The organism is Craterilacuibacter sp. RT1T (genome assembly GCF_023502145.1).
GTDB lineage: Bacteria > Pseudomonadota > Gammaproteobacteria > Burkholderiales > Chromobacteriaceae > Craterilacuibacter.
Window position 1 is genome coordinate 1 of sequence record NZ_JAMFLI010000013.1, and the last position, 57,671, is coordinate 57,671.

Annotated in this window: 50 protein-coding genes (1 of these 50 running past the window's edge); 36 read left to right on the forward strand and 14 right to left on the reverse strand. The window is 56.1% G+C overall.

What is annotated here, in order from left to right; genetic code table 11:
* The first annotated feature begins 38 nt into the window (after positions 1–38).
* On the forward strand, positions 39–965 hold the full coding sequence (locus tag M3P88_RS14390; RefSeq protein WP_249616691.1) for an aldo/keto reductase: 927 nt from the start codon (positions 39–41) through the stop codon (positions 963–965).
* Between the two features lies 1 nt (position 966).
* Here the strand turns inward: M3P88_RS14390 and ntrC are convergent, their stop codons facing one another.
* The 4 genes from ntrC to glnA all read right to left on the reverse strand — a co-directional run bounded on the left by ntrC (position 967) and on the right by glnA (position 5,543).
* Positions 967–2,394, reverse strand: a complete 1,428-nt coding sequence (ntrC, locus tag M3P88_RS14395) for a nitrogen regulation protein NR(I) (RefSeq protein ID WP_502798962.1) — start codon at positions 2,392–2,394, stop codon at positions 967–969.
* Between the two features lie 16 nt (positions 2,395–2,410).
* Positions 2,411–3,481, reverse strand: coding sequence for a nitrogen regulation protein NR(II) (glnL, locus tag M3P88_RS14400; RefSeq protein WP_249616693.1), 1,071 nt, complete (start codon positions 3,479–3,481; stop codon positions 2,411–2,413).
* Between the two features lie 69 nt (positions 3,482–3,550).
* Entirely contained in the window at positions 3,551–4,060 is a 510-nt protein-coding gene (locus M3P88_RS14405; RefSeq protein WP_249616694.1) for a DUF4124 domain-containing protein, read from the reverse strand.
* 64 nt (positions 4,061–4,124) lie between these two features.
* Complete coding sequence (glnA, locus tag M3P88_RS14410) at positions 4,125–5,543, reverse strand: type I glutamate--ammonia ligase (RefSeq protein WP_249616695.1); 1,419 nt, start codon at positions 5,541–5,543, stop codon at positions 4,125–4,127.
* Positions 5,544–5,806: 263 nt separating this feature from the next.
* Between glnA and M3P88_RS14415 the strand changes: the two genes are divergently transcribed.
* From M3P88_RS14415 to prmC, 5 genes are all read left to right on the forward strand, one after another.
* Entirely contained in the window at positions 5,807–6,259 is a 453-nt protein-coding gene (locus tag M3P88_RS14415) for a rhodanese-like domain-containing protein (RefSeq protein ID WP_249616696.1), read from the forward strand.
* Positions 6,260–6,353: 94 nt separating this feature from the next.
* On the forward strand, positions 6,354–7,175 hold the full coding sequence (gene aroE, locus M3P88_RS14420) for a shikimate dehydrogenase (RefSeq protein ID WP_249616697.1): 822 nt from the start codon (positions 6,354–6,356) through the stop codon (positions 7,173–7,175).
* 74 nt (positions 7,176–7,249) lie between these two features.
* Positions 7,250–7,933 (forward strand): monofunctional biosynthetic peptidoglycan transglycosylase, encoded by a 684-nt coding sequence (gene mtgA, locus M3P88_RS14425; protein ID WP_249616698.1) that lies wholly within the window; start codon positions 7,250–7,252, stop codon positions 7,931–7,933.
* Positions 7,934–8,144: 211 nt separating this feature from the next.
* The gene (mgtE, locus tag M3P88_RS14430) at positions 8,145–9,584 is read left to right on the forward strand and encodes a magnesium transporter (RefSeq protein ID WP_249616699.1); all 1,440 of its coding nucleotides are present in this window, start codon (positions 8,145–8,147) and stop codon (positions 9,582–9,584) included.
* A 5-nt stretch (positions 9,585–9,589) separates the two neighbouring features.
* Positions 9,590–10,405 (forward strand): peptide chain release factor N(5)-glutamine methyltransferase, encoded by an 816-nt coding sequence (prmC, locus tag M3P88_RS14435; protein ID WP_249616738.1) that lies wholly within the window; start codon positions 9,590–9,592, stop codon positions 10,403–10,405.
* Positions 10,406–10,450: 45 nt separating this feature from the next.
* Here prmC and M3P88_RS14440 read toward each other — a convergent pair whose 3' ends face one another.
* Positions 10,451–10,930 (reverse strand): FKBP-type peptidyl-prolyl cis-trans isomerase, encoded by a 480-nt coding sequence (locus M3P88_RS14440; protein ID WP_249616700.1) that lies wholly within the window; start codon positions 10,928–10,930, stop codon positions 10,451–10,453.
* Between the two features lie 133 nt (positions 10,931–11,063).
* Between M3P88_RS14440 and M3P88_RS14445 the strand changes: the two genes are divergently transcribed.
* Positions 11,064–12,200, forward strand: coding sequence for a ribosomal protein uL16 3-hydroxylase (locus tag M3P88_RS14445; RefSeq protein WP_249616701.1), 1,137 nt, complete (start codon positions 11,064–11,066; stop codon positions 12,198–12,200).
* Positions 12,201–12,758: 558 nt separating this feature from the next.
* On the opposite strand, the gene bamC is transcribed toward M3P88_RS14445, so the two are convergent.
* A complete protein-coding gene (bamC, locus tag M3P88_RS14450) occupies positions 12,759–13,886 on the reverse strand; it encodes an NlpB/DapX family lipoprotein (protein ID WP_249616702.1) in 1,128 nt (375 codons plus the stop codon).
* A gap of 13 nt (positions 13,887–13,899) precedes the next feature.
* On the reverse strand, positions 13,900–14,775 hold the full coding sequence (gene dapA, locus M3P88_RS14455) for a 4-hydroxy-tetrahydrodipicolinate synthase (protein WP_249616703.1): 876 nt from the start codon (positions 14,773–14,775) through the stop codon (positions 13,900–13,902).
* Between the two features lie 167 nt (positions 14,776–14,942).
* Here dapA and M3P88_RS14460 point away from each other — a divergent pair, with 167 nt between their 5' ends.
* On the forward strand, positions 14,943–16,574 hold the full coding sequence (locus tag M3P88_RS14460) for an ABC-F family ATPase (protein ID WP_249616704.1): 1,632 nt from the start codon (positions 14,943–14,945) through the stop codon (positions 16,572–16,574).
* Positions 16,575–16,878: 304 nt separating this feature from the next.
* Positions 16,879–17,619 carry a 3-oxoacyl-ACP reductase FabG gene (gene fabG, locus M3P88_RS14465; RefSeq protein ID WP_249616705.1) on the forward strand — a complete coding sequence of 247 codons (741 nt, stop codon included), beginning with the start codon at positions 16,879–16,881 and terminating at the stop codon, positions 17,617–17,619.
* 66 nt (positions 17,620–17,685) lie between these two features.
* On the opposite strand, the gene cysB is transcribed toward fabG, so the two are convergent.
* Entirely contained in the window at positions 17,686–18,636 is a 951-nt protein-coding gene (cysB, locus tag M3P88_RS14470; protein ID WP_249616706.1) for an HTH-type transcriptional regulator CysB, read from the reverse strand.
* Positions 18,637–18,748: 112 nt separating this feature from the next.
* On the opposite strand from cysB, the gene M3P88_RS14475 reads away from it, so the two are divergent.
* The 9 genes from M3P88_RS14475 (at position 18,749) to htpG (ending at position 29,871) form a co-directional block, all read left to right on the forward strand.
* A complete protein-coding gene (locus M3P88_RS14475; RefSeq protein WP_249616707.1) occupies positions 18,749–19,456 on the forward strand; it encodes a phosphoadenylyl-sulfate reductase in 708 nt (235 codons plus the stop codon).
* A gap of 19 nt (positions 19,457–19,475) precedes the next feature.
* A complete protein-coding gene (locus M3P88_RS14480; protein ID WP_249616708.1) occupies positions 19,476–21,134 on the forward strand; it encodes a nitrite/sulfite reductase in 1,659 nt (552 codons plus the stop codon).
* Positions 21,118–21,597, forward strand: a complete 480-nt coding sequence (locus tag M3P88_RS14485; RefSeq protein ID WP_249616709.1) for a DUF934 domain-containing protein — start codon at positions 21,118–21,120, stop codon at positions 21,595–21,597. Before M3P88_RS14480 ends, M3P88_RS14485 begins: the two co-directional genes overlap by 17 nt.
* A 239-nt stretch (positions 21,598–21,836) precedes the next feature.
* A complete protein-coding gene (locus M3P88_RS14490; protein WP_249616710.1) occupies positions 21,837–22,478 on the forward strand; it encodes an OmpA family protein in 642 nt (213 codons plus the stop codon).
* Between the two features lie 164 nt (positions 22,479–22,642).
* The gene (locus M3P88_RS14495; RefSeq protein WP_249616711.1) at positions 22,643–23,578 is read left to right on the forward strand and encodes a bifunctional riboflavin kinase/FAD synthetase; all 936 of its coding nucleotides are present in this window, start codon (positions 22,643–22,645) and stop codon (positions 23,576–23,578) included.
* On the forward strand, positions 23,575–26,355 hold the full coding sequence (gene ileS / locus M3P88_RS14500) for an isoleucine--tRNA ligase (RefSeq protein ID WP_249616712.1): 2,781 nt from the start codon (positions 23,575–23,577) through the stop codon (positions 26,353–26,355). Before M3P88_RS14495 ends, ileS begins: the two co-directional genes overlap by 4 nt.
* The gene (lspA, locus tag M3P88_RS14505; protein WP_249616713.1) at positions 26,348–26,869 is read left to right on the forward strand and encodes a signal peptidase II; all 522 of its coding nucleotides are present in this window, start codon (positions 26,348–26,350) and stop codon (positions 26,867–26,869) included. The genes ileS and lspA overlap by 8 nt, the downstream gene beginning before the upstream one ends.
* Before the next feature lie 48 nt (positions 26,870–26,917).
* Entirely contained in the window at positions 26,918–27,847 is a 930-nt protein-coding gene (gene ispH, locus M3P88_RS14510; RefSeq protein ID WP_249616714.1) for a 4-hydroxy-3-methylbut-2-enyl diphosphate reductase, read from the forward strand.
* A gap of 122 nt (positions 27,848–27,969) precedes the next feature.
* A complete protein-coding gene (gene htpG, locus M3P88_RS14515; protein ID WP_249616715.1) occupies positions 27,970–29,871 on the forward strand; it encodes a molecular chaperone HtpG in 1,902 nt (633 codons plus the stop codon).
* Positions 29,872–30,068: 197 nt separating this feature from the next.
* Here the strand turns inward: htpG and aceK are convergent, their stop codons facing one another.
* Both aceK and M3P88_RS14525 read right to left on the reverse strand, forming a co-directional pair.
* Positions 30,069–31,826 carry a bifunctional isocitrate dehydrogenase kinase/phosphatase gene (gene aceK / locus M3P88_RS14520; RefSeq protein WP_249616716.1) on the reverse strand — a complete coding sequence of 586 codons (1,758 nt, stop codon included), beginning with the start codon at positions 31,824–31,826 and terminating at the stop codon, positions 30,069–30,071.
* A 41-nt stretch (positions 31,827–31,867) separates the two neighbouring features.
* Entirely contained in the window at positions 31,868–32,521 is a 654-nt protein-coding gene (locus tag M3P88_RS14525; protein WP_249616717.1) for a pseudouridine synthase, read from the reverse strand.
* 234 nt (positions 32,522–32,755) lie between these two features.
* On the opposite strand from M3P88_RS14525, the gene icd reads away from it, so the two are divergent.
* A complete protein-coding gene (gene icd, locus M3P88_RS14530) occupies positions 32,756–34,003 on the forward strand; it encodes an NADP-dependent isocitrate dehydrogenase (RefSeq protein ID WP_249616718.1) in 1,248 nt (415 codons plus the stop codon).
* A gap of 154 nt (positions 34,004–34,157) precedes the next feature.
* Here the strand turns inward: icd and M3P88_RS14535 are convergent, their stop codons facing one another.
* Positions 34,158–34,361: a cold-shock protein gene (locus tag M3P88_RS14535; RefSeq protein WP_124736364.1), complete on the reverse strand. Its 204-nt coding sequence runs from the start codon at positions 34,359–34,361 to the stop codon at positions 34,158–34,160.
* Between the two features lie 225 nt (positions 34,362–34,586).
* Here M3P88_RS14535 and clpS point away from each other — a divergent pair, with 225 nt between their 5' ends.
* Together clpS and clpA are read left to right on the forward strand one after the other, a co-directional pair.
* Positions 34,587–34,895, forward strand: a complete 309-nt coding sequence (clpS, locus tag M3P88_RS14540; RefSeq protein WP_249616719.1) for an ATP-dependent Clp protease adapter ClpS — start codon at positions 34,587–34,589, stop codon at positions 34,893–34,895.
* Complete coding sequence (gene clpA / locus M3P88_RS14545; RefSeq protein ID WP_249616720.1) at positions 34,895–37,171, forward strand: ATP-dependent Clp protease ATP-binding subunit ClpA; 2,277 nt, start codon at positions 34,895–34,897, stop codon at positions 37,169–37,171. Before clpS ends, clpA begins: the two co-directional genes overlap by 1 nt.
* 133 nt (positions 37,172–37,304) lie before the next feature.
* Here the strand turns inward: clpA and aceA are convergent, their stop codons facing one another.
* Positions 37,305–38,603 (reverse strand): isocitrate lyase, encoded by a 1,299-nt coding sequence (gene aceA / locus M3P88_RS14550; protein WP_124736361.1) that lies wholly within the window; start codon positions 38,601–38,603, stop codon positions 37,305–37,307.
* Between the two features lie 431 nt (positions 38,604–39,034).
* On the opposite strand from aceA, the gene grpE reads away from it, so the two are divergent.
* From grpE to ampC, 7 genes are all read left to right on the forward strand, one after another.
* Positions 39,035–39,583 carry a nucleotide exchange factor GrpE gene (grpE, locus tag M3P88_RS14555; protein WP_249616721.1) on the forward strand — a complete coding sequence of 183 codons (549 nt, stop codon included), beginning with the start codon at positions 39,035–39,037 and terminating at the stop codon, positions 39,581–39,583.
* A 116-nt stretch (positions 39,584–39,699) separates the two neighbouring features.
* The gene (gene dnaK, locus M3P88_RS14560; protein WP_249616722.1) at positions 39,700–41,619 is read left to right on the forward strand and encodes a molecular chaperone DnaK; all 1,920 of its coding nucleotides are present in this window, start codon (positions 39,700–39,702) and stop codon (positions 41,617–41,619) included.
* Between the two features lie 119 nt (positions 41,620–41,738).
* Positions 41,739–42,872 carry a molecular chaperone DnaJ gene (gene dnaJ / locus M3P88_RS14565; protein ID WP_124736358.1) on the forward strand — a complete coding sequence of 378 codons (1,134 nt, stop codon included), beginning with the start codon at positions 41,739–41,741 and terminating at the stop codon, positions 42,870–42,872.
* A gap of 248 nt (positions 42,873–43,120) precedes the next feature.
* The gene (locus tag M3P88_RS14570) at positions 43,121–44,668 is read left to right on the forward strand and encodes an alanine/glycine:cation symporter family protein (protein ID WP_502798960.1); all 1,548 of its coding nucleotides are present in this window, start codon (positions 43,121–43,123) and stop codon (positions 44,666–44,668) included.
* 109 nt (positions 44,669–44,777) lie between these two features.
* Positions 44,778–45,008, forward strand: coding sequence for a hypothetical protein (locus tag M3P88_RS14575; RefSeq protein WP_249616723.1), 231 nt, complete (start codon positions 44,778–44,780; stop codon positions 45,006–45,008).
* A 4-nt stretch (positions 45,009–45,012) separates the two neighbouring features.
* Positions 45,013–46,014, forward strand: coding sequence for a porphobilinogen synthase (gene hemB, locus M3P88_RS14580; protein ID WP_249616724.1), 1,002 nt, complete (start codon positions 45,013–45,015; stop codon positions 46,012–46,014).
* Between the two features lie 182 nt (positions 46,015–46,196).
* The gene (gene ampC, locus M3P88_RS14585) at positions 46,197–47,381 is read left to right on the forward strand and encodes a CMY2/MIR/ACT/EC family class C beta-lactamase (protein WP_249616740.1); all 1,185 of its coding nucleotides are present in this window, start codon (positions 46,197–46,199) and stop codon (positions 47,379–47,381) included.
* Positions 47,382–47,603: 222 nt separating this feature from the next.
* Here the strand turns inward: ampC and M3P88_RS14590 are convergent, their stop codons facing one another.
* Together M3P88_RS14590 and M3P88_RS14595 are read right to left on the reverse strand one after the other, a co-directional pair.
* Complete coding sequence (locus M3P88_RS14590) at positions 47,604–48,140, reverse strand: hypothetical protein (protein WP_249616725.1); 537 nt, start codon at positions 48,138–48,140, stop codon at positions 47,604–47,606.
* Positions 48,141–48,218: 78 nt separating this feature from the next.
* Complete coding sequence (locus M3P88_RS14595) at positions 48,219–49,028, reverse strand: TIR domain-containing protein (RefSeq protein ID WP_249616726.1); 810 nt, start codon at positions 49,026–49,028, stop codon at positions 48,219–48,221.
* 168 nt (positions 49,029–49,196) lie between these two features.
* On the opposite strand from M3P88_RS14595, the gene M3P88_RS16100 reads away from it, so the two are divergent.
* The 8 genes from M3P88_RS16100 to gmhB all read left to right on the forward strand — a co-directional run.
* Entirely contained in the window at positions 49,197–49,463 is a 267-nt protein-coding gene (locus M3P88_RS16100; RefSeq protein ID WP_502798961.1) for a site-specific integrase, read from the forward strand.
* 362 nt (positions 49,464–49,825) lie between these two features.
* The gene (locus M3P88_RS14605; protein ID WP_249616728.1) at positions 49,826–51,025 is read left to right on the forward strand and encodes a glycine C-acetyltransferase; all 1,200 of its coding nucleotides are present in this window, start codon (positions 49,826–49,828) and stop codon (positions 51,023–51,025) included.
* A gap of 59 nt (positions 51,026–51,084) precedes the next feature.
* The gene (gene tdh / locus M3P88_RS14610) at positions 51,085–52,110 is read left to right on the forward strand and encodes an L-threonine 3-dehydrogenase (protein ID WP_249616729.1); all 1,026 of its coding nucleotides are present in this window, start codon (positions 51,085–51,087) and stop codon (positions 52,108–52,110) included.
* Between the two features lie 96 nt (positions 52,111–52,206).
* Positions 52,207–53,571: a protoporphyrinogen oxidase gene (gene hemG, locus M3P88_RS14615; RefSeq protein ID WP_249616730.1), complete on the forward strand. Its 1,365-nt coding sequence runs from the start codon at positions 52,207–52,209 to the stop codon at positions 53,569–53,571.
* 114 nt (positions 53,572–53,685) lie between these two features.
* On the forward strand, positions 53,686–54,579 hold the full coding sequence (gene glyQ / locus M3P88_RS14620; RefSeq protein ID WP_124736706.1) for a glycine--tRNA ligase subunit alpha: 894 nt from the start codon (positions 53,686–53,688) through the stop codon (positions 54,577–54,579).
* 1 nt (position 54,580) lies between these two features.
* Positions 54,581–55,006, forward strand: coding sequence for a surface-adhesin E family protein (locus M3P88_RS14625; protein WP_249616731.1), 426 nt, complete (start codon positions 54,581–54,583; stop codon positions 55,004–55,006).
* Between the two features lie 2 nt (positions 55,007–55,008).
* Positions 55,009–57,069 carry a glycine--tRNA ligase subunit beta gene (gene glyS / locus M3P88_RS14630; RefSeq protein ID WP_502798963.1) on the forward strand — a complete coding sequence of 687 codons (2,061 nt, stop codon included), beginning with the start codon at positions 55,009–55,011 and terminating at the stop codon, positions 57,067–57,069.
* Positions 57,070–57,144: 75 nt separating this feature from the next.
* A protein-coding gene (gene gmhB / locus M3P88_RS14635; RefSeq protein ID WP_124736708.1) for a D-glycero-beta-D-manno-heptose 1,7-bisphosphate 7-phosphatase crosses the window boundary here: on the forward strand, positions 57,145–57,671 show its 5' portion. It continues 10 nt past the right edge of the window; 527 of the gene's 537 nt are visible here — the first part of the coding sequence; the start codon lies at positions 57,145–57,147; its stop codon lies off the right edge, out of view.

Sequence of the window (57,671 nt, forward strand, 5' to 3'; positions counted from 1 at the left end):
GAAGAAGTATTAATAAGTTATATAAATGAGGTTTATTCATGATTTTTGGCGCGATGAGTCTAGGTGGAGAATGGGATCGTAATGCATTAACAATGGATGATATCAATAAATCATTTGTGGCCATTGAGACTGCTATTGACGCTGGTATTACTCGTTTTGATCATGCAAATATTTATAAATTTGGAAAATCTGAGGAAGTTTTTGGTTACTACTTAAGTGATCATAAAAATTTGCGTGATAGCATCGAAATCCAGTCTAAGGTTGGTATTAATATCCCATTCGATGGGGGTAATAATTTTTACGATTATAGATATGATCATGTTGTGGGAGAGGTCGATAAAATATTGCATCGCCTACAGACAGAATATTTAGATGTATTGTTATTGCATCGGCCTGATGCGTTGATTGAGAGAAAAGAGTTTAAACGTACAATTGACCATCTGTTTGATAGCGGTAAAGTGCGCGGCCTAGGTGTGTCTAATATGTCAACATCCCATATTGGCTTGCTTGAACAGTATTCTGAAAGAAAAATAGTAGCAAATCAGTTGGAGATGGGGCTACATAAGCGGGATTGGGTTGAAAGCGGCTTGTTATTTAACCATATCGATCACAAGGAACTGAGTGTTGAGCAGGGTACAGTTGAATTTTGCATGTTGAATGATATTGAGCTGCAGGCATGGAGTCCATTGGCACAAGGTATTTATTCGGGTCGAAGTCTTGAAAATGCGGATTCTGCGACGAAAAATACGGCCCGATTAGTCGAAAAGCTGGCGAAGGAAAAGCTTGTATCAAAAGAAGCCATTGTTTTGGCCTGGTTGATGCGACATCCTGCTAATATTGCACCTGTAATAGGTAGCAGCAATCCTGATAGGATTCGGCTGTGCACGCAGGCTCGCGATGTAGTGATGACTCACCGCGAGTGGTATGAATTAATGATTTGTGCAAGAGGCGTTCAATTGCCATAGCTTATTCCAAGCCTAACTCTTGAATTTTTCTTGTTAAAGTATTACGTCCCCAGCCCAGAATCTGGGCTGCTTCTACTTTGCGTCCTCCGGTACAAGCGAGCCCGGCGCGTATGCAGCTCTCTTCGAAGCGGTGGGTCAGTTCATCGATAATCCCCGTTTCTCCAGCCTTGAGTCTGCGGCTGACCTCTTCCGACAGAATGTGTGCCCAGTCGGTCGCAGCTATTGTTTCGCCTTCTTCCGCATTAGCGGAAGCGTGTTGACTCGCTTTATTCACGCAGCGCAACTCGGGAGGAAGATCGACACTATCGACCATTTGCCCCGGTGCCATGACGGTAATCCACTGGCACAGATTTTCCAGTTCCCGCACATTGCCGGGGAAAGATGCCTGAGTGATGAGTTCCATGGCGGCATTGCTCAGGCGTTTACTTTCGACGCCCAGACTGATGGCACTTTTGGCGAGGAAGTGTTGCACCAGTAAAGGGATATCTTCGTGCCGCTCACGCAATGCTGGCAGGCGCAGACGGATAACGTTGAGGCGGTGATACAGGTCTTCGCGAAATTGTCCTAGGCGGACGCGCTCTTCCAAATTTTGATGGGTAGCGGCAACGACCCGCACATTCGCTTTGATCGGAGTGTGTCCGCCAACGCGATAGAAATGACCATCCGAAAGTACCCGTAATAAACGAGTCTGTAGTTCGGTGGGCATATCGCCAATTTCATCGAGAAATAAGGTCCCACCTTCTGCCTCTTCAAACCGGCCGCGACGGGTGGCTAATGCACCGGTAAATGCGCCCTTTTCATGGCCGAATAATTCGGACTCCAGCAAATCGCGCGGAATGGCGGCGGTATTGATGGCAATGAATGGCTTGCCACTGCGTATCGAGTGGCGGTGCAGGGCTTCGGCTACACGTTCTTTACCCGTACCTGATTCTCCGGTAATCAGTACGGTTACATTGGATTGCGATAAGCGCCCGATGGCTCGAAATACATCCTGCATCGCAGGCGCTTGTCCTAGTAGGGCTGGTAACTCCTGTTGTGGCGGAATATGTGCGTCAGGTACATGATTTTCTGTCAGTGCACGCTCTATAAGCTGAACAGCCTGGTCGACGTCGAAGGGCTTGGGCAAATACTCGAATGCACCACCTTGAAACGCTGCGACGGCCGAATCCAGATCGGAGTGTGCCGTCATGATAATAACGGGCAGTTGTGGGTGTTCGGCTTTGAGCTTGCTCAAAAATTTAAGACCATCGGTTCCTGGCATGCGTACATCGCTGATGATGGCCTGCGGCACTTTGTCATATAGGGCATTCAGGGCATCATCGGCATTGGTAAAGCTGTCGAAACCGATGCCGACGCGGCCGAGTGCTTTTTCCAGTACCCAGCGAATGGCTTTGTCATCATCGATAATCCATACCGGTTTGTCCATTATGCTACCCCTCTATTTTTCATTGTTTTTCGGTGATGGCGCATTCGTTGCCAAAAGGCAGAGCGATGCTGAAGCAGGTATGCCCAGGGTAGGAGTCAAACTCTATGGCCCCTCCATGTTGCTGGATAAAGGTTTGCGCCAAGGTTAGCCCAAGCCCTGTCCCTTCCGCCCGCCCTGTGACTAGCGGGTAAAATACATGATCCTGTATTTCGTCTGGAATGCCCGGTCCGTTATCGATGATCTGCAATTTTAATGCCAGGTTATGACGTTTGCGCGCTAAAGTTACCTGGCGGTTGATACGCGTTCGGAGAATGATTTCTCCTATTCCCTTTAGGGCCTGCGCTGCATTGCGCGTAATATTTAATACCACCTGAATGAGCTGCGCTTTATCTGCAATCAGAAAGGGGAGGCTGACATCATAATCGCGCCGGATGCTCAGTCCACTACCAAATTCGGCAAGGACGATACTGCGTACTCGTTCCAGCACCTCGTGGATATTGACCTCGCTGGCCACTTGGCGTTTGTGCGGAGCCAGCATGCGATCGACTAAAGATTGCAGCCGGAGTGCTTCCTCGCGGATGACGCCGGTGTACTCCAGTAGTTCGGGCCGGTCGGCAATTTCATGCTCGAGTAGTTGCGCTGCGCCACGGATGCCGCCTAGCGGGTTTTTGATCTCATGAGCCAGATTACGGATCAGCTCACGATTGGCGCGCTGTTGCAGGAGTAGGCGCTCTTCGTTGGCGATTTTTCTTTGCTGGTCAATTGGGCGTAGTTCAACCAGCGCACGCTGGCCTTCATTATCTATTGGCGTGACGGTGAGGCCGACATGCAAGGATTGCTCATTGCGAAGCAGTAGTGGCAGATCATGCTCGATGAAACTGGCCTGACACTGAAGCGCACTTTGTACTGCATGGCGCAAGGCGCGGGAATCCTGGATCAGGTCAAACAGACTGTGACGGGTTAGCTCGCGCTGCCCGACGGCAAACAGGCTTTCACAAGCTTGGTTGGCATACACGATATCACTGTCATGCTCAATAATAAGCACGGGTGTTTCGAGTAGGTCGAGTCCGTTGAAGTTTGAGTCCGGCATGGCATGGGCCAAAGTAGAGGTAAGCTTTTTAGTTAAGCAAGAAGCTGTCCAGCTTGGCCGATCATGCACTTATTGGCTCAGACCAAGCTCGCGTTGCAGGGCTTGTACATTACGCTCTCTATCTTTCACTGATTCACGCTGCAGTGCAATGCGTTTGCTGAGCTCAGGATTGGTGCGTAAGCCAGTGCGCAAGCTTGCTTCCGAGTCCGAAAGTGTGCGCCGGGCATCATCCAGTGCTTTTTGTTCGTTTGATAACTCGCTTTGCAGTATCTGGCGGCGGCCGCCATCACGTTGGCGCTGGGTTTCAGGGGCTACAGTCGGAAACCCAGACGAATCGCTGCGCTGAGGTGTGCGCATGGCAGCTTGGCTGGTAGGAGCCGAGGGGACGTTGATGGTGAGCGCCTTGGCTCCGCGTGCCGGAATATTGCTGTAGGTGACGTGCCCGTCCTGATCTACATATTTGTAAATGGTTGCCGCGCTGCAGGGCAGGCTGGCGAGACTGGCCAGCAAGAGAGCGATAGCTGATTTCATGGCCTTACGCTGCAAAATAGAATAGATGGATGATAAGGAAAAGAACATGCCGCGTCATGCATAAATAAAAAACGGCAGCCTGAGCTGCCGTTTTTGTGATTTACACAGCCGGTTACAGGCTGTAATACATGGCGAACTCAACCGGATGAGTGGTCATGCGGGTCAGGTTGACTTCCTGCATCTTCAGTTCGATGAATGCATCAATCCATTCATTGGAGAACACGCCGCCACGGGTCAGGAACTCGCGGTCAGCATCGAGTGCTGCCAAGGCTTCATCCAGCGAAGCGCACACTGTTGGGATCAGTTTGTCTTCTTCAGGTGGCAGATCATACAAGTTCTTGTCAGCTGCATCGCCTGGGTGGATCTTGTTCTGGATGCCGTCAAGACCGGCCATCATCAGAGCCGAGAAGCACAGGTAAGGGTTGGACAGCGGATCCGGGAAGCGCGCTTCGATACGGCGGCCTTTAGGGTTGGATACATGTGGAATGCGGATCGAAGCCGAGCGGTTTTTAGCCGAGTAAGCCAGTTTAACCGGAGCTTCATAATGCGGAACCAGACGCTTGTATGAGTTGGTGCCCGGATTGGTGATCGCATTCAGTGCCTTGGCGTGCTTGATGATGCCGCCGATATAGTAGAGTGCCATATCGGACAGGCCGGCATAGCCGTCGCCTGCAAACAGGTTCTTGCCGTCTTTCCAGATCGACTGGTGAACGTGCATGCCGGAACCGTTGTCGCCAACGATAGGCTTAGGCATAAAGGTCGCGGTTTTGCCATAGCTGTGGGCGACGTTCTGGATCACATATTTCATGATCTGAGTCCAGTCAGCGCGCTGAGTCAGTGTGCTGAAGCGGGTGCCGATCTCGTTTTGGCCAGCGGTTGCGACTTCATGGTGGTGAACTTCAACAGGAACGCCTAGTTCTTCCAGCAGCAGTACCATCGCCGAACGCAGGTCTTGCGAAGAGTCAACCGGAGGAACGGGGAAGTAACCACCTTTGACGCCTGGACGGTGGCCGGTATTGCCGCCTTCAAACTCTTCTGCCGAAGCCCATGCCGCTTCTTCTGCCTTGATCTTCACGAAGCAACCGGACATATCGGTGCCCCAGGTAATGCTGTCAAAAATGAAGAATTCAGGTTCTGGGCCGAAGTAGGCAGTGTCACCGATACCGGAGGCTTTGAGGTAGGCTTCTGCGCGCTTGGCGATCGAGCGCGGGCAACGGTCATAACCTTTGCCATCGGCAGGGTCAACCACGTCGCAGCTCATGAATACGGTAGGCTCGTCGAAGAATGGATCGATTTTGGCGGTGGACGGGTCTGCCATCAGCAGCATGTCAGAAGCCTGAATACCTTTCCAGCCGGCGATAGACGAGCCGTCAAAGGCGTGGCCGCTTTCAAACCAGGACTCTGCATCCTCAGTCAGTACGTGTGCCGGAATGGTCACGTGCTGTTCCTTGCCGCGGGTGTCGGTAAAACGAAGGTCAACGAATTTTACGTCGTTCTCTTCGATCAGTTTCAAAACGTCGGCTACCGCCATGGTGATCTCCTTAAGGCAACGCGCATCGGGTGGGATGCTACAAAATTGGCGTGAAATCTAAAGCATTAAGCATGCCAGCTATGTTTAGGTGCTTTGATCATTGTGCCATAAGCAGATGGGATTGTTGATGCATATTGGACGCCTTATTTTGGTGCGCTTGATGAGGTGCATGCACCTAATTGGTGCACTTGTGGCCGCTGGTCAGATAAGTTAATGGGCGCTATGCTAGAAAACGTTTAGTAAAGCTGATTTAGGAGAATGCCATGAGTCATCGATCCGAAATTTTGCAGCGTGCCCATGATCGGGCTGCCCAATCCGATTTGCCTTATTCTGGTGCTGTTACGCCGGAGGAGGCATGGGAGCTGTTGCAGAGCCTGCCGGGTGCTCATCTGGTGGATGTGCGCAGTCATGCCGAGTTGCAGTTTGTTGGTGTCGTGCCCGGTGCTTTATCTCTTGAATGGAAAGCTTGGCCAGGTATGCAGCCTAACCCGCATTTTCTGGCGCAGGCCGAGCACCAGCTGGATAAGGAAACGGTACTGATGCTGCTATGTCGCACTGGCGCGCGCTCGGATGAGGCCGCGCGGCTGTTGGCTAGTCATGGGTTTTCCAGCGTATATAACGTCCTTGAGGGCTTCGAGGGTGATAAGGATGAGGCAGAGCACCGTGGACAACTCACTGGCTGGAAAGCGCGCGGATTGCCTTGGCAACAAGGCTGATTGTTATGCTTTATGGTTGATGTTTTGCGTGTAGCAAGGCAAAGTGTTGGCTATTGCCATTGTCTGGCCTGTCTATTTCGCGAGTTGCCCCTATATGACCGAACGCTATGCCGTAATCGGCAACCCTGTGTCTCACAGTCAGTCTCCGTTTATTCATACTGAATTTGCCAACGCCTGTGCTTGCTCCCTGCGTTACGAAAAACTCTATGCCGAGTTGGGGCAGTTTTCTGCGGTGGCAGGTGATTTCTTTTCGGCCGGAGGTCGGGGGCTGAATGTCACTTTGCCTTTTAAGGGGGATGCCTTCCGTTTGGCTGATGAAGTTTCCGAACGGGCGCGCGCGGCCGAGGCGGTGAATACGTTAAGCCTGCGTGATGGCAGGCTTTACGGCGACAATACCGATGGTGTGGGCTTGGTACGCGACATTGTCCAGAATCTGGATTTTTCCATTAGTGGGAAGCGGGTACTGGTGCTGGGGGCGGGCGGTGCCGTGCGTGGCGTTTTGGGGCCCTTGTTGGCCGAGCAGCCGGCTAGCTTGATGCTTGCCAATCGTACCTTGATTAAGGCCGAGGCCATTGCTCACCACTTTGCTCCTTGGGGGCGTGTTGTGGCGACGGGGTATGCCGAGCTGGAAGGGTTGCATTTCGATATTGTGATTAATGGCACGTCAAGCAGCTTGTCCGGAGAACTGCCACCGATACCGCATGGCCTGTTTTCACCGCGTGCCTTGGCATACGATATGGTGTATAGCAAAGGCCTGACGCCTTTCTTGCAGCGCGCGCAAGGTGAATATGCCGGAATGCTGGCTGATGGTCTGGGAATGCTGGTTGAACAAGCGGCTGAATCATTTGATATCTGGCATGGCGTCCGCCCAGAAACGCGCCGTGTGACCAATATGTTGCGCGAAGTACTGGCCTGATTCGACGCGTCTAGAGTGCCATCATGATGATGGCACTTACTCCTGCTTTTCCTTGCCTCTGGTTTTTCTGCCTCATGCGTCTTGCGCTTAAAATCTTTGCCGCCTTATTGGCGCTATTGGTGTTGTACAACGTATGGATTTTCGGACATATCGTATACTGGCGCAGCCATAACCCTTCAGTCAGCGCATTTATGAGCGCGCAACTTACCCGTTTGCAGGCAGAGAACCCCGATGCCGAACTGCATCATCGTTGGGTCGCTTACGAGCGTATTTCGCCCAACCTGAAGCGGGCAATTGTTGCATCGGAAGATGCCAAGTTTGTTGACCATGAGGGCTTTGATTGGGATGGTATCGAAGCCGCATTTGAAAAGAATCTGAAACAAGGTCGCATCGTGGCCGGGGGCTCGACGATTAGCCAGCAGCTAGCCAAGAATCTGTTTCTGTCCGGTAAGCGCACGCCATGGCGCAAGCTGGAAGAAGGCATGATTACCGTCATGCTTGAGGCCGTTATGGACAAGCGGCGCATTTTTGAAATCTATTTGAATGTAATTGAGTGGGGCGATGGCGTTTTTGGTGCCGAGGCGGCCAGTCGCCATTATTTCAATACCAGTGCCAACCGTTTGTCTGCAGCGCAGGGCGCGCGCCTGGCGGCCATGGTGCCCAATCCCCGTTATTATGATGCCCACCGCAATGCACGTGGTTTGGCGCGTAAAAGCAATATCATCCAGCGTCGCATGCGTTACGCCGATGTGCCATGATGTTCTGTTTTATTGGCGCTGGAAGCCGTTCGTGCTTTCATGCTAGAATCCTGCCTTTCCTTCGTTCCTGCCGCACAAACGGGTGCGGTATTCGTATGGACTTACCCAGTCAAATTTTAACGAACATTCAGTTTTCGACTGAAGCACTAATACCCCGCCGTTAAAAACCGCGTGCGTTTGCCGCCGCCTATTACGGCGGAAGGAGGCGCGCATGACGGTTCTCGAAAAGAAACCCACCGATCGTCTGCAAGATAGTCTTGCCCAGGTTCAGCGCCTTATCGAGCGTCACCATCTGGTCGAGGAGCTCGTTCATCGTCAGAACATGCCCAAGCATGGTCTGGTCGAAGAGCTGGTTCACAAGCAGAACGTCAATGAACTGCACCACAAGCTGGATCAGCTGCATCCGGCCGATATCGCTTACATCTTGGAATCCTTGCCGCTGGATGACCGTCTGCTGGTCTGGGATATGGTCAAGAGCGAGCGCGATGGCGAGATCCTGCTCGAAGTTTCTGATGCCGTACGCGAGACGCTGATTGAGTCCATGGATGCGCATGAGCTGGTCGCTGCCGCCGAACAGCTTGATGCTGACGAACTGGCCGATCTAGCGCCCGATTTGCCTCGCCAGGTGGTGTATGAGGTGATGGGGGGGCTGGATGACGAAGAGCGCGAGCAACTGCAGTCTGCGCTTTCGTTCGAGGAGGGGCAGGTCGGCGCATTGATGGATTTCGAGTTAGTTAAGATCCGTGCCGATGTCTCGTGCGAAGTGGTATTGCGCTATTTGCGCCGCTTTGACGAATTGCCTGAGCATACCGACAAGATTTTCGTGATCGACGACGACGACATTCTCAAGGGCGTGTTGTCGATCAGGAAATTGCTTGTTTCCGACCCGGATGCCGATGTATCCGAAGTGATGGCTACCGATGTGGTGACTTTTCATCCTACGGACGATGCGGAAGATGCCGCATTGGCGTTTGAGCGCTATGACCTGATTACAGCACCGGTGGTGGATGAAAAAGGCGTCCTGATTGGCCGTCTGACCGTGGACGAGATGGTGGACGTGATTCGCGAGGAGTCGGAAAGCGAAGTGTTGAGCTTGGCCGGTTTACGAGAAGAGGAAGACCTGTTTGCCCCGGTGATAGACTCGGTCAAGAACCGCTGGGCTTGGCTGGCGGTTAATTTGTGCACCGCTTTTGTCGCGAGCCGGGTGATCGGTGTATTCGAGGGCGCTATCCAGCATCTGGTGGCGTTGGCGGCCTTGATGCCCATCGTGGCGGGTATTGGCGGCAACTCGGGTAACCAGACCATCACGATGATCGTGCGTGCTCTGGCGATGGGGCAGATGCAGCCCAATCAGGCGTGGATGTTGTGGCGCAAGGAGTTGGGAGTGAGTGTCATCAATGGTGTGGTCTGGGGCGGGGTCATTGGGATGGTTGCATGGTGGCTGTATGACAGCTTCTCGCTGGGACTCGTCATGACCGCTGCGATGACGCTTAATCTGATTCTGGCGGCGACCATGGGGGTGCTGGTGCCGACCCTGATGCAGAAAATGGGGCGGGATCCGGCTTTGGGTTCCAGTGTGCTGATTACGGCATTTACCGACTCGGGAGGCTTCTTTATTTTCCTGGGGTTGGCTTCCGTGTTCCTGATGTGATCATGATGACGATACAAGAAGTGCTTCGCGCTTGTCCCCTTGCCCGTCTGGATGCGCGCTTGCTGCTGATGGCTGCTACCGGTTTTGATCGCATGTATTTGCTGGCGCATGATGATGAGCCGCTGACTGCCTCACAGCAGTTGTCATTCGATGCGCTGGTTGCGCGCCGTATGGCCGGGGAGCCTATCGCTTATCTGCTGGGCGAGAGAGAGTTCTACGGTCGCATGTTTACCGTGACCCCCGACGTATTGATTCCGCGCCCCGAGACGGAGCATCTGGTTGAGGCCGCATTGCTCAAAATCGGGCGTGGGCGTGCTGCAAATGTGCTGGATCTGGGGTGCGGCAGTGGAGCCATTGCTGTAACGCTGGCGCTGGAGGCGCCACAATGGCAGGTGATGGCGGTTGACTTGTCGCCAGTAGCATTGCAAGTTGCCATGCGTAATGCGGTGCAACTAGGAGCGAAAGTGGCGTTCAGCGAGGGGAGTTGGTATGCGCCCTTGCCGGAAGCGATGCGTTTTGATTTGATTGTTTCCAATCCGCCTTATATCCATCAGGACGACCATCATTTGCAAGAAGGCGATGTCCGCTTTGAGCCTAGGATGGCCTTGACCGATGGGGCCGACGGCTTGTCCTGTCTGCGTGCCATTGCCGCAGAAGCGCTTGCCCGTTTGTTGCCCGGTGGCTACCTGATGGTCGAGCATGGTTATGATCAAGGCGAGGCGTGCCGCAAGTTGTTTGCCGAGGCGGGGTTGCTGGAGGTTGAGACCTTGCCGGATCTGGCCGGGCTGGATCGGGTGACCCTAGGGTGTGCGCCACAATAACAAAAGGCAGCTTGAGCTGCCTTTTGTTTAGGTCTGAATTACGGCTTAGTGGTGGTGACCGTGTTCGCCGTGAGCATGCCCGTGGGTGACTTCGTCGGCGCTGGCTTCGCGCACGTCGGTGATCTTACCCTTGAAGCGGATAGCCATGCCGGCCAGTGGATGGTTGGCATCCACGATGGCGTTGCCGTCGGCGATGTCGGTAACGCGGAACAGCAGGACATCGCCGGTTTCCGGATCATCCGCTTCAAATACCATGCCGATTTCGATGTCGGCCGGGAATACATCCAGCGGCTCCACACGTACCAGCTCTTCTTCCGGGTCGCCAAACGCATCATCGGACGTCATCATGACGTCTACAGTGTCGCCTACGGCCTTGCCATGCAGAGCCTCTTCCACCAGCGGGAAGATGCCATCATAGCCACCGTGCAGATAGGAAATCGGCTCTTCGGACTTATCGATCATTTTGTTGTCGGCGTCGAACATTTCGTAATCAAGCGTTACGACAGAATTTTTAGCGATTTGCATGCGTGTAGTCCGTGCAGTTGGTTATGAGTAAATAGCGAGTGACTGCCACGCTCTGCATAAGTTTTAGGCGCGGGCAGGCTTGCACTTGTGCATATTGTAAACCATTGGGTCACACATTAAACGGGAAACTGCCATGGGCACGAACGAGTTGTTGGGCGGGATGTCTGCAGAGGTTTTTTTGCGCGAATACTGGCACAAAAAGCCATTGCTGATTCGCGGGGCGCTGCGGGATGTGGGGGCGCCTGTCGATTTTGACTGGCTGAGTCAGCTGGCGCAGCAAGAAGAGGTCGAGTCGCGCCTGATCGAGAGCCGTAAAGGTGGCTGGCATGTGGAAAACGGGCCGTTCCGCGCTTCGCGCTTCAAGCGTTTACCTGAGAGTGACTGGACTTTGCTGGTGCAAAGTGTCAATCACCACTTGCCGCATATCGATGAAATTCTGTGGCGCTTCAATTTTATCCCTTATGCCCGGCTGGATGATCTGATGATCAGTTATGCCCCGCCCGGCGGGACGGTGGGGCCGCATTTCGATTCCTACGACGTCTTTTTGTTGCAGGTTGGTGGGCGCAAGCGCTGGCAAATTTCGGCGCAAACCGATGACGCTTTTATCGAAGATGCGCCAATACGGGTGCTTAAAGACTTTCGGGTTGAGGAGGAATACATCCTGGAGCATGGAGATATGCTCTATCTTCCGCCGCGTTATGCGCATTATGGTGTAGCCATGGAGCCGGGTATGACTTATTCGATCGGTTTTCGGGCGCCGAGCGCGCAAGAGCTGGCCACCGAGTTTTTGGTTTATATGCAGGACAGAATCTGTGTAGAGGGGCGCTATGCCGATCCGGGCTTGCAGTGGCAGTCTGATCCGGCGCGTATTCCGCAGGCGATGGTGGACGAGATCGCGCAGACGCTGGCTCAGATCCGCTGGGATAAGGCCTTGGTTGCCGATTTTCTCGGGCACTATCTGTCCGAGCCCAAGGCGAGCGTCTTCTATGATGCGCCGGAAGACGAACTGGATGAAGAGGATTTTGCTGTATGCGTACAGCGTGACGGCGTACGCTTGAGCCGCAAGAGTCAGATTCTGTATACCGAGTCGTTGCTGTATTGCAACGGAGAAATACTGGATGTGGACGCTGAAAGTGTTGCCTGCTGGCAACGCTTTGCTAATCAGCGTTTTTTGGCCGGAGAAGATGTGCGGGACTCCATGCTGATCGCGCTTTATCAGGGCTATCTGGATGGCTACTGGTTACCTGAATCCATCGAGGTTGAAAAATAACCCAATTGGGTGCTTGTGGTCGCGGGTAACAACCGATATGATTTTGCTCCTGCCGGAAAGGGTTTGTTTGGGGGTTTGTTGCTTGGCAGCAAATTGGGTGACTGAGAATGTCAAATTTCGTTTGAGTTCCCCTTCCCAGAAATTTTTTTCGTGCTAGAATCGCTTCACAAGAATTCTGATTGAATCCCACTTTGGGATTTGGCTGAACTAAATGTCTTGTTCTTACACTCATAGTAAAGGTATACAAAAATGAAACAGTCGATCCTCGTTGCTGCCCTGCTGGCTGTAGCTCTGTCCGCTTGTGGCAAAAAAGAAGAAGCCGCTCCGGCTGAAGCTTCCGCCCCGGCTGTAGAGGCTTCGGCTCCAGCCGTTGAAGCTTCGGCTCCGGTTGATGCTTCCGCTCCAGTTGACGCTTCCGCTCCTGCTGCTGACGCTTCCGCTGCTCAGTAATCGCTTTTGCGATACTAAAAAACCCGCCGTCGGCGGGTTTTTTTGCGTCTATGCAGTTGATAAAAAATACGCCGGCTTGAGTTCTCAGGCCGGCGTATCGAGTGTTTCTTACTTCAATTGCTCGGCCAGTTTGCGTGCAATCTGGGTAGCGAGTGTTTCTGCCAGTGGCTGGCCATCCTTGCTTTGCAGCTGGATTTTTGTCTGGCTTCCATCCGCCTGAACGGTGACGCGATACTGTTCTTCTTGCTGGATCGCTTCATTCTTGTCGCGCCAGAAAGCGAGGCCGGACCAGAAGCCACCCTCTGTTTTTCCGGTTTGTGCATCGACATCCCCTTTGGCTGGGCGGACGTAGTAGATGCCTTGTGAGCGATCGCGGTCGACAATTTGCAGGCCTATGCGATCCAGCGCCAGACCAACACGACGCCATGCACGATCAAAACCGTCATTGACTAGCAGGGTGCCTGCCTGGATCTGAGTTTTTTCTACTGTGGACGGCTGGTTTTCTACCGCTTTGGCCGAGGTTTTGGCTTGGTCTTCGGTATGCCCCAGTCTCACCATAAAACGGGCAAGAAACTCGGTTTCAAGTTCTGGATCGGCCGGGCGAGGCTGCCACTTGGTTTCGCTCTTGCCTTCGTTAATATAGGTTTCGTACATGCCGCGGTGGGTGAAGTACACCTCGGTGCCATTGCTGGTACGCTCCAGGCGAATGCGGAATTTGTCGCGCTCAGGAGTCGACATGATGCCACCCAAGCCAACGGTATCCAGCATGCGGCGCACCGGATCCATGCCCAGTTTGGCGCGGTTTTCAGCCCAGTCGGTTTCCATCAGGCCAATATCCGGTTCCTCGCTCTTGATAACAAAGCCGTTGTCTTGCCAGAAGGCTTTCAGTAGCGGCCAGACTTGCTCGGGGGCTTTGTTGTCGACGACCAGCCAGCGTTGGGTGCCGCCACGTTCGATATGGGCATTGGCTGGCTTGACCAGCAAATTGCTGTCTTGCTGGATCTGTGCCGGGGTGCTGCCAGTCTTGCTGTAGTCGATCAGTGAAGCGCTACCGGTACCAGGCAACTGGTAGCGGTTCTGGATCTGGGGGGCAGTCAAGTCGGGAGGCAGTTCCAGTTTGCCTTGCTGTACCGGCGTATCGGACTTGTAGTCCAGCGGTTTTTCCAGCACGGCATTACTCGAGCAGGCACTGATCAGGCCGGTAAGCAGTAAGGGCAGACAGATATTTTTTTTCATTGGGTTTTCCGTTTTACAGTACGCAGGCTTGGCGCATGGCCGCTTCGACTGTGGGAATGGCCTCGCTGCTCATGGGTTCCAGCGGCAGGCGAATACCGGATGCGATCAGTCCCATGCGCGCTAGTGCCCACTTGGATGGAATCGGGTTGGGTTCGATAAACAAATGTTTATGCAGGCCTTGCAGGCGATCATTGATTTCACGCGCGGCGTGACAGTTGCCGGCGCGGGCGGCGACGCACAAGGCACTCATCGCATGGGGCGCAATATTGGCGGTGACGGAAATGACGCCGTGGCCGCCGCACAGCATAAAGGCCATGCCGGTCGGGTCGTCACCGGAGTACAGGGCAAAATCGGCAGGTGCGCGGCGAATCAGATCGCAGGCGCGGCCGATGTCACCGGTTGCATCTTTCAGCCCCACAATATTGGGAATCTCGGCCAGCTTGAGCGCCGTGTCATTGCTCATGTCGGCAATCGTGCGTCCAGGCACGTTGTACATGATTAGAGGAATATCAACGGCTTCTGCAATCGTGCGGTAATGCTGGTAGATGCCGCTTTGGGTTGGTTTGTTGTAGTAGGGTACAACCGAAAGGGTCATGTCTGCGCCCAGCTCTTTGGCGTGGCGTGACAATTCAACCGCTTCTGCCGTGCTATTGGCGCCAGTGCCGGCTACGACAGGAATGCGTCCTGCTGCGTGACGGATGACGGCTTGTACCACTGCAAGGTGTTCGTCTACTGTCAGGGTGGCGGATTCGCCGGTGGTGCCTACCGCGACAATACCGGCGCTGCCGTTGTCGATATGGAAGTCAACCAAATTAGATAGGGAATCGAAATCAACCTGGCCATCCTCGAACATCGGAGTGACCAGGGCTACCAGGCTGCCTGTTAGCATAGTGAGGCCTATATTTTTTGATGGCAAAGGCTTCAGATTGTAGCGGAATTCGCTACGCGGGCAAAAGGGCATATGCATAGCTGTTGCGGATGGTTTGGTGGCGGGGATTTGTGCTAGAATCCTCCGTTTTTCCGGTACTTACGGCCAATCGGCTCAAGGATGCAAGCGTGATTACCACTAGTAGCATTACCATGCAGTTCGGCGTGAAGCCGCTGTTCGAAAAAGTTTCGGTCCGTTTTGGCGAAGGCAACCGTTATGGTTTGATCGGTGCTAATGGCTCGGGCAAGTCGACGTTCATGAAAATTCTGGGCGGCGATCTGGAGCAGACTTCGGGTGAAGTCTCTATTGAGTCCGGCTTGCGTCTGGGTAAATTGCGCCAGGATCAATTTGCCTATGAAGACCAGCGCGTCATCGATGTCGTGTTGATGGGCCACACCGAGATGTGGGCCGCGATGAGCGAGCGCGATGCGATCTATGCCAATCTCGAGGCGACCGAAGAAGATTATATGCATGCGGCAGAGCTTGAAGCCAAGTTCGCCGAATACGATGGTTATACCGCCGAAGCGCGTGCAGGCGTATTGCTGTCTGGTGTGGGTATTCCACAGGATCAGCATTTCGGCCCGATGAGCGCGGTTGCGCCAGGCTGGAAGTTGCGCGTGCTGCTGGCTCAGGCTTTGTTCTCTAATCCGGACATCCTGCTGCTGGACGAACCAACCAACAACCTGGATATCAACACCATCCGTTGGTTGGAAAATGTGCTCAACGAGCGCAATGCCACCATGATCATCATTTCGCATGACCGTCACTTCCTGAATCAGGTGTGTACGCATATGGCGGATCTGGATTACAACACTATTCGTATTTATCCGGGCAACTACGACGACTATATGATCGCGTCGACCCAGGCACGCGAACGGCAGTTGTCCTCCAATGCCAAGGCCAAGGACCGGATTCAGGAGTTGCAGGAGTTTGCTGCGCGCTTCTCGGCCAACAAGTCCAAGGCTCGTCAGGCTACCAGCCGTTTGAAGCAGGTAGACAAACTCAAGTCCGAGATGGTCGAGGTCAAGCCCTCCAGTCGCCAGAGTCCGTTTATCCGCTTTGAGATGGATGACAAGTTCAAGCTGCATCGTCAGGCTGTTGAGACGCATCAGCTGTCCAAGGCTTACGACGACAAGATCTTGTTCAAGAATCTCGACCTGATTCTCGAAGCTGGCCAGCGTCTGGCGATTATCGGTCCTAACGGTGCCGGTAAAACCACGCTGATCAAATTGCTGGCAGGTGCCTTCTCGCCCGAGCTGGCCGAGGGCATTACTGCCGATTACGGTACGGTGAAGTGGGCCGAGAAGGCCCAGCTGGGCTATTTTGCCCAGGATCACGAGGCCGAGTTTGATTCCGATGCGACCCTGTCCGAGTGGATGCGCGAATGGGGGCAGGAAGGTGATGACGAGCAAGTGATTCGTGGCACCCTGGGGCGTTTGCTGTTTGGCAGCGATGATGTGACCAAAGCGGTGCGTGTGCTGTCCGGTGGCGAGAAGGGACGCATGCTGTATGGCAAGCTGATTCTGCAAAAGCCGAACGTAATGATCATGGACGAGCCGACTAACCATATGGACATGGAGTCGATCGAAGCCTTGAACATGGCGCTGGACAAGTATAAAGGCACGCTGATTTTCGTGTCGCACGACCGCCAGTTTGTCAGCTCGCTGGCAACCCAGATTCTTGAGCTCGATGGCAATGGTGGTTACGACTACTATATGGGCGATTACGAGGCTTATCTGGAAAGCAAGGGCATCGAGTAAGCGTATTTGCTGGCTTTGTGCTCAGTCACTAGCTGCGGTTAGCTGATGGCGTCATTCCGTATTTTCACACGGGGTGGCGCCACTTTTTTATGTGTATGTTGCGTTTGGTCTGTCATTTCGAGCGTTTGCTTTACCGTTTTTATGCTATGGGATATATTGCGGTGCACAAGTTACGCCTCTTAATGTCGTGTGCTGCAAGCGAGTACAAAACCAAAAAATATGACCACAGTGCAGTTATGCAAAGGTCGATGGAGGGCGTGCCAGATAGTCTGGCCATCCTGTATGCGTGTACAAAGGAAAAACCATGCGTTTGAAAGATAAAGTTGCCATTATCACCGGTGCTGCCAGCGGTATCGGCAAGGCGACGGCCGAGAAATTTGTACGTGAAGGTGCGATTGTAGCGGTTTGTGACTTGAGCATTGAAGCGGTCAGCACTGTCGTTGAAGAGCTCAAGCTCGCGGGTGGACAGGCAGTAGGTTATCGGGTCAATGTCACCGACAAGGCTGAAATTGCAGCCATGGTAGCTGACCTTAAGGCGCGCTATGGCCGTATCGATATTCTGGTTAATAACGCCGGTATCGTGATGGATGCCCAGTTGGCCAAAATGAGTGATGACCAGTTCGACAAGGTGATCGATGTCAACCTGAAGGGCGTTTACAACTGTGCCAAAGCCGTGGTTGATACCATGATCGAGCAGGGCAGTGGCGTGATCCTGAATGCTTCGTCCGTTGTTGGTGTCTATGGCAACTTTGGCCAGACCAACTATGCAGCGACCAAGTTTGGCGTGATCGGTTTTGTTAAAACCTGGGCCAAAGAACTGGGCAAAAAGGGTATTCGTGCCAATGCGGTATGTCCGGGCTTTGTAGCGACGCCGATTTTGCAGGCCATGCCGGAGAAGGTCATTCAGGCGATGGAAGACAAGGTACCGATGAAGCGCATGGCCGCTCCGGAAGAAATTGCCAATGTATATGCTTTCCTCGCATCCGATGAGGCCAGCTATATCAATGGTGCCGCGATTGAAGTGACCGGTGGTCTGACGCTTTAATTTCGCCCGTGCGTATAAATGAATGCCCCGCCGTTTACGGCGGGGCATTTTTGCATCCGAACAGGCTCAGTCGTCTGCCGGAAAGCGCGGGTCATGTGCTAATAGTGCGGCCTCTACCTGTTTGCGCTGCAGATGGGGCGCGAACAGTTCGATCAGCGTATAGGCAAAGCCACGCAGATAGGCATCTTTGCGTATGCCTATCTTGGTGGTCGAGGGAGCGAATAAATGGGCCGCATCGATGGCTACCAGTTTATTGTCGCGTTCGGGCTCGAAGGCCATGCTGGCGATAATGCCGACACCCAGACCCAGCCCGACATAAGTCTTGATGACATCGGTGTCGATGGCGGTCAGTACGACGTTCGGAGTGAGCTCGGCATTGGCAAAAGCTTTATTGATTTTTGAGCGCCCGGCAAAGGCAAAGTCATAGGTAATGATGGGGTAGGCGGCGATGTCTTGTAGCGTCAAGGGGTGTGTCAAACGGGTGAGTTCATGCCCTTGTGGCACGACAATGCTGCGGTTCCACTGGCAGCATGGCAGCATGGCCAGCTCTTTGTAGAGCTCGATACCTTCGGTCGCAATGGCGAAGTCGGCCTCGCCGGCGACAACCATTTCACAGATCTGGGTCGGACTGCCTTGTTTGATGGAGAGTCTGACCTTGGGGTGACGTCGCACAAACTCGGAAATCACCGACGGCAATGCATAACGAGCCTGGGTATGGGTAGTCGCGATGGTCAGCGAACCTTCGGACTCGCGTGAAAATTCTTCGCCTACGCGCTTGAGATTCTTGGCTTCATGCAAGATGCGCTCGGCGATACGCAGGATTTCCTTGCCTGGCTCCGATACCGCCACCACACGTTTGCCGTTGCGGATAAACACCTGTATGCCCAACTCGTCTTCCAGCAGACGGATCTGCTTGGAGATACCCGGTTGCGAGGTATGCAGCTTTTCCGCCGCCTCTGACACATTCAACCCTTGCTTGGCGACTTCAACCAGATAGCGCAGTTGTTGCAGCTTCATGCCCCGCTTCCTTTTTATAAAACCAGATGGAATTAGATATTAGCACGATATTCTTTAAAGTTTATAAGTCAATTGGGTAGCATGCTGTCAGAAGCCGCTGAGGAAAAGCCTGATGAATCTGGAAAATAAACTGTCCCATACCCGTGCCTTATTGCAGGAGATCGCTGCAAACGAGGCCTCGGTGGTACTGGCCAATAGTCTGGGCGCCGAAGATATGGTGCTGACCGACTTGATTGCTGATATGTGCTTGCCTATCGGCATTTTCAGTCTGGATACCGGGCGCCTGCCTGCCCAAACATATGATTTGATGCAGGTGATGGCAGAGCATTATCCGGCTTATCCCTTGCAGGTTTTTTTTCCTGACACCCAGGCGACCGAGACATGGGTGGCGCAGCATGGCATGAATGCCTTTTACCAAAGTGTCGAGCTGCGTAAAGCCTGCTGTGAGGTACGCAAGCTGCAGCCTTTGCGCCGGGCGCTCGCCGGGCATTCCGCATGGGTGACCGGCTTGCGGCGCGAGCAATCGGTCACCCGGTCGGATATGTCCGAACGAGAGCCGGATACGGTACATGGCTTGATGAAATACAGTCCCTTGCTTGATTGGAGCGAGGCCGATGTGTGGGCATATATCCGCCAGCATGGCGTGCCTTATAACGCGCTGCATGACCAGCACTATCCTTCCATCGGTTGTGCACCTTGTACGCGCGCCATTTCCGCTGGCGAAGATGTGCGCGCCGGGCGCTGGTGGTGGGAAAACCCAGAATCTAAAGAGTGCGGCTTGCATGGCAAGGTGAGTTTGCTTAAATCGGCCTCGGCCTGAGCCGCACCCGGAGACATATATGTATCGATATGATGAAGTGGATGCCCGCATTGTGGGCGAGCGGGTGGCGCAGTTTCGCGACCAGACCCGGCGCTTTCTGGCTGGGGAATTGTCCGAAGAAGAGTTCCGCCCTTTGCGTCTGATGAATGGCCTGTATATACAGCGCCACGCACCGATGTTGCGGGTGGCTATTCCTTACGGGCATTTCAATAGCCAGCAGATGCGCAAGCTGGCGCATATTGCCCGCACCTACGATAAAGGCTATGCCCACTTTACCACCCGGCAAAATGTCCAGTTCAATTGGCCGGCGCTGGAGAGTGTGCCGGATATTCTGGCCGAGTTGGCGGATGTTGAAATGCACGCAATCCAGACATCGGGTAACTGCGTACGCAATACCACCACCGATGCCTTTGCCGGCGTAGCCGCTGACGAGCTGCTGGATCCGCGCCCCTGGTGCGAAATCATCCGCCAGTGGAGCACCTTGCATCCCGAGTTTGCCTATCTGCCGCGTAAGTTCAAGATTGCCGTCTCCGGCGCTCTGGAGGATAGGGCCGCAACCTGGGTGCATGATATCGGGTTGCAGGTGGTCAGGAATGCCGACGGCGAAGTGGGTTTTCGCGTACTGGTGGGAGGGGGCTTGGGGCGCACCCCGGTAATCGGCGAGCAGGTGCGGGCGTTTTTGCCGGGCGAGCACCTGCTGACTTATCTGGATGCCGTACTGCGCGTCTACAACCGCTTTGGCCGGCGCGACAACAAATACAAGGCGCGCATCAAGATTCTGGTCAAGGCGATGACGGTAGAGGGGTTCGCGGCCAAGGTTGAGGATGAGTGGCAGCATTTGAAAAATGGTGCGGCGACCTTGCGCGCGCAGGATATCGCGCACTTTGCCAGCTTCTTTACTGAACCGGCTTATGAGACATTGCCTGCCCATCCTGCCGAGCTGACGGCCGCCATGGAAGCGCATCCTGCTTTTGTGCGCTGGCTTGAGCGCAATACCCGTGCCCACCGGCAACCGGGTTATCGCGCCGTGGTGTTGTCATTGAAAAAAACCGGCGTACCACCCGGTGACATTACGGCCGAGCAAATGGATGCAGTGGCCGGGATGGCCGAGCGCTTTGGTTTTGGCGAGATCCGTGCCGCCCACGAGCAGAACCTGATTCTGCCGGATGTGCGTGAGCAGGATCTGTTCGCCTTGTGGACCTTGGCGCGCGAGTGGGGTTTTGCTACGCCGAATATCGGTTTGTTGACCGATATCATTTGCTGCCCGGGCGGTGACTTCTGCGGTCTGGCCAATGCCAAGTCTATTCCGGTTGCCGAAGCGATACAGCGCCGCTTCGATGATCTGGATTATCTGCATGACCTGGGCGAGATTGATTGCAACCTGTCCGGTTGCATCAATGCCTGCGGTCATCACCATATCGGTCATATCGGTATTCTGGGGGTCGATAAAAATGGTGAGGAGTGGTACCAGATTACGCTGGGCGGTAGTCAGGGCAATCAGGCATCGCTAGGCAAGGTGATCGGTCCTTCGTTTGCCCAAGCCGATATTCCGCAGGTCTTCGAGAAGATTCTGGGGGTTTACATCACCGAGCGCCAGACGGGTGAGCGCTTTATCGAGACGGTACGGCGTATTGGCCTTGTGCCCTTTAAGGAGTCGGTCTATGCGCAACATCATTAAAAACGGGCAGGTGACGGCGGACGAGTGGCTGCTGGTGCGTGAAGACGAAGGCTTATGGCCGGCACAAGATGTGATCGTTCCGCTGGAGGCTTGGCTGTCGGCACGTTTGGCACATCCTCACCGTGCTGCGCCCTGGCTTGCGCCGGATACGGATATGGCCATATTGCTGCCCCATCTGGCGGATGCATCTTTAATTGCCATTGATTTTCCCGCGTTCACCGATGGCCGCGGCTATAGCCTGGCGCGCCTGCTGCGCGAGCGTTATGGCTATAGCGGAGAATTGCGTGCGATTGGTGATGTATTGCAAGACCAGTTATATTACCTGCACCAAAGCGGTTTTGACAGCTTTGCCATACGGGAAGACAGGGATGCGGCTCAAGCACTGGCCGCGCTGCAAGACTTCTCTGATGGTTATCAGGTTTCCTGGCGTCGCGCCGAACCTTTATTTAAGCGTATTTTTTAAACATGCATGTCAAAGCTAAAGTCATTGAGAAAATCGGTATTTACTAATTTTGTTGTTTTTATGCCATAGATGGCACGGTTTGAGGGCCTAGCGAGTTGACACTATGTAAATGTGTTTATATAGTGCTAAAGCCTTGCATATTGAATTTTGCACGCTAGAGTGATGAAGGTGTCTCACCATCCATTAAAGGCAAGCGAGGCACTTTTGATACTGGCTTTTAAAGAAAAGGGAAGTTTAAGATGATCAAACAGCTCAAAGTAAGTGCCTTGCTTGGCGCCCTGCTGGTTTCCACCAGCGCATTTGCCGCTCACCCAGGCTACCTGGATGACCAAGCAACTGACAAAGTCGTACGTAACAACTACGGCGAGTGCTGGAGAACTGCATCTTTCGACAAGGCCAAAGACGGTCTGGTTGAGTGTGGTGATCGCGAAGCCGTTAAGGCCGTTGTTGCACCGGTAATGGTTCTGGTACAGGAAAAGATTTCCCTGTCGGCTGACGTATTCTTCAACTTTGCCAAGGCTACCCTGCGTCCTGAAGCCAAAGAAGAGCTGGGCCCGCTGGTTGAAAAGCTGAAGGCCAATGGCGACAAGCTGCAATCGGTTGAGCTGGCTGGTTACACCGACTTCTACGGTTCCGACAAGTACAACCAGAAGCTGTCGCAAGAGCGTGCTGACACCGTGCGCACCTTCCTGGTTGAGAACGGCGTTGCTGCAGAGAAAGTAACGGCAGTAGGCAAGGGCAAGGCTGCTGACGGCCTGACCCAAGAGTGCAAGGCCAAGAAGCTGAAGACCCAGGCTGAAATGAAGGCTTGCGTTGCTGGCGATCGTCGCGTTGACGTGACCATCAATGCCATGAAGGAATCCATGATTGAACAGAAGTAATTCTGTTTTTATCTGATAAAAAGCCCTGCTCATGCAGGGCTTTTTTGTTTTGCCGGCAAGATGGCGCACTATCTTGCGTAAAGCCGCCATTGCTTGTGGTGCAAGGCTGGACGCTGGTAAGCGTCGACCGCTACAATCAAAGGCTTTCAGGGCAAAGGGCGGCAATGCAGGTATATTTCGGAGATCCCCGTCGCTTTGGTTTGCCCGGGTGTGCGCTGACCATAGGCAACTTCGATGGTGTCCATCAGGGGCACCAGAATATGCTCAAGCGCCTGCGTGCCGAGGCCGATCTGCGTGGACTGCCTAGTGCCGTGCTGACATTCGAGCCGCACCCCCGAGAATTTTTCAGCCGCGAGGCTCCACCGGCACGCCTCTCTACCTTGCGCGACAAGCTGGCCGAGCTGGAAGCCTCGGGCTTGGTGGATGTTGTGTTTGTCTATCGCTTCAATCATGCGTTTGCCCGCATGGGGGCGCAGGCATTTATCGATGAGGTGCTGGTCGGCGCATTGAATACCCGCTATTTGCTGATAGGGGATGATTTCCAGTTCGGTGCCAAGCGTAGTGGAGATTTTGCCCTATTGTGTGCTTGTCCGCACTTTGTGACCGAGGCCATGCCTTCGGTACTGGTCAAGGGCGAGCGCGCATCCAGTACGCGGGTGCGTGCGTGTCTGGCCGCGGGTCATCTGGATGCCGCCGAACATTTGCTGGGTCATTCTTACCAACTGTCCGGCCGGGTCATGCATGGCCGCAAACTTGGGCGCACGCTGGGTTTTCCCACCGCCAATATCCATTTGCCGCACCGCAAGCCGGCGCTGGAGGGGGTGTTTGTGGTCGAGGCCGAAACGGCCGATGGTGTATGGGGCGGCGTGGCCAGCCTGGGGCGCAACCCGACGGTCAGTCAAAGTGAAGATTACAAGCTGGAAGTGCATCTTTTCGATTTTGCTGGCGACTTGTATGGCCAGCGTATGACGGTGCGCTTCCTGAAAAAACTGCGCGATGAAGCGCGCTATGATGATTTGAATGAGCTGGTAGCCCAGATAGAGCAGGATGCTAGCAGCGCACGAAGCTATTTGAACAATTTGCAGCGAGAACAGGCATGAGCATCGATTACCGTAAGACCGTCAACCTGCTGGATACGCCATTCCCGATGCGGGGTGATTTGGCCAAACGTGAACCCGCCTGGGTCAAGCGCTGGCAAGAAGAAAAGCGCTACGACAAATTGCGCAAATTATGCGCGGGGCGGCCGAAGTTCATCCTGCATGACGGCCCACCGTACGCGAACGGCGATATTCATATCGGTCACGCCGTCAACAAGGTGCTCAAGGACATTATCGTGCGTTCGCGCACCCTGTCCGGTTTTGATGCGCCCTATGTACCGGGTTGGGATTGTCATGGCCTGCCTATCGAGCTGATGGTGGAAAAGCTGCATGGCAAGGAGATTCCTGCTGCCAAGTTCCGCGAGCTGTGCCGCGAGTACGCCAAGGAGCAGATTGCCCGCCAGAAGAAGGATTTCATCCGTCTGGGCGTCCTGGGCGACTGGGAAAACCCCTATCTGACGATGGACTTCAAGACCGAAGCCGATATCGTGCGCACCTTGGGCAAGATCAACGACAACGGCTTCCTGTTCAAGGGCGAGAAGCCGGTGCACTGGTGTATCGAGTGCGGCTCGGCCTTGGCCGAAGCGGAAGTCGAGTATGAAGACAAGGCATCGCCGGCGATCGATGTCGCTTTTCCGGTTGCCGATAGCGCCCGTCTGGCCGAAGCATTCGGCGTAGCGGATGCCGCCAATGCCTATGCCGTGATCTGGACCACCACACCGTGGACCTTGCCTGCCAACCAGGCGGTATCGGTTAGCCCGACCCTGACTTACCAGTTGTTCGACACGGTCAAGGGCAAGCTGATTCTGGCCAAGGATCTGGCCGAGTCCGCGCTGGCGCGTTACGGCTGTGCCGACGCCACGCTGCTGGCCGAAGTGGCGGGTGAAAAGCTGGACATGCTGATGCTGTCCCATCCGTTCTACGCCCGTCAGGTTCCGGTCATTCTGGGTGACCATGTGACGACGGATGCCGGTACCGGCTTGGTGCATACCGCGCCGGCGCATGGTCTGGAAGACTTCCAGGTTGGCCGCGCCTATGGCCTGCCGGTGGAAAATCCGGTCATGGACAATGGCCGCTATACCTCGGCAACCGAATTCTTTGCCGGCATGAGCGTCTGGGAGGCCAACCCTGCCGTGGTCGCCTTGCTGCAAGAGAAGGGCGTACTGCTGGCCAATATCAAGCTGCTACACAGCTATCCGCATTGCTGGCGCCACAAGACCCCGATTATTTTCCGCGCGACCGCGCAGTGGTTTATCGGTATGGAAAAACCGGGCAAAGAAGGCGAAACCTTGCGTGCCCGTGCCCGCCGTGCAGTGGAAAGCACCGAGTTCTTCCCGGCTTGGGGGCGTGCGCGTCTGGAATCCATGATAGGTAACCGTCCTGACTGGTGCGTATCGCGCCAGCGCAGCTGGGGCGTGCCGATGACCTTCTTTGTACACAAGGAAACCGGCGAGCTACACCCTCGCTCCGGCGCTTTGCTGGAAGAGGTTGCGCTGCGTATCGAACAGCAGGGCATCGAAGCCTGGTTTAGTCTGGATGCGAAAGATCTGCTGGGCGCCGAGGCTGAAGACTACAAGAAACTGTCCGATACGCTGGATGTGTGGTTTGACTCGGGTTCTACCCATTTTGCCGTACTCAAGCAGCGTCCTGAGCTGGCTTGGCCGGCTGACTTGTATCTGGAGGGTTCCGACCAGCACCGCGGCTGGTTCCAGAGCTCTTTGCTGACCGGCTGCGGCACGATAGGCCGCGCGCCTTACAAGCAGTTGCTGACCCACGGCTTCGTGGTGGACGGCAAGGGTCTGAAGATGTCCAAGTCCAAGGGCAATGTGGTCGCGCCGCAAAAGGTCAACGACAGTCTGGGCGCCGATATTTTGCGCCTGTGGGTGGCATCGACCGATTACTCGGGCGAGCTGGCCATTTCGGATGAAATTCTCAAGCGGGTGACCGAGAGCTATCGCCGCCTGCGTAATACCTTGCGCTTTTTGCTGGCCAACCTGTCGGATTTCGATCCGCTGCAGGATGCCGTACCGTTTGGCCGCCTGCTCGAGCTGGATCAGTACGCCATTTTGCTGGCCAAGAATGTGCAGGACAAGGTGGCCGGTGACCAGTACAGCCGTTATGCCTTCCATCAGGCCATGCAGGAAATCGTCGGTTATTGCTCCGAGGATATGGGCGCCTTCTATCTGGACGTGATCAAGGATCGCCTGTACACCATGCAGGCCGATAGCGCCGGCCGTCGCAGTGCCCAGACCGCGCTGTACCACATCACGCGTAGTTTGCTGCTGCTGCTGCAACCGGTACTGTGCTTTACCTCGGACGAGGCATGGCAGGTGTTGACCGGCAGCGAGGAAGAGTCGGCGCTGTTCCATTGCTGGCACGAATTCCCGCAGCTGGACGATGGCGCAGCCCAAGCCTTGCAGGCCAAGTGGAGCCGCATCCGCGAGCTGCGCGCACAGGTCAACAAGGATGTCGAAACCTTGCGTGGCGAAGACAAGCTGGGTTCGTCCTTGCAGGCCGAACTGGACATCGTGGCGGATGAGGCGTTGTTCCCGCTGCTGTCCAGTCTGGGCGACGATCTCAAGTTCGTGTTTATCGTGTCGCGGGTGCGCTTGAGTGCCGGCGATGTGACCACGGTTAAGGTGTCGGCGGCGGATCACGCCAAGTGCGACCGTTGCTGGCACTACCGCAGCGATGTGGGCACGCATGCGGGTCATGGCCATGTCTGCGGGCGTTGCGTGGAAAACATCGACGGCAAGGGCGAGGTACGCAGCTATGCCTGATGTTGCCGGTGACACGGCGGTGACTGAGCGGGGCACAAGGCAAGGCAGCCTGGTCTGGTTTGCCCTGGCGCTTGCCATTGTGGTGCTGGACCAGCTCAGCAAGACCTGGTTCAACACCGAGTTCCACTTTGGCGAGGTGAGGGAAGTCATTCCCGGCTTCTTCAACTTCACCTTACTGTATAACCCGGGGGCGGCGTTCAGCTTTCTGGCGGATGCCGGCGGCTGGCAGAAGTACTTTTTCACGGCGCTGGCGTTCGGGGTATCAGGCTGGCTGGGCTGGAATATCATCAAGAAGCGCTTTAGCATGCTGATGAACCTGGCTGCTGCCTTCATCATGGGCGGCGCCATCGGTAATGTGATAGACCGCATGATTCATGGTCATGTGATCGACTTCATCCAGCTGCATTATTACCAGAGCTGGTATTACCCGGCATTCAACCTGGCGGATTCCTTTATCTGCGTCGGGGCGGTGCTGATGGTAATAGACAGTTTCCGGCACCCCGCCGGACAGTGATGACCGAGGGCCGGCTTGCCGGCCCTTCTTGCATGGAAAGTGAAAAGAATGACGAAGACCATCATGCTGGCCAATCCGCGCGGCTTTTGTGCCGGGGTCGACCGGGCTATCGCCATCGTCGAGAGGGCGCTGGAAATATACGGTGCCCCGATTTATGTGCGCCATGAGGTGGTGCATAACCGCTTTGTGGTGGAAGGCTTGCGCGACAAGGGGGCTGTGTTTATCGAGGATCTGGCCGATGTGCCCGCCGGTGCCACGCTGATTTATTCGGCGCACGGCGTGCCATTGTCGGTACGCGCCGAGGCCGAAGCCAAGGGGCTGAATGTGTTTGATGCCACGTGCCCTCTGGTGACCAAGGTGCATGTCGAGGTCAAGCGCATGCGCGAAGCCGGCATGGATATCGTCATGATAGGGCACAAGGGCCACCCCGAAGTCGAGGGCACCATGGGGCAGGCCGACGGCGGCATGTATCTGGTTGAGAGTGTCGATGATGTGGAACGCCTGCAGCTTAGCCGTCCCGAAGCCTTGTCCTATGTCAGCCAGACCACCTTGTCGGTGGACGAGACGCGCGACATTATCGCGGCGCTCAAGGCACGCTTTCCGGCAATTGTCAGTCCGAAAAAAGACGATATCTGCTACGCCACGCAAAACCGGCAGGATGCGGTCAAGGCCATGACCGAGCAGTGCGACCTGATTATCGTGGTTGGTTCACCGGCCAGCTCCAACTCCAACCGCCTGCGTGAAGTGGCCGCCCTGCGCGGTGTCGAAGCCTATATGGTGGACAACGCGAGCGAGCTCAAGCAAGCCTGGTTTGCCGGCAAAGAGCGGGTCGGCGTCACGGCCGGTGCCTCGGCCCCCGAAGTGCTGGTGGCGGCGGTCATCCAAGCGATCCGTGCACTGGGGCTGGATGTGGTCGAGGAGTTGCCCGGGGTCGAGGAGAAAATCAGTTTCCCGCTGCCGGCGGCCTTGCGCGTCTGAGACCGGATCTTGCTATTTGGGTAGAGCCGCCGTAATGGCGGCTTTGTCGTATCCGGGGGATTGAAATGCCGGCGCCTTGTCCCTACCTCTAGGCTATTGTTGACCACCTGTCCGAGACAAGCATGAGCGCACAGAAAGAAACCCTGGGTTTTCAGACCGAAGTCAAACAGCTGTTGCAGCTGATGATTCACTCCCTGTATTCCAATAAGGAAATATTCCTGCGCGAGCTGGTGTCCAATGCGTCCGACGCATCCGACAAGCTGCGCTTCGAGGCCATCGCCCAGCCCGCGCTGCTGGAGTCCGACCCCGAGCTCAAGATCCGCATCGCTTTTGACAAGGATGCGCGTAAGCTGACGATCAGCGACAACGGTATCGGTATGACGCGTGCCGAGGTGATCGAGCATATCGGCACCATTGCCAAGTCGGGCACCAAGGCTTTCTTCGAACAGCTGACCGGCGACGAGAAAAAAGACGCCAGCCTGATCGGCCAGTTCGGTGTGGGCTTTTATTCGGCCTTTATCGTTGCCGATAAGGTTACGCTGACGACCCGCCGCGCGGGATGCCTCGAGAGCGAGGGGGTGCGCTGGGAGTCGGAAGGCCATGGCGAGTACACGCTGGAAAACGTGGACAAGGTTACGCGTGGCACCGATATCGTGCTGCACCTCAAGGACGGCATGGACGAGTTTCTGAACGACTGGCGTTTGCGCCAGATCGTGCGAACCTATTCCGACCATATCTCGCTGCCGATCGAGATGCAGAAGTCCGCCAGCTTTGATGAGGATGGCAAGGAAATTGTCAGCGAAGAATTCGAAGCAGTGAATCAGGCTTCCGCCTTGTGGAGCCGTAGCAAGAACGATATCTCCGACGAGCAGTACCGCGAATTTTACAAGCATGTGGCGCACGACTTTACCGACCCTCTGGCATGGAGCCATGCCCGGGTTGAAGGGCGCCAGGAATATACCGAGCTCTTGTACATTCCGGCACGTGCACCGTTCGATCTGTACGAGCGTGAACGCAAGCAGGGCATCAAGCTGTATGTGCGCCGCGTGTTCATCATGGAAGACGCGCAAAAGCTGATGCCGCACTACCTGCGTTTCGTGCGCGGGGTGATCGACTCGGCCGACCTGCCGTTGAATGTGTCGCGCGAGATCCTGCAGGAAAGCAAGGATATCGATGCGATCCGCGCCGGTTGCGTGAAGAAGGTGCTGGGCTTGCTGGATGATCTGGCCGCCAACGATGCCGACAAGTACAAGACCTTCTGGGGCGAGTTTGGTCAGGTGCTCAAAGAGGGCGTCGGAGAAGACTTTGCCAACAAGGCGCGTATCGCCAAGCTGCTGCGTTTTGTTTCAACCCATGAAGACAGCGCCGAGCCTGTCGTCTCGCTGGCCGACTATATCGGCCGGATGAAAGACGGCCAGGACAAGATCTATTACATCACGGCCGATAGTTATGCTGCAGCCGTGGGTAGCCCGCACCTTGAAGTGTTCCGTAAGAAAGGTGTGGAGGTGCTGCTGCTGATCGATCGCGTCGATGAGTGGGTGACGGCCAGCCTGACCGAGTTTGAAGGCAAGGCGCTGGTGTCTGTCGCCAAGGGCGAGCTGGATCTGGGTGCACTGGAGGACGAGGCGGACAAGGCCGCACAGAAAGAAGCCGAGGAAAGCGCTCGTCCGCTGGTTGAGCGGGTCAAGACCTTGCTGGGCGAGCAGGTGCAGGATGTGCGTGCCACCTTGCGTCTGACCGACAGCCCTGCGTGTCTGGTGGTCGGTGAGAACGAGATGAGCAGCCATCTGGAGCGTCTGCTTAAGCAGGCCGGGCAGGATGTGCCGGTTTCGCGCCCGGTGTTGGAGGTGAATCCCGAGCATATGCTGGTCAAGCGTCTGGCGAGCGAAAGCGATGACGCGCGCGCAGCAGATTTGGCGCATGTATTGTTTGACCAGGCGCTGCTGGCCGAGGGCGGCAAGCTGGAAGATCCGGCCAGCTTCGTTAAGCGCATCAACCGTTTGATGCTGGAGTTGTCTGCCTGAGTCTGAGAACCTGTTCACGATCTGCTGCGCATCGACGATACGGCGTTGAAAAAGGCTTCGAAATGCTCATGTACCACTTGTACATTCCGCCTTCTCAGCCGTTTTCGCCTTGTCTCGCCCTCGCTCGCGAGATCGTGAGCACGCTCTGATGGACATGACGCAAAAAGCCGCCCGGGTTTAGGGCGGCTTTTTTGTGCCTAGCGGCGTAGCGGATAGCGGTTGATAAAGCGCAACTCGCTTGGGTAGGGATAGAAATCTTCGATAAAGCCCGCGCGTATCCGTTCCTGGCGTTGCTGCCAGAAGTCGATATCCAGCAGGTCGCGGTGATGCTTGAGAAAGACGCGGCGTACATCCGCGTCACCCAGCAAGAAAGTAGCGAACTCCTCGGGGAACACATCGTTGCGCTTGACCGGATACCATACCTCGCCCGACATCTCCATCTCCGGATTGGGCGCAGGCGGAATGCGGCGGAAGTTGCAATCGGTCATGTATTCGATTTCGTCGTAATCGTAGAAGATGACCCGGCCATCGCGGGTGACACCGAAGTTCTTGAATAGCATGTCACCGGGGAAAATATTGGCCATCGCCAGCTCTTTGATGGCCGTGCCGTATTCGCGAATGGCGCGTTCTTTTTCTTCCGGCGGGCAACTCATCAGATACAGGTTCAGCGGCTTCATGCGCCGCTCGATATACAGATGCTTGATCACCAGACGGTTGTCGTCTTCTTCTATCAGCGAGGGAGCCAGTTGGCGCAGCTCGTTTAATAGCTCGGCACTGAAGCGCGCCTTGGGGAAGGCCACATTGGAAAACTCCAGCGTATCGGCCATGCGTCCGACCCGGTCATGGTGTTTGACCAGCAGGTATTTGCGCTTGACCGTGGCGTGGTCGACTTCTTTGGAGCTGCCGAATACATCCTTAATCAGTTTGAAGACATAGGGGAAGGAGGGCAGGCTGAAAACCAGCATCACAAGTCCCCGTATCCCCGGCGCAATATCGAACTGATCATTCGAGTGCGACAGATGCTGCATAAAGTCGCGGTAGAAGATGTTTTTACCCTGCTTTTGCAAGCCCAGCATGGTGTACAGTTCGGCCTTGGTCTTGGACGGCAGCATGGAGCGCAAAAACTGGATATAGCCGGATGGGACTTCCATATCGACCAGAAAGTGGGCGCGGCTGAATGAGAACAGTATGCTGATCCGCCATGGCTCGAGCAGAATGGTGTCCAGATAGAGCTTGCCGTTGCTGTCATGCAGAATAGGGATGGCAAAGGGGTAGGTCTTGCCGCCGTTAATGACCTTGCCAAAGATATAGGCGGTCTTGTTGCGGTAGAAAGCCGAGTGCAAGACCTGGATTTGCAGACTGGTTTCTGCCGCCGGCCATTGCCCGCCCAAGTGTTCGTGTGCCTGACGGATGATATGGCCGAGATCCCGTGCCAGATTGGCGAAAGGACGTTGCCAGCCATAGTCACGCACAATCTGACGCATGGCATGGCGCAGCCCGCCGGTCTTGGGGTAGTAGCTGCGCCAGGTTGGTGGATCGGATTCGATATATTCGGTCGAAACCGCCGGACGGACGAAGATGAAATCGTTATTGAAATAGTCGCGGTGCAGAATACGGCAGAACACCGAGTTGAAGAAGGTTTCGGCCAGTTCCGGTTGCTTATGGTTGGTCAGCAGGCCGATGTAGTACAGCTTGGCCTGCTGCCAGATTTCATCATCCAGCAACTCGGCGTGCAGTTCGTGCTGCAGGCGGGAAACAGTTTCCTCGACGCGTTCATCGTAAAACTGGATGCGGTCGCGGATGGCTTTCTGTATGCCTTGCCAGTTGGCGACTTCAAACAGTGTCTTGGCTTCATGGCTGCTGGCGCGAAATAGCCGGTAGTGCTTGTCAAAGCCTTGAATCAGCGCTTCGGCAATTTCGCGCGCAACCGGGTTGTAGTATTCGGGTATCTGCATGACCGCGCCTTATCCGGGTAAGAGGCGGGCAAAACAGGGGGTCAGCTTTTTTTGCGCAGCAAGAAGGGCTTGCGTGGTGTGCTATGTCTGGCCTGACCTGATTTGCCTGTCGTTGAAATGCCTTTAGCATGCTGCACTTGCGGCAAATCTTCAAGCGCGACAGCAAGCTTGCGCCATTCACCCGGCTTCAGGTCTTCAATATGCCATGGCCCAATAGCGACCCGCACCAGACGCAGGGTCGGCAGGCCGACCTTGGCGGTCATGCGCCTGACCTGACGGTTTTTGCCTTCGCTGATAATGATTTCCAGCCAGGCATCGGGCACGGTTTTGCGAAAGCGTACCGGCGGGGTGCGCGGCCATAGTTCGGGTGCCTCGATGCGGCGCACTTGGGCCGGGCGAGTGGTGAAGTCTCCCAGATCGACGCCCTGACGCAAGGCTTCCAGTTGTTCTTCACGGATTTGCCCTTCGACCTGTACCCAATATGTTTTGGGGAGCTTGAAGCGCGGGTCGGCAATACGTTGTTGCAATTTGCCATCACCGGTCAACAGCAGCAGACCCTCGCTATCGGTATCCAGACGCCCGGCAGGATAAACGCCGGGCAATGGCATGCAGCTTTTCAACGTCGGATGCTTTTCGTGTTCGGAAAATTGGCAAATAACGCCATAGGGTTTATTTAACAGGACAAGTTCAGTCATTTGGTCTAGCTGTAAGCGATGAATTTCAGGATAATAACAAGGATGAGGTGGCACCCGTGATAAGAAAGCCCCGACGAAGGCAAGACCGCCCCTCTGAATGCGTTGTGCACGCAATCTGCGCGGGCTAGACCCTTGCAGATGGCTTAGATGGGGGTAGCCTCTGCACCCATCTTGGCGTCAAGCCTGACCGCACCCGTATCTCTAAAATTGCAATCAACCCATGATGGAGTAGGCATGAGCGATCAATCCCTGATCAAGGTTCCTGCAGCAGGTCAGAAAATCATCCCGGGGCAAGCTGTCCCCAATCATCCGATCATCCCGTTTATTGAAGGCGATGGCATCGGTGTAGACATTACTCCGGTGATGATCAAGGTCATCGATGCTGCCGTAGAAAAAGCCTATCGTGGCGAGAAAAAAATCCACTGGATGGAAGTGTATGCCGGTGAAAAATCAACGCGTCTGTATGGCCCGGATGAGTGGCTGCCTGCCGAGACTTTTGCTGCGTTGAAAGAATTTGCCGTTTCGATCAAGGGCCCGATGACGACGCCAGTTGGCGGCGGCATCCGCTCCTTGAACGTGGCCCTGCGTCAGGAGTTGGATCTGTACCAGTGCGTGCGTCCGGTGCAGTACTTCAAAGGCGTGCCTTCGCCGCTCAAGAATCCGGAGCTGACCAATATGGTCATCTTCCGTGAAAATACCGAAGATATTTACGCCGGTATCGAGTGGTCGGCCGAGTCCGAGGCGGCCAAGAAAGTCATCGCCTTCTTGCAAGAAGAGATGGGCGTGAAGAAGATCCGCTTCCCGGAAACCTCCGGCATCGGCATCAAGCCGATCTCGATCGAGGGCACGACCCGTCTGGTGCGCGCTGCGCTCAAGTACGTGATCGACAACGACCGCAAGTCGCTGACGATTGTGCACAAGGGCAATATCATGAAGTTCACCGAAGGTCTGTTCCGTGATACCGCTTATAAAGTGGCACAGGAAGAGTTCGGCGCAGAGCTGATTGACGGCGGCCCATGGTGCAAGTTTGTGAACCCTAAGACCGGTCGCGACGTGATTGTGAAGGATGCGATCGCCGACGCCTTCTTGCAGCAGATCCTGCTGCGTCCGGCTGAGTACGACACCATCGTGACCACTAACCTGAACGGCGACTACATTTCCGATGCGCTGGCAGCTCAGGTGGGCGGTATTGGTATCGCACCAGGCGCCAATATTTCCGACCAGTATGCCGTGTTTGAAGCGACCCATGGCACTGCGCCTAAATATGCAGGTCTGGACAAGGTTAACCCGGGTTCGCTGATTCTCTCCGCCGAAATGATGCTGCGTCATCTGGGCTGGGTTGAAGCTGCCGACTTGGTGATCAAGTCCATGGAGGCTGCGATTGCCGACAAGCAGGTCACCTATGACTTTGCTCGTTTGATGGATGGTGCGACCGAGGTGAGCTGTTCTGCCTTTGGTGACGCGATGATTGCCCGCATGTAAGTCTGGGCTCTTGCCGAAAAAATGGCTCGCCTTTGCGGGCCATTTTTTCGTCTACGATGAGTAGGGCAGGTACAACAAAAAACCCGCCTTCACTTGGAAGACGGGTTTTTTCATCCGGCAACCCGGCGTGAAGCCAGGCAGCCTGCAAACCGGATTAAGCGGCTTGGATGTTCGAAGCTTGCTTGCCTTTAGGGCCCTGAACGATGTCAAAGCTTACGCGTTGACCTTCTTTGAGGGTCTTGAAGCCTTGCATATTGATCGCAGAGAAGTGTGCGAACAGATCTTCGCCGCCTTCGTCTGGAGTAATGAAGCCGAAGCCCTTCGAATCATTGAACCATTTAACGGTGCCAAGTGCCATTATACTTCCTTAACATACGGTAACAGGCTGGTGAGGCCAGACAACAAAAGCAAACGCCGCATCGGCTTCATTCCGATGGCAAAGCATAAGCCAAGCACCAGCCACTATTTCTACCCAATAATGCCCATGGCGTCAAGAATATTTGTATGTATGTCATTTGGGGTTGAAAAAACGTGGTATGCAGCCACTATTAATTGAAAGACGCAAAATTTGCGGAAAGCCAACATGTCTACGCAGTATAAGGATGACGTTCTTCTCGAGGCGTCTCGGGTTCGCGCCGTTCCTCCACCTTTGTTTAAAGTTCTATTGTTGAACGATGATTTCACTCCGATGGATTTTGTTATCGAGGTGTTGGAGCAACTTTTCAGCATGGACCGGGAGCAGGCCACACGGGTCATGCTACAGGTGCACCAGCGAGGGCGTGGTGTCTGTGGTATTTATACCAAGGATATTGCGGCAACCAAGGTTGAACAGGTGTTGCAATTTGCACGAACGCACCAGCATCCGCTGCAGTGTGTGATGGAGGAAAACTGATGATCGCCCAGGAACTTGAAGTCAGCCTGCATATGGCATTCATGGACGCAAGGCAAAAGCGGCACGAATTCATTAGCGTCGAGCATCTGCTGCTTGCGATGATAGACAACCCCTCTGCGGCCGAGGTTTTGCGCGCTTGCGGCGCAAATCTGGAGCAGCTGAAAAAGCAGCTTGGCGATTTCGTCGACGAGCATACGCCGGGCGTGCCTGGAGACAAGGAAGTGGAAACCCAGCCAACCTTGGGCTTCCAGCGCGTGATCCAGCGTGCCATTTTGCATGTGCAGTCTTCCGGCAAGAAAGAAGTCACCGGCGCCAATATTCTGGTGGCCATTTTTGGCGAGAAAGATTCGCACGCGGTGTATTACCTGCACCAGCAGGGCATCTCGCGGTTGGATGTCGTCAACTATATCTCTCATGGCATTTCCAAGCAGCGCTCGCAGCCTGATGCCCAAGCGCGGGAGAATAATCCCGAGGCTGAGGGGGAGGAGGTCGCAAGCGGGCCGGGCGGCGCGCTGGAAAGCTATACCCAGAACCTGAACCAGCTGGCGCGCGAAGGCAAGATCGATCCTCTGATCGGACGCGAGGCCGAGCTTGAGCGCACCATCCAGATTCTGTGCCGTCGGCGCAAGAACAATCCACTGCTGGTCGGGGAAGCCGGGGTGGGTAAAACAGCGATTGCCGAAGGCTTGGCGCGCCGTATCGTGAATGAAGAGATTCCGGAAGTGTTGGCTCAGGCCACCGTCTATTCGTTGGATATGGGGGCCTTGCTGGCGGGCACCAAATACCGTGGCGATTTCGAGCAGCGCCTGAAGGCGGTGATCAAGCAGCTGACCGAAGACCCGCAGGCCATTCTGTTTATCGACGAGATCCATACCCTGATCGGTGCAGGTGCAGCTTCAGGCGGGACGCTGGACGCATCCAATCTGCTCAAGCCTGTCTTGTCCAATGGCCGTTTGCGCTGCATTGGTGCGACGACGTACAACGAATACCGCGGCATCTTTGAAAAAGATAATGCGCTGTCGCGCCGCTTCCAGAAGATCGATGTCAGCGAGCCTACCGTGGCACAGACTATCGATATCCTGAAGGGGCTGAAGAGCCGCTTCGAGGCACATCATGGCGTGCGTTACACGATGGCGGCTTTGGTGACGGCTGCCGAGCTATCGGCGCGCTATATCAATGACCGCCACCTGCCGGACAAGGCAATAGACGTCATCGACGAGGCGGGCGCTGCGCAGAAAATCCTGCCCAAGTCGCGGCAGAAGAAAGTCATCAACAAGGGCGAGATCGAGGAGGTGGTGGCGAAAATTGCCCGCATCCCGCCCAAGACGGTTTCGACGGATGACCGCAATGTGCTGCGCAATATCGAGCGTGACCTGAAGAACGTCGTGTATGGGCAGGATAAGGCCATCGACAATCTGGCGACCGCGATCAAGATGAGCCGCTCGGGTCTGGGTAATCCGCAAAAGCCTATCGGCTCTTTCCTGTTCTCCGGGCCGACCGGGGTGGGGAAAACCGAAGTCGCGCGCCAGCTGGCATTCGTGCTGGGGGTTGAGCTGATCCGCTTCGATATGTCCGAATATATGGAGCGCCATGCGGTATCACGCCTGATTGGTGCGCCTCCTGGCTATGTCGGTTACGAGCAGGGCGGGCAATTGACCGAGGCGGTCAACAAGCATCCGTATGCAGTGCTGCTGCTGGACGAGATCGAGAAAGCGCATCCCGACATTTTCAATGTGCTGTTGCAGGTGATGGACCACGGCACCTTGACCGATAACAACGGACGCAAGGCGGATTTTCGCAATGTGGTGATTATCCTGACCACCAATGCCGGTGCCGAATCGCTGTCCAAGCCGAGTCTGGGCTTTACCGATAGCAAGGCGGCAGGGGACGAGATGGCGGATATCAAGCGTCTGTTCAGCCCCGAGTTCCGTAACCGGCTGGATGCCATCGTGCCGTTTGCGCGGCTGGATGAGAAAATCATCCTGCAGGTGGTCGACAAATTCCTGCTGCAGCTGGAGCAACAGCTGCACGAGAAAAAAGTCGATATCCACTTTACCGATGCACTGCGCCAGCATCTTGCCAAGCATGGTTTCGATCCGCAGATGGGGGCGAGGCCGATGGCACGCCTGATTCAGGATTGCATCCGCAAGGCTTTGGCTGACGAGCTTTTGTTCGGCCGGCTGGCCAGTGGCGGGGAAGTCACGGTGGATGTGGATGCCGGGGATAAAGTCGTGCTGCAATTCGCCGAGGATGCCCTGCACGCAGAGCCGGCATAAAGCACGCCTGGCCAGAAAAAAGCCCGCGAATTTCGCGGGCTTTTTGTTGTTCTGCGGGCTTGGCGAGCAGCAAAAACCCCCGCCCGAATCCGGGCGGGGGTCAAGAGAAGCGTGTGCTTGATCCGCGCTATGCTCAGTGGAACTGCTCTTCTTCGGTCGAGCCAGTCAGTGCGGTCACCGAGGACTTGCCGCCCTGGATCACGGTGGTGACATCATCGAAGTAGCCGGTGCCGACTTCCTGCTGGTGCGATACGAAGGTGTAGCCGCGGTCGCGTGCTGCGAATTCTGGCTCTTGTACTTTCTCGACATAGGCCGACATGCCGCGTGCCACGTAGTCCTGTGCCAGATCGAACATGTTGTACCACATGCTGTGAATGCCAGCCAGGGTGATGAACTGGTACTTGTAACCCATGGCGCCCAGTTCGCGCTGGAACTTGGCGATGGTCGCGTCGTCCAGGTTTTTCTTCCAGTTGAAAGAAGGCGAGCAGTTGTAGGCCAAGAGCTTGCCCGGGTGCTTGGCGTGTACCGCTTCAGCAAACTTGCGGGCAAATTCCAGATCCGGGGTGCCGGTTTCACACCATACCAGGTCAGCGTATTCGGCGTAGGCCACGGCGCGGCTGATGGCTTGTTCCAGACCTTTTTTGGTCTTGTAGAAGCCTTCTGCGGTGCGCTCGCCGGTCAGGAATGGCTTGTCGTTTTCGTCGTAGTCGCTGGTCAACAGGTCAGCGGCTTCGGCATCGGTACGCGCGATCACCAGGGTTGGCACGCCGTAAACGTCGGCAGCCATACGGGCCGCGATCAGTTTCTGTACGGCTTCCTGGGTTGGAACCAGTACCTTGCCGCCCATGTGGCCGCACTTCTTAACGGAAGCGAGCTGGTCTTCAAAGTGAACACCACCTGCGCCGGCGCGGATCATGGCCTTCATCAGTTCGTAAGCGTTCAGTACGCCGCCGAAACCGGCTTCAGCATCTGCCACGATAGGGGCGTAGTAGTCGACAAAGCCGGCATCACCCTGCTCAACACCTTTGGAGTGCTGGATTTCGTCAGCGCGGGTAAAGGCGTTATTGATGCGCTCAACTACCTTAGGCACCGAGTCAACTGGATACAGCGACTGGTCCGGATACATGGCCGAATATTCGTTGTTGTCAGCAGCAACCTGCCAGCCCGACAGGTAGATTGCTTTGATGCCAGCCTTAACTTGCTGCATGGCTTGGCCGCCGGTCAGCGCGCCCAGGCAGTTGATGTAAGGCTCGTTGTTGACCAGACCCCACAGCTTTTCTGCACCGCGGCGGGCCAGGCTGTATTCATTCTGTACGGAGCCGCGCAGGCGCTCAACATCAGCGGCGGTGTAGCCGCGCTTGATGCCTTTCCAACGTGGATTGGTATCCCAGTCGTGCTGAATGGCGGCGATGCGTTGTTCGCGAGTAGTCATGTGTAGGTCCTTAAAGTTTCGATGCAGTTCTATCCAGCCGGTTGCGACCGGCCATCCTTTGTTTTTGCTTATGCCGGACTTGTTGCCGGCGGGCGGGCTGCGCTTTATATCCGTAGCTTTTTTGCTGAACAGACGGGTTCCGGGGTGGGGGAGCCGTCTGTCTGTTGCTTGCCTCTGTGACATGATTAAAACATAAAAAAAAAAGCCTGTGTGCAACGCAGCAAATAAAATTGCTTTGTTTTCAAATGCTAACAAAGCAATGCGCAAACACGATAGAACTGATGTTTGAATTGTGCGTTTCCGAACAATGGACAGGGCTGAATGCGCATTTAGCTTACGGGCTTGAATTATCGGCAGTAGCCCTTAACTTGGAACGGGACAAGCCAGTAAGGTGTTTGATAAGCATATCCAGCTCGAGGAGCCGTTTAAAAATGCAGGAAAATCTCAATACACAAAATGTAGAACCTCATAACGAAGCTGCACTGGAGCCGGTCGAGGAGTTGTCCTTGCCGGATCTGTCCGATGAGGCCGTTGCGCGCATCAATGATCTGGAAGCCGAAATCGCGACGCTGAAAGACCAGTATCTGCGTTCCCTGGCTGATCTGGAAAACCTGCGTCGCCGCTCGCAAGAGGACGTGGCTGCCGCGCATAAATACGCGATCAACAAATTTTTGCTGGAAATGCTGCCGGTCAAGGACAGCCTGGAAATGGCGGTACAGGATCAGAGCGGCCAGTTTGACAATATCAAGTTCGGTGTCGATCTGACGCTTAAGCAACTGGTTGCCGCCTTTGAAAAGTCCCAGATCAGCGAGATCAATCCGCTGGGGCAGAGGCTGGACCCGCATCAGCATGCGGCGATGAGCATGGAAGAGTCGGATGCCGAAGCTGGCACCGTAATCCGTGTGCTACAAAAGGGCTACCTTGTGGCCGAGCGCGTACTGCGCCCCGCCATGGTGGTGGTGGCCAAGGAAAAAGCATAAATCCTGCGTTTTCGCCTCTTGAAAAACATGGGATAGCCAATATCTTGAAACGCATGGCTGGATGCTAAGAGCAATCCTGAAGTCGTGCTACAGAACACATAAAAGGACAAAGAATCATGGGAAAAATTATCGGTATTGACCTGGGTACAACCAACTCCTGCGTTGCAGTGATTGAAGGTGGTGCACCTAAGGTCATTGAAAACGCGGAAGGCACCCGTACCACCCCTTCCATCATCGCTTATGTCGAAGATGGCGAAATTCTGGTCGGTGCTCCGGCCAAGCGTCAGGCAGTAACCAACCCTAAGAACACGCTGTATGCGATCAAGCGCCTGATCGGCCATCGCTTTGAAGACAAAGAAGTACAGAAAGACATCGAACTGATGCCTTTCGAAATCATGAAAGCCAAGAACGGCGATGCATGGGTCAAGGTGCGTGACCAGGAACTGGCACCGCCACAGATCTCGGCTGAAGTGCTGCGCAAGATGAAAAAGGCGGCCGAAGACTATCTGGGCGAAGAAGTGACCGAAGCGGTGATTACCGTACCGGCTTACTTCAACGACAGCCAGCGTCAGGCGACCAAGGATGCAGGCCGTATTGCCGGTCTGGACGTGAAGCGCATCATCAACGAACCGACCGCAGCCGCACTGGCTTTTGGTCTGGCCAAGCTGGAAGGCGACCGCAAGATTGCCGTCTATGACTTGGGTGGTGGTACGTTTGACGTGTCCATTATTGAAATCGCCGATGTAGACGGCGAACACCAGTTCGAAGTGTTGTCGACCAACGGCGACACCTTCCTGGGTGGTGAAGACTTCGACCAGCGCGTGATCGATTACATCGTGACCGAGTTCAAGAAGGAGCAGGGTGTAGACCTGAAGCAGGACGTCATGGCGCTGCAGCGTCTGAAGGAAGCTGCTGAAAAAGCCAAGATCGAACTGTCGTCGACCCAGCAGACTGAAGTGAACCTGCCTTACATCACCATGGATGCGACCGGTCCTAAGCACCTGGCGATGAAGATTACCCGCGCCAAGTTCGAGTCCCTGGTGGAAGACCTGGTTGACCGTACCATCGAGCCATGCCGTATCGCACTGAAAGATGCCGGCCTGTCGATCTCCGATATCGACGACGTGATTCTGGTGGGTGGCCAGACCCGTATGCCTAAGGTGCAGGACAAGGTTAAAGAGTTCTTCGGCAAAGAAGCGCGTAAGGATGTGAACCCGGACGAAGCCGTTGCCGTGGGCGCCGCGCTGCAAGGCTCGGTGCTGTCTGGTGACCGCAAGGACGTGCTGCTGCTGGACGTGACCCCGCTGTCGCTGGGTATCGAGACCATGGGCGGCGTGATGACCAAGCTGATCCAGAAGAACACCACCATTCCGACCAAGGCACAGCAGGTGTTCTCCACCGCTGACGACAACCAGACGGCCGTGACCATTCACGTGCTGCAGGGCGAGCGTGAAAAAGCTGCGGCCAACAAGTCGCTGGGCCAGTTCAACCTGTCCGATATTCCGCCAGCGCCACGTGGTCTGCCGCAGATTGAAGTTGCCTTCAATATCGACGCCAACGGTATCTTGCACGTATCGGCTAAAGACAAGGGCACCGGCAAGGAAGCCACCATCACCATCCAGGCGTCCAGCGGTCTGTCCGAAGACGAAATCCAGCGCATGGTGCAGGATGCCGAGGCGAATGCCGAAGAAGACCAGAAGCTGCACGAGCTGGTCCAGTCGCGTAACCATGGCGAAACGCTGGTACACAGCGTGAAGAAATCGCTGGTTGACTACGGTGACAAGGTGTCCGCCGAAGAGAAAGCCACGATTGAAGCTGCACTGAAAGAAGCCGAAGAAGCACTGAAGGGCGAAGACAAGGCCGCTATCGATGCCAAAGTTGAAGCACTGATGACCGCTTCGCACAAGCTGGCTGAAATGATGTACGCGCAAACCCAGGGCGAAGCTCAGGGCGCCGGCGCGGCTCAGCCTGCAGCCAAGGAAGACGGCGATGTAGTGGATGCCGAGTTCGAGGAAGTAAAGGACAAGAAGCAGTAAGTCTTAGTCCTTGAGTGCGAAGGCACAGCCACCGGTATTCAACGATACCGGTAGTTGTGCCTTCGTTGTAACTGCTGATGAATTCGGCTGTTGTATGCAGCCAGATGGTGTGAACAAGAATGTCAAAACGTGATTTGTACGATGTGCTCGGCATTAACCGTGACGCGTCCGAAGACGAAATCAAAAAGGCTTACCGCAAGCTGGCGATGAAATATCACCCGGACCGTAATCCGGACAGCAAGGAAGCCGAAGACAAGTTCAAAGAGGGTAAAGAGGCTTACGAAATCCTCTCTGATGCGCAAAAGCGCAGCGCCTATGACCAGTTCGGCCATGCCGGGGTTGATCCGCAGTCCGGCATGGGCGGTGGTGGCGGCGCTGGCGGCTTTGGCGGCTTTGGCGACTTTGGCGATATCTTCAGCGATATCTTTGGCGGCGGGCGTGGCGGTAATGGCGGCGGGCGTTCCAATGTCTATCGCGGCGCCGACTTGCGTTACAACATGGATATCACGCTGGAAGAAGCGGCGCGCGGTTGCGAGAAAAAAATCCGCATCCCTAGCCATGAAGACTGCGATACCTGCCATGGCAGTGGCGCCAAGCCGGGCACTCAGCCCAAGACCTGCTCCACCTGTGGTGGTCACGGTCAGGTGCGCATGAGCCAGGGCTTCTTCTCCATTCAGCAGACCTGCCCGACCTGTCACGGCAGCGGTAAGGAAATCACCGACAAGTGTCCGAAGTGTCATGGCGCAGGCCAGATCAAGACGCACAAGACACTGAACGTCAAGATTCCGGCGGGTGTGGATGAGGGCGACCGTATCCGTCTGTCGGGCGAGGGCGAGCCGGGCCAGAATGGTGGCCCGTCGGGCGACCTGTATGTGGTGACCCATATCAAGCCGCATGCGGTATTCCAGCGTGACGGCTCCGACCTGCACTGCGAGATGCCGATTTCGTTTGCCAAGGCAGCCTTGGGTGGCGAAATCGAGATTCCGACGCTGGACGGCATGGCCAAGGTCAAGATTGCGGCCGAAACCCAGTCCGGTCGTGTTTACCGCTTGCGCGGTAAAGGCATCAAGGCCGTGCGCGGCAGTGATGTTGGCGACCTGATGTGCCACGTGGTCATCGAAACGCCGGTCAAGCTGACCGAGCGCCAGAAAGAACTGCTGCGCGAATTCGATGCCATCAGCCAGGGGGATGTGGCCATGCATAGCCCGCGCACCAAATCCTTTATGGACAAACTGAAAGACTTCTTCGGTTAAACCCTGCCTGGCAGGTGTCCTTATATAGCAACGGCAGCCATCTGGCTGCCGTTTTTCTTTGTGGCATATCTCGCGGGGTGTACGGTGTTATCAGGTTTTTTGTGGCGCTTAAGCCGGGTCATGCAAAACTTTATTTGCATAACTAGCGCGAGTGGCGCTATCTTCCGTCTTGCCATGGATGTGTACTGTCTATTTTATTCATTCGACGGTATTTATTCGGCAAACCGGTCTTGCCGGCAGGCGTGGCCATGAGCCACTACCCCAGGCAGGGGCAACAGGACGAGAAGAGAGCAGAAACTGATATGAACGAATTCGTGAACGCCGCCAATGGCATTATCTGGAGCCCGGCGCTGATTTATTTGTGCCTGGGCGTGGGCCTGTATTTCTCCATCCGCGGGCGCTTCTTGCAGGTGCGCCACGTCAAGGAAATGGTCAGGCTGATGTTTGATGGCAAGAGCTCGGATGCGGGCGTGTCATCCTTTCAGGCGCTGGCGATGACGCTGGCCGGCCGGGTGGGTACCGGTAATATCGCGGGTGTGGCAACCGCGATCACCTTCGGTGGCCCGGGTGCAGTGTTCTGGATGTGGATGGTGGCCTTTTTGGGCGCGAGCTCGGCTTTTGTCGAGTCGACGCTGGGCCAGATCTACAAGGAAAAGATTGACGGCCAGTATCGTGGCGGCCCCGCCTTCTATATCGAGAAGGGTCTGGGCATGAAGCGCTACGCCTTCGTGTTTGCGCTGGTGACCATTTTTGCCTGCGGCGTGCTGTTGCCGGGCGTGCAGGCCAACTCCATTGCCGCCGGCCTGCAATCGGCTTTCGGTCTGGAAACGACCGTTACTGCCGCCATTCTTGCCATTATTCTGGGCTTTATCATCTTCGGTGGCGTGAAGCGTATCGCGTCGTTTGCCGAGGTTGTGGTGCCGTTTATGGCGCTGGGCTACATCATCGTGGCCTGTGTGATCATCGCGCTTAACATCCATATGTTGCCGGGCGTGCTCGCGCTGATCTTCAAGAGCGCTTTTGGCATGGAAGCAGGCTTTGGCGCGATTCTGGGTATGGCGATCCAGTGGGGCGTGAAGCGCGGCGTTTACTCCAATGAAGCCGGCCAGGGTACCGGCCCGCACGCCTCCAGTGCCGCTGCCGTATCCCACCCGGCCAAGCAGGGTCTGGTGCAGGCGTTCTCTGTGTATATCGATACCCTGTTCGTGTGCTCGGCCACTGCCTTCATGCTGCTGATTACCGGCCAGTACAATGTGCAAGGCCCGGACGGGCAGGCACTGTACACCGGTATTGCTGGTGTAGCCGCCGGCCCGGGCTATGTACAGACCGCGATGGAACACATCATGCCGGGCTTTGGTTCCATTTTTGTCGCCACGGCTTTGTTCTTCTTCGCCTTTACCACGATTGTGGCTTACTACTACATCGCCGAAACCAATATTGCCTATATCAACCGCAAGGTTCAGCGCCCATGGCTGACTTTTGTGCTGAAGGTCGCCCTGATGGCAGCTACGGTCTATGGCACGGTCAAAACCGCCGATCTGGCTTGGGGCATGGGGGATATCGGTGTTGGCCTGATGGCTTGGCTGAATATCACCGCCATTATCCTGCTGCAAAAGCCGGCCTTTATCGCGTTGCGCGATTATGAGGCGCAGCGCGCACAGGGTCTGGACCCGGTGTTCCATCCGGAAAAGCTGGGCATCAAGAATGCCGACTACTGGACGGGTCATCGTGCCGAAGACAATCTGGAAGACGAGCAGCGTCAAGCTGCAGGCAAGCAGCCTTTGCATCAGCAATAAGTTTTTCCCCGGGCCGCTTACGCAGGGTGGCCGCAGGTAGCTGATGGGAATACAATTCCTGCGTCCTGACCGGGGCTTGCCCCGGTTTTTCTATTGTCCGGGAGCGCGCATGGATTTTCTGCATTCAACCTGGTTCTGGTGTGTGGTTGCCGCCGCTCCTTTTGTCATTGTGGTCAGTACGCTGGCACGACTGGCGCGGCAAGAGCCGCCACCGGTGTTGCCGCCCGGCGTCAGCCCGGGCACCTACCGGCGCAATGAGGCACTGGATACCGAAGCGCAGGATAACGACCCGCATGCCGATGCCGCGCCCCAGACGCCGGCCGGCCAGACAGAAAGGTAAGTTCATGATTTTTGCCAACCGCTATTTTCCCGCGACCCGTTTGCGCCGCATGCGCAAGGACGATTTTTCCCGCCGTCTGATGCGTGAAAACGTGCTCACCACCAATGATCTGATCTATCCGGTGTTTGTGCTGGAAGGCGAGAATCGCGAACAGGCGGTGTCATCGATGCCGGGCGTCACGCGCCAGAGTCTGGACAAATTGCTGTATACCGCCGAAGAAGCGCTCAAGCTGGGCATTCCCATGCTGTCCATCTTCCCGGTGATCGAGACCGGCAAAAACAACGAAGCCACCGAAGCCTACAACCCCGAAGGGCTGGTGCCGACCGTGGTGCGCGAACTGAAGTCGCGCTTCCCCGAGCTTGGCCTGATGACCGATGTGGCGCTGGATCCTTACACCATTCATGGTCAGGACGGGCTGATTAACGAAGCCGGCTATGTGCTCAACGACGAGACCACCGCCATTCTGGTCAAGCAGGCGCTTTGCCACGCCGAAGCCGGTGCCGATATGGTCGGCCCATCCGACATGATGGACGGACGCATCGGCGCCATCCGCGAGGCGCTGGAAGAAGAGGGCTTTATCCATACCAAAATCTTCGCCTACTCGGCCAAATACGCCTCCAGCTTCTACGGCCCGTTCCGCGATGCGGTAGGCAGCGCCGGCAATTTGGGCAAGGCCGACAAATACAGCTACCAGATGGACCCGGCCAATCTGGAAGAAGCGATTCAGGAAGTGGCGATGGATCTGGAAGAGGGCGCCGACATCATCATGGTCAAGCCGGGCATGCCCTATCTGGATGTGATCCGCCGCGTGAAAGACACCTTCCGCGTGCCGACTTACGCCTACCAAGTGTCGGGCGAATACGCGATGCTCAAGGCCGCCGCACAGAATGGCTGGCTGAATGAAGAAAAGTGCATGCTGGAAAGCCTGCTGGCGTTCAAACGCGCCGGCGCCGACGGCATCCTGACCTACTTCGCGCTGGATGCAGCGCGTCTGCTTAAGGCGTAGCGCACACCTGTCGTTCGCACGCCCTTTATCCGGGTGTGTAAAACGACCAAACCGCCCCGCAGGCCATGCTTGCGGGGCGGTTTGTTGTTGGGCGCGGCAGGGGAGGAGCCAATCCGCGCCACGCGCACATTTGTCCGGCAGGCCGGACACTCGCTTGACTTACCATGACTGAAAATAAATTGATGATGAAAAAATCCCTCTGCGGCGCACTGCTGCTTGGCACCTCTTGCATGGCGTTCGCCGCACCGATGTCAGAAAAACAGCTGGCTGAGGTGGTGGAACGTACCGTCACGCCACTGATGAAAGCGCAGGCCATTCCAGGTATGGCGGTGGCGGTGATTTATCAGGGCCAGCCGCACTATTTCACGTTTGGCAAAGCCGATGTGGCGGCGAACAAGCCCGTCACGCCGCAAACCGTGTTTGAGCTGGGTTCGATCAGCAAAACATTCACCGGCGTACTGGGCGGCGATGCCATCGCTCGCGGCGAGATTTCGCTGGACGATGCGGTAACGAAATATTGGCCCGAGCTGACGGGCAAGCAGTGGCGGGGCATCCGCATGCTGGATCTGGCAACGTATACCGCCGGTGGTCTGCCATTGCAGGTGCCGGATGAGGTGACCGACCATGCCTCGCTACTGGGTTTTTATCAGGCCTGGCAGCCACAGTGGGCTGCGGGCAGCATGCGCTTGTATGCAAACTCCAGCATCGGTCTTTTTGGCGCGCTGGCGGTCAAGCCTTCCGGCATGAGCTTCGAGCAGGCGATGACGCAGCGGGTCTTTAAGCCACTGAAGCTGGAGCATACGTGGATTAACGTGCCCAAAGCCGAAGAGACCCGCTACGCATGGGGATATCGCAATGGCAAGGCGGTCCACGTTTCGCCAGGCATGCTGGACGCCGAAGCGTATGGCGTGAAAACCAATGTGCAGGATATGGCCCGCTGGGTGATGGTCAATATGGACCCCGACACCGTGCCGGATGCCTCTTTGAAGCAGGGGATGGCGCTGGCGCAGTCACGCTACTGGCGCATCGGCGCGATGTACCAGGGGCTGGGCTGGGAAATGCTCGACTGGCCGGTAAAGGTCAAAACGCTGGCCAATGGCAGCGACAATAAGATGGCGCTGGCCGCCTTGCCTGCCGTCGCCGTGAATCCCCCGGCGCCACCGGTAAAAGCCTCATGGGTACATAAGACGGGCTCGACCGGCGGGTTTGGCGCTTATGCGGCGTTTATTCCTGAAAAGCAGCTCGGCATCGTGATGCTGGCAAATAAGAGCTACCCGAATCCGGCGCGAATTGAGGCGGCTTATCGAATCCTCAACGATCTGCGCCTGTCGTCCGCTGCTGAGTCTATCCCGCCTGCAAAACAGTAGGTTCGTGAACCAGCCGCTCATTTTTGGCTTCTTGCTCAAGTAGCGCGCTCGGGGCGTAAAACGACCAAACCGCCCCGCAGGCCATGCTTGCGGGGCGGTTTGTTGTTGGGGGGGGATTGCCGTCGCTCTCCACTGTAGGGCTAGGCGTCAATCGACACATTTTCTTGCTTTTGTTATTGCCCACTCAAACGGAACTGAGGAGCTGCTTTTTATAGATGTGGATTAATTGGCATTGCCATGGAACCGCAAATATTTAGATATTGCTGTTTCGATTTTCTTAATTGATGCATCAAAGTCTGCAAGTGCTGCATTCGCATCAAGAGCCATCTTTGATAAGAGCTCTGGATCACCTGCTAGACTGCCTCCACTTTCCTTGAGGCCAATGACTTTGAAAGAGCCTGAGTGAATTTTTTCGAGCATCTCAAAAATCTTCGATTCATCGGAAAACAAAAACTGAGACTCACGGCACGACCGAATGAACGCACGCTGTACTTCTTTGAAATCTTCATTTCGCTCACCCGGAGGGAGGGCTGATAGTTCTTGGAAGAACGTAATTGTGTTGGAGTAAACCTCAAAACGCCTGTTGTACAAATCTAGCCTTAATTTGTTCTGATTCGTTTTCCATTGTTGATATGCGACAAATGCGACAAAAATTGTAATTACGCTTGTGACGAATGGTGGCCCAATTGCAACTACATAGTCGAACAATTCGGGGCAAATTGATGTGCAGGTCATGGTGGTGTCTAACGCCCGCAGCACGCGCGGCTTTGTAGTGAAGGCGAAGCCGCAACGGAAAATCCATTGCTGTGCCTGCGTTTGTTAGGCCTTGGGTATTTGCTAAAAGAGACTATTGATTGCATAGCCACATGCCTTTAATTCCTTTGCCACTTCGGTTTTCCATGCGCCGAATGGATCCAAGCTAACGTATACGACACCACTTATATCATTCGGCTTCTCAATATCACCCTTCACGAGTGAGCATACGTTTTCTCTGCCTAGCTTTGCCATAAGGTAGCCATGCTCAAATACCACGTTTTGTCGCGCTCTATTTTTAGGACTAACATTCGATTCATGGACGCCGCGCCCTTGATCACAAGCGGTGTAAAGCACGAGCGCAAAATCCGCGTCATTGGAATAGTGTTCAATTTTTTCAATAATCGTCATGCCGGCGCTTGCTTGTTCATGCAAGATAATTGCTTCGAGACCCAGCTTTTCAATAAACCGGCTGACCTCTTGCTTCGCTTCATTATCGCGCCCATGAACAATAAAAACTTTCCGCTTGTTTCTGGCCACGGCTTTTGTCTGGTTCGGTAACACATTCTGAAAAGAGCCAACTTGTGAGGTCGGCTGTGCTGGTTGGCCAAACTCAAGCATATCAAGAACCGGGGTAAACTCCTCCGATAGATATGTTCTTCGCTCAGCATATTTCTCGAACTTCTGCTTGATGAATCCCCAGAAAGTGTCTAGGTTTCTGTGTTGCCTTAACCATTGAGGAAGATAAGGAGAAACAACGGGATTGCTTAACAATTGATAGCGCAAGATTTCAAACTCTCGTGAGTCAGCCGCCAACCCAGTAGCCCTCGACGTCAAAAGGTTCACAAGGTAGTTGACCTTATCGAAATCATTCTCTAAAAATTCGATACTCAAATTTAATTCCTTTGCTCAGTGCTATGCGCTTGTCTGGCCTAACGTGAAATATACACCTTTGCAGGTGTATATTTAGTTTGTCTGTGTGTATAACTCAGCATGCTACACGAATTTTTCATTGCTTTTCAAAGATGTTGGGGTTGCTGATGCCTGAAAGTACACCGCCAGATGGGACTGCCACGCTTGCTGGATGTGCTGCGAGAATCCCTTCATGTCAGGCATGACAGCCTGCGCACCGAGCAGCAATACGTGAATTGGGTGAGGCGCTTTTTGCGCTTTCACCATCATCGGCACCCGCGCGAGATGGGAGCTGCGGAGGTCAGCAGCTTTCTTACCCATCTGGCCGTTGAAGTGCGGTGGGTTAGCCGCTGGCGGCGTAACCCACCGGCGACTAGGCGGGGCTTGGTCAGTGGTGGGTTACGGCCTGCGGCCTAACCCACCCTACGCCGCCAACCCGCCCCGCGCAGCGGATACAAGGTCCTACGCAGCCGTATGCCGCTTCTGGCTGTGCACACCGCGCGCCTTGCACGCGCCGTGCGGGTGATGGATGAGCCGCCCCATGTAGCGGTAGCGGGCTGTCGTCAGCCTTGGCGAACGCGGCTTGGCCGCCGCTGCTGCGGATGCTCGGCCGTGCAGCCCTGTTGGTCCGCCGGCATTCATCTCTGTTGTGAAGCATATGCTTGCTTTCAAATATGCCGTTCTGCGCGTATTCTGACGCTCCTGCGCGGCGATGCTTTACCCGGCGCATCGATGCCGGCCGTGCCTAAATACACCGTGCTTATTCGGACAAGGACGCCATGAACAGAACCTATCTTGCCCATCTTGAGGCGACGCTGGCCCATATTCGCGCCGACGGTTTTGAAAAACCCGAACGCGTGATTGATTCGCCGCAAAGCGCCGATGTGACGCTGGCCGGCGGCCAGCATGTATTGAATTTCTGTGCCAACAACTATCTGGGTCTGGCCGATGATGCCCGCCTGATCGCTGCTGCCAAGCAGGGGCTGGATGATTATGGCTATGGCTGTGCTTCGGTACGCTTTATCTGCGGCACGCAAAGCGTGCACAAAAAGCTGGAGTCCGCGATCTCGGCTTTTCTGGATACCGACGACACCATCCTTTACTCCAGCTGCTTCGACGCCAATGGCGGCGTGTTCGAGACGCTGCTGGACGAACACGATGCGGTGATTTCGGATGCGCTGAATCACGCCTCGATTATCGATGGCGTGCGCCTGTGCAAGGCCAAGCGTTTCCGTTACGCCAATAACGATATGGCCGACCTTGAGGCGCAGCTGCAGGCCGCCGAAGCGGCCGGTGCCCGCTACAAGCTGATCGTGACCGATGGCGTGTTCTCGATGGACGGCATCATCGCCGACCTTAAGTCCATCTGCGATCTGGCCGACCGCTACGGTGCGCTGGTGATGGTGGACGACTCGCATGCGGTGGGCTTTATCGGTGAAACCGGTGCCGGCACGCCCGAGCGCTGCGGTGTTTCCGACCGTATCGATATTTACACCGGTACGCTGGGCAAGGCGCTGGGCGGCGCTTCCGGCGGTTATGTCTCCGGCCGCAAGGCGATTGTTGAACTGTTGCGTCAGCGCTCGCGCCCCTATCTGTTTTCCAACTCGCTGGCGCCGGCCATTACCGCCGCCAGCATTCGCGTGCTGGAAATACTGGCAAGCAAAGAGGGCGCGCAACTGCGCGCTGCGCTCACGCGCAATGCCGAGCATTTCCGCTCGGCGATGAGCGCGGCCGGTTTTACGCTGGTGCCGGGTGAGCATCCTATTATTCCGGTGATGCTGGGGGACGCGCGTCTGGCCGGCGAGATGTCGGCTGCGCTGCTGAAAGAAGGCATTTATGTAGTCGGCTTCTCTTTCCCGGTAGTGCCTAAGGGCAAGGCGCGCATTCGTACCCAGATGTCTGCCGCGCATACGCCTGAACAGATCGACCGTGTGGTCGCCGCCTTTACCAAGGTCGGCCGCGAACTGGGTGTGATTTAAGCTTGCCGTGCCGCAGCGGGCGATCCTTGCTGCGGCCATCGATAAAGAAGGATGTAAAAATGAAAGCACTTGCCAAGCTTACGCGCGCGCCCGGTCTGGTGATGACCGATGTGCCGATGCCCGAAGTTGGCCACAATGATTTGCTGATCAAGATCACCAAGACGGCGATCTGCGGCACCGATATCCATATCTGGAACTGGGACGAGTGGTCGCAAAAGACCATCCCGGTGCCGATGCATGTTGGTCACGAGTACGTCGGCGTGGTCGCCGGCATGGGCTCGGAAGTGAAGGGCTTCAAGATTGGCGATCGCGTCTCCGGTGAAGGCCACATTACCTGCGGCCACTGCCGCAACTGCCGCGCCGGCCGTCGCCATCTGTGCCGCAATACCATCGGGGTCGGCGTGAACCGCGCCGGTGCTTTTGCCGAGTATCTGGTGATTCCGGCTTTCAATGCTTTCCCGATTCCGGAAGGGATCTCGGACGATCTGGCCGCGGTGTTCGATCCGTTCGGCAATGCCGTGCATACCGCCCTGAGCTTCAATATGGTCGGTGAAGACGTGCTGATTACCGGTGCCGGCCCGATCGGCATTATGGCGGTCGCGGTGGCGCGCCATGTGGGCGCGCGCCATGTGGTGGTGACCGATGTCAACGAGTACCGTCTGGAGCTGGCCCGCAAGATGGGTGCCAGCCGCGCGGTCAATGTGGCGAAGGAAGACCTGAAGCAGGTGATGGGCGAACTGCATATGTGCGAGGGCTTCGATGTCGGCCTCGAGATGTCGGGCAATCCGCACGCCTTCCGCCAGATGCTGGAAACCATGAATAATGGCGGCAAGATCGCGCTGCTGGGTATTCCGCCGGCAGACACCGCGATTGACTGGAATCAGGTGATCTTCAAGGGTCTGGAGATCAAGGGTATTTACGGGCGCGAGATGTTCGAGACCTGGTACAAGATGGTGGCGCTGATCCAGTCCGGCCTCGATATCACGCCTATCATCACCCACCATTACAAGGTGGATGATTTCGAGCAGGGCTTCGCGGCCATGCTGTCGGGTCAGAGCGGCAAGGTCATTCTCGACTGGGAATAAGCGTTTTTTAGTTTCACCCGTCAAGGCCGGTGTCGCGTGACGCCGGCCTTGATGCTTATCAACGGGCAAAATGCCGTCTTCTGGCATGCTGACACAATGAACGACAATACACTGCAGACTTTTCCCCTTTCGCCATTGCAGGTGGCAGTTGTCGGCGCCGGCATCTCCGGGCTGTCTGCGGCCTGGTTTATGGCCGAGCAGGGCATGACGGTGCGCGTCTTCGAGTCTGGCGAACGGGTAGGCGGCAAGATCCGCAGCCTGAACCAGAACGGTGCGCTGTTTGAAGCCGGCCCCAATACCCTGATGGCCGGTGAGGCGCACTTGGCGTGGCTGGAACAGCTTGGGCTACAGGTCGAGTATCCGTCGGCACAATCGCGCCACCGCTTTGTGCTGAGTCAGGGGCGTTATCGCCGCCTGCCCGGCGGGCCCGGCGCGCTGTTGTTTGGCGACTTTTTCACCTCCGCGGCCAAGTGGCGCATGCTGAGCGAGCCGTTCCGGCGCAACCGTCCGGCGAGCCATCCCGAAACCGTGGCCGGCTTTTTCCGTCGCCGGCTGGGGGATGAAGTGCTGGCCCGTGCGGTGAATCCCTTTATCGGCGGGGTGTTTGCCGGGGATCCCGAACAGTTGCTGATCGATGAAACGCTGGGCATGCTGGCCGAGGTCGAGCGTACGTCCGGTTCGATCAGCGGCGGCATGTTGCGCAAGCTATTTAAGGGCGGCATGCAGCGGCGTAATACTTATTCGCTCAGCGGTGGTCTGGAAAGTCTGCCGCGTGCGCTGGCGCGTACGCTGGATGTGCGCTTGCATTGCCCGGTGACGGCCTTGCGCCCAAGTGGCGCGCTATGGCAAGTCGAGGCCGGCGGGCAGTGCCATCTGGCCGGGCAGGTGGTGCTGGCCTTGCCTGCTTTCGCGGCGGCGCGCCTGCTGGAGGAGATCGACGCCGAGGCGGCCGCGGCTTTCGCAGCCATTCGCTATGCGCCGATGACGGTGGTGGTCACGCGCCTGTGCGCTACCCAGGTGGCACGTCCGCTAGAGGGTTTTGGCGGCTTGAATCCGGCCGCGGAAGGCGCTTTTGCCGCCGGCCATTTGATGACCGGCGCACTGTATCCGGGGCGCTGTGCGCCAGGCGAGATGCTGATCACCAGCTTTGTCGGCGGCGCGCAGTATGCCGCGCATGCCGCTTTGGACGATGAGGCGTTGCTGGCAAGGCTGAACCGGGAGCTGGCAGAGGTGTTTGGCGTCAGCGGCGAGCCCTGCGAGCAGGTGGTGGTGCGCTGGCCCGAGGCCATCGCTCAAGGCAGCGTAGAAGTGCTGGCTGCCCGCGCCGCGGCCACGCGGCTGGCGGCACGCGGTATCCATGTGTGTGCGAGTTTTCTCGATGGCGTATCGGTGCCCGATTGTATGGACAAGGGTAAGAAGCTTGCCTTGCAACTGGCTGCTGCCTCGCCTTCTTTGCCCTGATTGGGTAAATAAGCGGTTTTCCTACCACGGCAGGGGCTTCTTCCCTGCCGTTTGCTTTTCCCCGTCGTCCTGAACCGTTAGAATCGACGTTTGATTCTTTCATACTGACACGCCATGCTGACCTTCCAGGAAATCATCCTTACGCTGCAGAATTATTGGAGCCAGCAGGGCTGCGTGCTTATGCAGCCCTTCGATATGGAGGTGGGCGCCGGAACTTCGCATCCGGCCACCTGCCTGCGCGCAATCGGTCCCGAACCTTGGAACGCGGCTTATGTTCAGCCTTCGCGCCGTCCCAAGGATGGGCGCTACGGTGAAAACCCGAACCGTCTGCAGCATTACTACCAGTTCCAGGTGGCTTTGAAGCCTAGCCCTGACAATATTCAGGAGCTGTATCTGGGCTCGCTCAAGGTACTGGGCATCGATCCGACTATCCACGACATCCGCTTTGTCGAAGACGACTGGGAAAACCCGACGCTGGGCGCATGGGGGCTGGGTTGGGAAGTCTGGCTGAACGGTATGGAAGTGACCCAGTTCACTTACTTCCAGCAAGTTGGCGGCCTCGACTGCAAGCCGGTGCTGGGTGAGATTACCTACGGTATCGAACGTCTGGCCATGTATCTGCAGGGCGTGGAAAACGTGTACGACCTGTTGTGGACGGTGTATCCGAACGGCCAGCGCGTGACCTATGGCGACGTTTACCACCAGAACGAGGTCGAGCAGTCGACTTACAACTTCGAATACGCCAACGTCGACAAGCTGTTCGAGCTGTTTAGCTACTACGAATCCGAGGCCAAGCGCCTGTTGGAGATTCCGCTGGCCTTGCCGGCTTACGAAATGGTGCTCAAAGCCGGTCACAGCTTCAACCTGCTGGATGCGCGCGGTGCCATTTCGGTAACCGAACGTGCCGCCTATATCGGCCGCGTGCGTACCCTGTCGCGTGGTGTGGCACAGGCTTATTACGCATCGCGCGAGGCACTGGGTTTCCCGATGTGCCCTAAGGCCGATTGAAGTGAAAAACCGGATTCTCCTGTCTTTGTGTCTGGCCTGCACGCCGGTGCTGGCTGACAACTGGCTGGTGTACGAGGACGGGGCTGCCTTGCAACTGGCGATAGACCCGGCCTCCATCTGGCGCGAAAACGGCAGGATCCACTTCGTCAACCAGGAGCGGTTCACCCTGCGCCAGAAGGATGCCAAGCTGGGCATCAGTTACCACATCCGCCGTTTGAGCGGCTGGGCTGATTGCAGCAAATACCAGTATGTCTTTGTCGGCGCCAATTTCTATACCGCCGCCGGCCGGAATGTCTATACGCAGATGTTCCCTTTGCCGGAATACGACTGGGTCTGGCAGCCCGTAGATCAGGGGTCGGTCGCCGCCGCGATGATGCGCGAGGTGTGCCGGCTTGGACGAACCGCTCAGAGCAAGAAAATACAATGACTATGAAAGCCACGTTGCTTATCGAACTCCTCACCGAGGAGTTGCCGCCCAAGGCGTTGCAAAAACTGGCGGCCAGTTTTGCCGACACCATCAGTAGCGAACTCAAGCGCATGGCGTTTGTTGATGCCGATGCTGTCGCCACCGTGTTTGCCAGCCCGCGCCGCTTGGCGGTGAGTCTGCCTGGGGTGCTCAATCTGCAGCCCGAGCAGACGCTGGTCAAGAAAGGCCCGTCGCTCGCTGCCGGCATGAAGGACGGCCAGCCATCCAAGGCGCTGGAAGGTTTTGCCCGCTCTTGCGGTGTGGCCGTATCCGAGCTGATCACACTGAACGATGGCAAGCAGGACGTCTACGCCTACCAGAGCGTTAAGGCGGGCGAGAGCCTGTCGGCCGTGCTGACCAGCGTGGTTGAGCTGGCGATGAAAAAGCTGCCGGCACCCAAGCTGATGCACTGGGGCGATAGCGACCATCTGTTTGTGCGCCCGGTGCACGGCCTGATGATGTTGTGGGGCGAAACCGTGGTCGATGGCGAAGTGCTGGGGCTGAAGAGCCGCAACGCCACCCGTGGCCACCGCTTTATGAGCGAAGGCGAAGTGCTGGTCGAGTCGGCCGATAGCTATGCGCGTACCCTGTTTGACGCGGGTAAAGTGGTGGCCAGCTTCGTCGCCCGGCGCGAGCTGATCGCCAAGCGTCTGCATGATGCTGCCGCCGTACTGGGCGCGACGATTGCCGCCGATGATGCGCTGATCGATGAAGTGTGCGCGCTGGTAGAGTGGCCGGTGGTGCTGGAAGCCGGCTTTGAAGCCGAGTTCCTTAAGGTGCCGCAGGAGTGCCTGATTCTGACCATGCAGCAGAACCAGAAGTATTTCCCGCTGCTGGATGCTGCCGGCAAACTGATGAACCGCTTCTTGCTGGTGTCGAATATCGAGGCCGCCGATCCTTCGCATGTGATTCAGGGGAACGAGCGCGTCTTGCGCGCGCGCCTGTCGGATGCCAAGTTCTTCTTCGAGCAGGACCAGAAGCTGCCGCTGGCTGCGCGTCTGGAAAAACTCGCCGGCGTGGTTTACCACAACAAGATCGGCTCGCAGCTGGAACGCGTGGCGCGTCTGGAAACGCTGGCCGGTGTCTTTGCCGCCAAGCTGGGCTCCGATGTGGAGGCCGCACGCCGCGCTGCGCGTCTGGCCAAGGCTGACCTCGTGACCGATATGGTGGGCGAGTTCCCTGAGCTGCAAGGCGTGATGGGCATGTACTACGCCTCGCATGATGGCGAAAGTGCCGTCGTGGCGCAGGCCATTGAAGGCCATTACCACCCGCGCTTTGCCGGTGACGCCTTGCCGCAAAGCGATGTGGCAACGGCGGTTGCGCTGGCGGACAAGCTTGAATCTATTGTCGGCATCTGGGGTATTGGCCTGATTCCGACCGGCGATAAAGACCCGTTTGCGCTGCGTCGCGCCGCTTTGGGCGTGCTGCGTATGGTGCTGGCGTCGCCGCTGGACTTGAAGGACATCATTGCCGAAACAGCCGCCGTGTTCCCGGCCGGCCTGTTGTCGGATGCAACGGCAGACGAAGTGTTTGCCTTTGCTCTGGAGCGCCTCAAGCACTTCCTGGCGACCGATTACAAGGGCGACGAGATCGATGCCGTGCTGTCGCTGACGCCTAGCCGTCTGGACGAGGTGCGCGCGGTGCTGGCCGCGGTGGCCGAATTTAAGGCCTTGCCGGAAGCGGCTACGCTGGCAGCGGCCAATAAGCGGGTAAAAAACATCCTGAAAAAAGCCGAAGGCGAGATCGGTGCGGTGAATCCGGCCTTGTTTGCCGAAGACGCCGAGCGTGCGCTGTTTGAGGCGATCGCGGCGATTGCGCCCGAGGTGGATGCCAAGTTTGCCGCGCATGACTTTGCCGGTGCGCTGTCGCAGCTCTCCAGCCTGAAGCTGCCGGTCGATGCCTTCTTCGACGGCGTGATGGTGATGGCCGACGACGCTGCCGTGCGCGCCAACCGCATTGCCTTGCTGTCGCGTCTGGCCGAGCTGTTTAACCGTGTGGCCGACATTTCCTTGTTGGCCGACTAAAGGGAGCGGGGGTGGAAGATGGGAAGGGCAGAGGGCGCATTGATCCTCTGCCTGCTATTTTCCGCGCCCTTATTTATGAAACTAGTCATCCTCGACCGGGACGGCGTGATCAATCAGGATCGCGACGATTTCGTCAAAAACACGCTGGAATGGATACCGCTGGACAAGAGTCTGGAAGCGGTTGCCAACCTGACCCAGTCCGGCTGGCATGTGGTGGTGGCAACCAACCAGTCGGGCATAGGCCGCGGCCTGTTTGATGTGCATGCGCTGAATGCCATGCATGAAAAAATGCACCGTCTGGTCAATCAGGCGGGCGGGCGCATCGATGCCGTCTTTATCTGCCCGCATACGGCCAATGATAAATGCGGCTGCCGCAAGCCGATGCCGGGCATGGTGCAGGATATCGCCGAGCGTTTTAATGTCAGGCTGGAAGGCTTGCCGATGATAGGCGACAGCCTGCGCGACCTGGAGGCGATTGCCGCCGTCGGCGGCCAGCCCATTCTGGTGCGCACCGGCAAGGGTGAAAAAACACTGGCCGCCGGCAATCTGCCGGCCGGCACACTGGTATTCGACAATCTATTTGAAGCGGCGACCCATTTGAT

What these genes read in the sequence shown, in the direction of transcription:
- M3P88_RS14390 (WP_249616691.1), top strand. Translation starts at nt 39, where the DNA reads ATGATTTTTGGCGCGATGAGTCTAGGTGGAGAATGGGATCGTAATGCA.
- glnL (WP_249616693.1), bottom strand. Translation starts at nt 3,481, where the DNA reads ATGCCGGACTCAAACTTCAACGGACTCGACCTACTCGAAACACCCGTG.
- M3P88_RS14405 (WP_249616694.1), bottom strand. Translation starts at nt 4,060, where the DNA reads ATGTTCTTTTCCTTATCATCCATCTATTCTATTTTGCAGCGTAAGGCC.
- glnA (WP_249616695.1), bottom strand. Translation starts at nt 5,543, where the DNA reads ATGGCGGTAGCCGACGTTTTGAAACTGATCGAAGAGAACGACGTAAAA.
- M3P88_RS14415 (WP_249616696.1), top strand. Translation starts at nt 5,807, where the DNA reads ATGAGTCATCGATCCGAAATTTTGCAGCGTGCCCATGATCGGGCTGCC.
- aroE (WP_249616697.1), top strand. Translation starts at nt 6,354, where the DNA reads ATGACCGAACGCTATGCCGTAATCGGCAACCCTGTGTCTCACAGTCAG.
- mtgA (WP_249616698.1), top strand. Translation starts at nt 7,250, where the DNA reads ATGCGTCTTGCGCTTAAAATCTTTGCCGCCTTATTGGCGCTATTGGTG.
- mgtE (WP_249616699.1), top strand. Translation starts at nt 8,145, where the DNA reads ATGACGGTTCTCGAAAAGAAACCCACCGATCGTCTGCAAGATAGTCTT.
- prmC (WP_249616738.1), top strand. Translation starts at nt 9,590, where the DNA reads ATGACGATACAAGAAGTGCTTCGCGCTTGTCCCCTTGCCCGTCTGGAT.
- M3P88_RS14440 (WP_249616700.1), bottom strand. Translation starts at nt 10,930, where the DNA reads ATGCAAATCGCTAAAAATTCTGTCGTAACGCTTGATTACGAAATGTTC.
- M3P88_RS14445 (WP_249616701.1), top strand. Translation starts at nt 11,064, where the DNA reads ATGGGCACGAACGAGTTGTTGGGCGGGATGTCTGCAGAGGTTTTTTTG.
- bamC (WP_249616702.1), bottom strand. Translation starts at nt 13,886, where the DNA reads ATGAAAAAAAATATCTGTCTGCCCTTACTGCTTACCGGCCTGATCAGT.
- dapA (WP_249616703.1), bottom strand. Translation starts at nt 14,775, where the DNA reads ATGCTAACAGGCAGCCTGGTAGCCCTGGTCACTCCGATGTTCGAGGAT.
- fabG (WP_249616705.1), top strand. Translation starts at nt 16,879, where the DNA reads ATGCGTTTGAAAGATAAAGTTGCCATTATCACCGGTGCTGCCAGCGGT.
- cysB (WP_249616706.1), bottom strand. Translation starts at nt 18,636, where the DNA reads ATGAAGCTGCAACAACTGCGCTATCTGGTTGAAGTCGCCAAGCAAGGG.
- M3P88_RS14475 (WP_249616707.1), top strand. Translation starts at nt 18,749, where the DNA reads ATGAATCTGGAAAATAAACTGTCCCATACCCGTGCCTTATTGCAGGAG.
- M3P88_RS14480 (WP_249616708.1), top strand. Translation starts at nt 19,476, where the DNA reads ATGTATCGATATGATGAAGTGGATGCCCGCATTGTGGGCGAGCGGGTG.
- M3P88_RS14485 (WP_249616709.1), top strand. Translation starts at nt 21,118, where the DNA reads ATGCGCAACATCATTAAAAACGGGCAGGTGACGGCGGACGAGTGGCTG.
- M3P88_RS14490 (WP_249616710.1), top strand. Translation starts at nt 21,837, where the DNA reads ATGATCAAACAGCTCAAAGTAAGTGCCTTGCTTGGCGCCCTGCTGGTT.
- M3P88_RS14495 (WP_249616711.1), top strand. Translation starts at nt 22,643, where the DNA reads ATGCAGGTATATTTCGGAGATCCCCGTCGCTTTGGTTTGCCCGGGTGT.
- ileS (WP_249616712.1), top strand. Translation starts at nt 23,575, where the DNA reads ATGAGCATCGATTACCGTAAGACCGTCAACCTGCTGGATACGCCATTC.
- lspA (WP_249616713.1), top strand. Translation starts at nt 26,348, where the DNA reads ATGCCTGATGTTGCCGGTGACACGGCGGTGACTGAGCGGGGCACAAGG.
- ispH (WP_249616714.1), top strand. Translation starts at nt 26,918, where the DNA reads ATGACGAAGACCATCATGCTGGCCAATCCGCGCGGCTTTTGTGCCGGG.
- htpG (WP_249616715.1), top strand. Translation starts at nt 27,970, where the DNA reads ATGAGCGCACAGAAAGAAACCCTGGGTTTTCAGACCGAAGTCAAACAG.
- aceK (WP_249616716.1), bottom strand. Translation starts at nt 31,826, where the DNA reads ATGCAGATACCCGAATACTACAACCCGGTTGCGCGCGAAATTGCCGAA.
- M3P88_RS14525 (WP_249616717.1), bottom strand. Translation starts at nt 32,521, where the DNA reads ATGACTGAACTTGTCCTGTTAAATAAACCCTATGGCGTTATTTGCCAA.
- icd (WP_249616718.1), top strand. Translation starts at nt 32,756, where the DNA reads ATGAGCGATCAATCCCTGATCAAGGTTCCTGCAGCAGGTCAGAAAATC.
- M3P88_RS14535 (WP_124736364.1), bottom strand. Translation starts at nt 34,361, where the DNA reads ATGGCACTTGGCACCGTTAAATGGTTCAATGATTCGAAGGGCTTCGGC.
- clpS (WP_249616719.1), top strand. Translation starts at nt 34,587, where the DNA reads ATGTCTACGCAGTATAAGGATGACGTTCTTCTCGAGGCGTCTCGGGTT.
- clpA (WP_249616720.1), top strand. Translation starts at nt 34,895, where the DNA reads ATGATCGCCCAGGAACTTGAAGTCAGCCTGCATATGGCATTCATGGAC.
- aceA (WP_124736361.1), bottom strand. Translation starts at nt 38,603, where the DNA reads ATGACTACTCGCGAACAACGCATCGCCGCCATTCAGCACGACTGGGAT.
- grpE (WP_249616721.1), top strand. Translation starts at nt 39,035, where the DNA reads ATGCAGGAAAATCTCAATACACAAAATGTAGAACCTCATAACGAAGCT.
- dnaK (WP_249616722.1), top strand. Translation starts at nt 39,700, where the DNA reads ATGGGAAAAATTATCGGTATTGACCTGGGTACAACCAACTCCTGCGTT.
- dnaJ (WP_124736358.1), top strand. Translation starts at nt 41,739, where the DNA reads ATGTCAAAACGTGATTTGTACGATGTGCTCGGCATTAACCGTGACGCG.
- M3P88_RS14570 (WP_502798960.1), top strand. Translation starts at nt 43,121, where the DNA reads ATGAGCCACTACCCCAGGCAGGGGCAACAGGACGAGAAGAGAGCAGAA.
- M3P88_RS14575 (WP_249616723.1), top strand. Translation starts at nt 44,778, where the DNA reads ATGGATTTTCTGCATTCAACCTGGTTCTGGTGTGTGGTTGCCGCCGCT.
- hemB (WP_249616724.1), top strand. Translation starts at nt 45,013, where the DNA reads ATGATTTTTGCCAACCGCTATTTTCCCGCGACCCGTTTGCGCCGCATG.
- ampC (WP_249616740.1), top strand. Translation starts at nt 46,197, where the DNA reads ATGATGAAAAAATCCCTCTGCGGCGCACTGCTGCTTGGCACCTCTTGC.
- M3P88_RS16100 (WP_502798961.1), top strand. Translation starts at nt 49,197, where the DNA reads ATGGGACTGCCACGCTTGCTGGATGTGCTGCGAGAATCCCTTCATGTC.
- M3P88_RS14605 (WP_249616728.1), top strand. Translation starts at nt 49,826, where the DNA reads ATGAACAGAACCTATCTTGCCCATCTTGAGGCGACGCTGGCCCATATT.
- tdh (WP_249616729.1), top strand. Translation starts at nt 51,085, where the DNA reads ATGAAAGCACTTGCCAAGCTTACGCGCGCGCCCGGTCTGGTGATGACC.
- hemG (WP_249616730.1), top strand. Translation starts at nt 52,207, where the DNA reads ATGAACGACAATACACTGCAGACTTTTCCCCTTTCGCCATTGCAGGTG.
- glyQ (WP_124736706.1), top strand. Translation starts at nt 53,686, where the DNA reads ATGCTGACCTTCCAGGAAATCATCCTTACGCTGCAGAATTATTGGAGC.
- glyS (WP_502798963.1), top strand. Translation starts at nt 55,009, where the DNA reads ATGAAAGCCACGTTGCTTATCGAACTCCTCACCGAGGAGTTGCCGCCC.